Genomic DNA, 48,150 nt, shown 5'->3' on the forward strand with positions numbered 1-48,150 from the left:
CCCGGCCGAGAACGTGGCCGCGCCGTCCACCGCGACCAGCAGCAGCCGGTGCCCGCCGTCCAGCCAGCCGATCGCGGTGCGCGGCTTGGGCGCGTCGTTGGCGGTGTCCGGCGGGAAGTCGATCGCCACGCCGCCCCGCACGATCACCGAGTTGCTGCCCAGCGCCATGTGTACCGGGACCGGGGAGTCCGACCTGGGCTGGAACGAGACGGTGACCTGGTCGCCCACCTTGGTGCCGGCGAGCTGCGCGGCGGCGGTGCCCCGGCCGAGCACGACGAGCCCGCCGTCCGGGACGACCGTGGTGGTGATCTGCGCGTTGACCGCGGTGACCTTGCCGTTGGCGACGACCAGCTCGGTGTACGGGCCGGCGTCCTGGATCAGCGTGCGGTCGCCGTGCCCCCAGAGCGTGGTGAAGACGTCGATGCCGTTCGCGGGCACCGACTCCGAGTTGAGCGCGGCCAGCGGCGACGGCTTGCCGCCGATGGTCACGGTGCCCTCGATCAGCAGGTCGGCGAGCCGGGCGACCCGGTCCGCGCCGATCGAGGGGACCAGCGTCGAGGCATTCGTGCCCTTGCGCGGGTGCCCGTCCTGGATCTCCGGGCCCTCCGCGGCGAACGTCTCGGTGATGTCGAAGAAGTCGCCGTTGACCGCGGCCACCGCGTGCTGGGCGTCGGCCGCCGCGGACAGCACCCGGGGGTCGCTCACCTTGTCGGCGACCAGATCCGCGTCGACCCGGCCGTTGCGCAGGTCGGCGTTGAGCACGTGCGCGCGCAGCCAGCCGGTGCGGCCGAAGATGTCGAACGAGGTGAGCACGATGCCCGGCGCCACGGGTACGTCCACCCGGGACGATTCGACCGATTCCCCCGGTACGGTCGTCTGGTATTTCGGTACGACAAAGCGGAAATCATCCGGCCGGTCCGGGAGTTTTCCGCCGGCCGGTCCGGTCTTATCGGGCGAATGCTCCGGTGCCGCGATCGCGGCCGATCCCGTTGTCGCCAGCCCGGCGGCGGCCACCGCGCCAACTATCAGCCCGCGGCGCGTTATGTAGTTTTCGGTCATACTTCCGGACGCTATTTTTGATGATCAACATCCGGGTTAACGGCGCGTTTTATGCGGCGACCGCTTCGGTGCTCTTTGTTTCCTCGCCAAGGAATTCGTTGGCGGCCCGCGGCAGCAAAGTCGCCATCGCCACCATGAGTACGCCGACGATTACCTGAACCAGGAAAATGCGGTGCACCGCGTGCGTGAGCGAAAGCGGATCCGGGCTGCCCGAGTTGATCACCGCGTTGGCGATCGCGCCGAACACGGCCACGCCGAGCGAACTGCCCAGCGAGCGCAGGAAGATGTTGTTCGCGGTCACCACGCCGCGTTCCGCCCAGCTGACGCTGGACTGCGCGGCGATCAGCGTGGGCGACACCGTGAAGCCCATCCCGAAGCCGATGATCAGGCAGAACAGGGCCACCTCGAGCACCGGCGAGTGCTCGTTGAGCAGCAGCATCAACGCCGTGCCCAGCAGCACCAGCGCCACCCCGAGCAGGGCGGTGAACCGGAAGCCGTACTTCAGGTAGATCTTGCCGGCCTGGCTGGCGGCGATCGGCCAGCCCATCAGCAGCGGCGCCAGGGCGAAGCCGGCCACCAGCGGACCGGTGCCGAGCACGTCCTGCACATACGTGGGCACGTACGAGGTCAGGCCCAGCAGGATCGCGCCGACGCCGACCGACAGCAGGCCGCTGGAGATGAGCAGCCGGCGGCGGAAGACCCAGAGCGGAAGAACCGGCTCGGCCGCGGTGCGCTCCACGAAGGTGAACGCGACCAGCGAGGCCGCGCCCAGCCCCAGCACCACGATGCCGGCCACCGAGACCCACGCCCACTCCTGCCCGCCCTCGAGGACGCCCAGGATGACCAGGGTGAGGCCGGTGCTGAGCAGCGCCGCGCCGCGGTAGTCGATGTGCGGCTGCCCGCGGTCGATCCGCTCGTGGAAGCGCCGCAGGATGGTGAAGCCGGCGAGCAGGCACAGCGGGATGTTGATGAAGAAGATGTAGCGCCAGGAGACGTACTCGCTGAACACGCCGCCGAGCGTGGGGCCGACCACCGACGAGATGCCCCAGACGCTGGCCACGTAGCCCTGGACCTTGGCGCGCTCACGCACCGTGTAGAGGTCGCCGACCATGGTGATCGTGACCGGCATGATGGCGCCGGCGCCCAGGCCCTGCACGATCCGGAAGATGATCAGCGGCAGCATGCCCCACGCGACGCCGCACAGGATCGAGCCCAGCAGGAACAGGCCGATGCCGAAGATGATGACCGGCTTGCGGCCGAACAGGTCGCTGAGCTTGCCGTAGATCGGGACCGAGACGGCCTGCGCGAGCAGGTAGATCGAGAAGAGCCACGGGAAGAGCGAGAACCCGCCGATGTCCTTGACGATCGAGGGGACCGCGGTCGCGATGATCGTCGAATCGATCGCGACGAGCCCGGTCGCCAGCATGATCGCGCCCAGGATCGGCCCGCGTTCCGAACGGAGCCCGATGCCGTTGTTTGCCGCCACTTCTAATGCTTAGCGCATCAAAGGTCAGACCTTAAGGCTTCGTCGGCAGCGTCACCTCGCGTCACTCGGGAGAGACGTTCCAGGGCGAACCCAGATATCCCGTTATATCCGTATTTATACTTGTCATGTGACATGCGTGGTCGTTGCGGAGGACAACCTTGATCATCAACGTGTGATCGCCGAGGTGATACGCCGCCTGGGCCATGACGTGGTGGTCGCCTCGGACGGGCGGGACGCCCTCGCCGCCGTCCGGGAGCATCGGCCGCGCCTGGTCGTCGCCGACATCGACATGCCGCACCTGGACGGCTTCGAGCTCTGCCGCGCCGTCCGGGAGGACCCGGCCCTCTCCGGCACCCCGGTCGTCCTGGTCACGGCGTACCTGCTGCCCGGCGACCCACGGCTGGCCGCGACCGGCGCCCGCGCGGTGATCGGCAAGCCGTTCAGCGTGCCCGAGCTCTCCGCGGCTTTGCGCGCCCAGCTGGAGGCGCTCGACACGCCGCCGGTGCCGGCCGACGGCGCCTTCATCGAAGCCCTGCTGAACAGCCTCGACTCCGGGGTGGCCGCCTGCGACGCGTCCGGGCGCCTGGTGGTGGTCAACAGCGCGCTGCGCGACTACATCGAGGAGGGCGCCCACCTGGACGTGCTGCCCGGCATGTTCGGGCTGCAGCACCACGACGGGACGCCGATGCGGGCGGACGAGATGCCGCTGGCCCGCGCGCTCGCCGGCGAGGAGGTGAACCAGGCCGAACTGCTCGGGCACGACGGCGAGGGCCGGCAACGCTGGTACGCCGCGAACGCCCGGCCCATCCGCGCCGGGAACGGCCCGGTGACCGGGGCCGTGGTGGTCTTCCACGACAACACCAACGTGCACCGCAGCCGCCAGTACCAGGAATGCAAGGCCGCCGTGCTCAAGGTGCTCGCCGAGGACTCGCACGCGCCCAAGCTCGCCGACCGCATCCTCGACGCGATCGGCCACACGCTGGGCTGGCCGCACCTGCGGCTCTGGCTTGCCGACGAGGTCACCGACCTGCTGCGCCCGGCCGGCATCTACACCGCGGCGCACGAACGGCCCCTGCCCATCCCGGCGAGCATGACCCGCGGCCAGGGCCTCGCCGGCACCTGCTGGGACCGCGGCGAGATGATCTGGGTGCCGGACGTGCACGCCCCCGACTCCCCGGTCCTCCCCAAGATCACCGCCGATCTCGACTTCGCGGCCGCCGGGGCGGTGCCGGTCCGCAGCGGTCACCAGGTGGTCGGCGTGCTGACCTTTTTCACGTACGCCCGTCAGGAGCCGGACCCCGCGCTCGGGCTGCTGCTGACCGGGATCGCCGGGCTGATCGGCGCGTTCCTCGAACACCGCCGCGCCGAGGTGCTGGCGATGCACCTGGCGGTCGCGACCGACGAGTACATCGCCCTGGTCGGGCACGAGCTGCGCACCCCGCTGACCTCGATCGGCGCGTACGTGGACCTGATGGCCGAGTTCGCCGACGACACCCCGCTCGGCGAGGTCCGCGACCTGCTCGACGTGGTGCAGCGCAACAACCTGCGGCTGCGCGACCTGGTGGAACGGCTGCTCGACCTGGCCGGCCTGGAATCCGGGCAGGCCGTGCTCGCGGTCGCCTCGGTCGACCTCGTCGAGCTGGTGGGCGCCGCGATCGACGCGGTGTCGGCGACGGCGGCCGAGCGCGGCATCAAGCTGGACGCCACGATGCCCGGGAAGCTCACCGTGCCCGGCGATCGGGAGCGGCTGCGGCAGGTGACCGACGCGCTGCTCGGCAACGCGGTCAAGTTCAGCCACCCGGACTCGACGGTGATGGTCACGGTCGCCGAGGACGGGCCGGCGGCGGAACTCACCGTCGCGGACACCGGCGTCGGCATTCCCGCGGCCGAGCAGGTACGCCTGTTCCGGCGCCTGTATCGCGGCGGCAACGCGCGGCACACCGGCATTCCGGGCGCCGGGCTCGGACTGGCACTGAGCCGGGTCGTGGTGGAACGCCATCACGGCACCATCACGCTCGCCTCCGACGAATCCAACGGGACCGCCGTCACCGTCCGGCTCCCGCGCTCCTGAATATCGCGTACGCAAGCAATTGTTTTCCGGTATTCGGGCGTAACCTCGCGGCCATGCGAAAACCGCCGGCCCGTTACCGCACCACCTTCGCGGACAGTGCCCGCTGGGATTCGGTCGCGCTACGCCCCGGCGACATCATCATTTCGACACCGCAGAAATGCGGCACGACGTGGATGCAGACCATTTGCGCGCTGCTGATATTCCAGTCCCCGGAATTGCCCGCGATGCTGGACGAATTGTCGATCTGGCCGGATTTCCTGCTCCGCGACGAGGACGACATGGCGGAGGCCCTGGAGGCGCAGCAGACCCGCCGTTTCATGAAGACCCACAGCGCGCTGGACGGCCTCCCCGACGACGACCGGGTCACCTACATCACGGTCGGGCGCGACCCCCGGGACGCCGGCGTCTCCTACATCAACCACCAGGCCAACCTCAACATGGCCGCGATGCCCGGCCGCGGCACGTTTCCCGCCCTGCCGGCGCTGCCGCGCGAACGCTTCTGGCGCTGGGCGAACAACCCACCCGAGGCAACCGGCCTGGCGTCGATGATGCACCACCTGAGCACCGCGTGGGAGGTGCGCGACCGTCCGAACGTGCTGCTCCTGCACTATCAGCAGATGCTCGACGACCTGCCCGGCACGATGCGCCTGGTGGCCGACCGCCTGGGCATCCAGGTCCCCGCCGCCCGGTGGCCCGGCCTGATCAAGGCCGCGACCTTCAGCGAGATGCGCACCCACATCGACAACTTGGTCCCCGAGCGCGACATCTGGCTGGACCGCACCCGCTTCTTCCGCAGCGGCACGAGCGGCCAGTGGCGCGCCCTGCTCGACGAGCCCGACCAGCAGCGTTACCGCGACCGCGTCCGCACCTTGGCCACCCCCGCCCTGATCGACTGGGTCCACCAGGGCCAGCCCCTCTAGCCCCGCTTCGCCCACGCCTCGGCATCGGCGCCGTCCATCTCCGCCCTCGCCGCCGCGAGCTCCGCAGCCGCGAAGACGCCGTGCTCGGCCTGCCAGTCAGCCACCACGCGCCGCGCCACCCGCCACCGCAGCTCACTCTCACCTGCCACCGAGCCGCGAGCCTCGACCGCCTCATGCGACCGCTCCACGCAGTCACGCCTTACAACGCCATACCTTATCGAGTAAGTGCTAACCGTGGTGGTAGGCGGTGAGTGACCTGGTCGCGGTGTGCCGGCGGCGCCAGAGCTGAGGCGCTGCGGTGATCCGTTAGCGGCGGGGCGGTCCCGCTATGTGGACACCGCGGTCACATCATGGATTTTTGTGAACCTTGGAGAGTTGCGCCCACATACGAGCCATAACTCTCCAAGGTTCACCTTCGGCCGGAACAATCCGCCGGGCGAAAGCCGCGTTACATGACAAAAATATTCTCCACAATGGACTTTAGTCTCACATCGCGGACGGTGGGTCCATGATGCGGGCGCGGGTCTCAGCAGGCGGTCGCCCGTCTCACGGAATGGAAGCACCGCGCGGCCGCGCGCCGGGCCCGCCTGTCCGGCGGCCGGGCCGATTCAACAAATCTCGGGAAATGTCGGATATGCGAGACGGGCGGCGGGGACTGGCGGACGGACGGCGATCAGATCGCTGATCACCTACGGCCACTGATTCGCCTACGGCCACTGATTCGGCTTAGGACTTACGGATCTCCGCACTGGCGAGCCTTGCCCCTGGTCCGTTCTCGATCAGCACGATCACCGTGGTGGGGCATGACCCGGGCCTACCGAGTCGATCGAACCGGCATCACGATCACCGCCGGCTTCTCGACCGTGACGACACCATGGTCCGCGGTGACGGGCGTCCAACGCCGGCGCGGCCAGATGATCGTCCACCAGGGTTGGCGAAAGATGCTGGGCATCCCGACCGGCGCGCTGACCGAGCAGGACCAGACGCGTCTCTGGCGTCTCCTGCAATCGCGCGGCGCGGCGCAGACGGTCGACTAAAGATGTCATCCGTCCAGGCGGGCGGCGGCCACCGCCAGCCACAGCTGGACGCGGTCGGCGGTGCGGCTCAGGGAGCGCCCGGTCAGCCTCTCGATCTGCTCGACCCGATAGCGGACCGTGTTGCGGTGCACGATCAACCGGTCCGCCACCGCCGCCACCGAGCCGTCCGCGTCCAGATAGGCCCGTAGCGTCGCCACCAGCGAACCCGCGTGCGCGGCGTCGAACTCGCAGAGCGGACGCAGCAGATCCCGGGCCAGGTCGCGCAACGGCACGTCGTCGCTGGCCAGCAGCAGACCCGACAGGCTCATCTGCTCGCGGTCGTTCACCCCCGGGCCGCGGCTCATCGCCTCGTACGCCTCGTAATAGCTCCACCGCAACCCGGTCATCCCGGCGTACCAGCCGCCCACCCCGACCCGCACGTCGCTGCCCAGCCGCGCCAGGTACGCCTCCAGCAACCGGGCCGCCTCACGCGCCGACTGACCCGGCTCCAGCACCGCGATCAGGCAGTCCTCCAGCAGCGCCGTCGTCGCGCCGGACAGCGGCGGGCTCGTCACCAGGCGCTTGCGCAGGTCGGCCGCCTCGACCGTCGCGACCAGCAGCGCGTGCTCGTCCTCGTCGCGGATCCCGAACGGGGACAGCCGCCGCGAGGCCTCGGGCGCGCCGATCGTGCCGCGCACCAGATCCTCCAGGACCTGCCCGGCCAGCCGGCGCTGACCGGCGAGCTCCGCCTGCCGCCGCGCCATCTCCAAACCGACCAGCGACACCGCGTACGGCAGGACGTCGGCCGACGAGCGCGGCTGGCGGCAGCAGAGGTACGCCACCACGACGTCCTCCACGCACACCGGCACACACACCGGGATCGCCGCGGGTGACCGATGCCGCGCGGCGAACAGGATCTGCTCGACCGGCCACGCGGCCCGAGACGGTGCCGTCGCGAGCACCTGTCCGTACACCGAGAGCACCATGGCCGGCGCCCCGACGATCTGGTGCAGGGCGGTGACCAGCGCACCGAGCCCCTGCCCGGACAGCAGCGCCCGGGCCAGCGTGTCGTGCTCGTCCAGCAGGTCCGCGAACCGGCCGTACTGCTCCTCCAGCACCCGGTCCGCGACGAAACGGTCGACCGCGATGAACGGCGTCTCGTACGGGATCTCCAGAACCGGAAGGCGCCGAGCGCGGGCCTCGTCGAGGGTCTCCGGCGGGATGCGGGCGTGGCTCAGCCCGGTGCCGAAGCCGAGCCCGGCCACGCCGGAGGACGCGACCCGGGACACGAAGTCGCGCTGCGCGGACGGGCAGGTCTGGCTCAGCCCGGTGGTCAGCACCAGCTCGCCGCCGCTGAGGAACGGACGCGGATCGGCCAGCTCGGTGACCGCGCACCAGCGCACCGGCTGCTGCAGCGCGGCCGGGTCGCCGTCGGCCAGGCGCAGGCTCAGATCCGGATCGGCGAGCACGTCGGCCAATCGCAGCGTCATCCACGGACTGTACGGCGGCACAACGCACCAGCGTAAGTACTGTGCATCCATCCATTTACCTCGATCAAGGAAGCGATCTACCGTGACGGCAACACCGGGAGGCCACGTGATGCAGCTCACTCCCCGGATCGGGGGCCGACCGGCGAGCGCCGACCTGTGGACGGATGTGCTCAGCCCGTACGACGGCAGCGCCGTCGCCCGGGTGCCGGCACTGTCCGCCACCCACGTCGCCGAGGCGGTGGCGGCCGCCGCGGCGACGCTGGCGCGGGCCGACTTTCCCCGGCAGCGCCGCGCCGAGGTCCTCGAGGCCGCCGCCGTGCTGCTCACCGAGCGGACCGAGGAGTTCGCGGTCACGATCGCCCGGGAGTCGGGCACCCCCATCCGGTACGCCCGTGCGGAGACGACGCGGGCCGCGAAGGCCACCAGAGCGGCCGCCGTCGAGTGCCGCCGGATGTTCTCGGACGCGATCGACGACACCGCCGGGGTCGGGTTCGTCCTGCACCGCCCGATCGGCGTGGTGGCGGCCCTGACCCCGAGCCACGGCCCGCTCGAATTCGTGGCCCGGCAGGTGGCCCCGGCGATCGCGGCCGGGTGCCCGCTGGTCCTCAAACCCGCCGAGGCGACGCCGGTGTCCGCGATCCGGTTCGTCGACCTGCTGGTCGAGGCGGGGCTTCCGGCCGATTGGATCTCCGTGGTCACCGGCCGGGGCGCCGACGCCGGGCACGCTCTCGTCGCTCATCCGGTGCCCGCGCTGATCGCCTTCGCGGGCGGCGCCGAGGTGGGCCGCGAGATCCGGGAGCGGGCGCCGGACGCGCGCGTCCTGATCGATCCGGACATGAAGGCGGCCCTCATTCTGGAACCCGACGCCGAGCTCGACCGGGTGATCGAGGCGCTCAAGAAGGGCGCGTTCCGGGCCACCGGCCGCGTACTGGTGCATCGGTCCGTCTACGACCGGTCCGTCGAGCGGCTCTGCGAGGCCATCTGCGAGCTGCAGGTCGGCGACCCGCTGGACGCGGCGACGATGGTGGGGCCGCTGATCTCGCCGGCCGACGCGGACGCGGTGGAGGAGGAGATCGCCGCGGCCCGCCGCAACGGCGCCGAGGTGACCGGGGGCAAGCGACGCGGGCCGTCCCTGCTCGCACCCGCTGTGATCGAGGGCCCGCCGGGTGACGTGCGGGGTCCGGTGGTCACCGCGACGCCGTACGCCGACCTGGACGAGGCGGTCGCGCTGGCCGGGAGCGGGACGGCCGCCGGGATCTTCACCTCCGGGCTGGCGACCGCGGTGCGCGCGGCCCGCGAACTCCGGTTCGACACCGTGCTGATCAACGACGTCCCCTGCGCACCGCCGGATCGGCGGCCCACCGGCGTACGGGAAATGACCGCCGAGAAGAACGTGATGGTGATGCCATGAGCGAGACGCCGGCGATTCGGCTTTCCGGGTTGCGCAAGAGCTTCGGCTCGGTCGAGGCCGTGGCCGGGATCGACCTGGAGATCGCGGACGGCGAGTTCTTCTCGATGCTCGGGCCGTCCGGGTCGGGCAAGACCACCGTGCTGCGGATGATCGCCGGCTTCGAGCTGCCGACCGCCGGGACCGTGTCGCTGAGCGGCCGCGACGTCACCCGGCTGCCGCCGTTCGAGCGCGACGTCAACACGGTCTTCCAGGACTACGCGCTGTTTCCGCACATGAGCGTGCTGGAGAACGTCGAGTACGGGCTGCGGGTGCGCAAGGTGCCGCGTCGCGAGCGCCGGGAGCGGGCGTTGCGGGCGCTGGCATCGGTGCGGCTGGAGGGTTTCGAGACACGCCGGCCCAGCGCGATGTCCGGCGGGCAGCGGCAGCGGGTGGCCCTGGCGCGGGCGCTGGTCAACCGGCCCCGGGTGCTGCTGCTCGACGAGCCGCTGGGCGCGCTGGACGCGAAGTTGCGCGAGCAGATGCAGGTCGAGCTCAAGGAGATCCAGCGCGACGTCGGCATCACGTTCGTCTTCGTGACGCACGACCAGGCCGAGGCGCTGACGATGAGTGACCGGGTCGCGGTCTTCGATCAAGGGCGGATCAACCAGGTGGGTACGCCCGAGGAGGTCTACGAACGGCCGGCGTCCGCGTTCGTGGCGAGCTTCGTCGGCACGTCCAACCTGCTCAGCGGTGCGGCGGCGAAAGCTTTGATCGGCCGTGACGGCACCTTTTCGGTACGCCCGGAGAAAGTCCACATGGGCACGTCCGGGGTGCCCGGGACGGTGGCCGAGGTGATCTACGCCGGTGCCGTCACGCGATACGTCGTCGATCTGGACGCGGGCGCGCGGATGGTCGTGGTCGATCGCGACCGGCGCGAGCTGCGCGGGCAATCGGTCTGCCTGTCTTGGCAGGACGAGCACGTAGTTGAGATAAAGGAGAACGCTGATGCGGCATAAGGGAAAGGCGCTGGCGGCCGCCATGGCCGCGGGCGTCCTCATTCTGGCGGCCGGATGTTCCGGCAACGATTCCGGCAACGAGGCGGGTAGCGGGCCAGGCGGCCTGAGCGTCCCGAAGATCGACAAGATGGCCACGCTCGGCACGGGCGAGGGCACCGTCAACGTCATCGCGTGGGCCGGATACGTCGAGGACGGCTCCACCGATCCGAAGGTCGACTGGGTGTCGGACTTCGAGAAGGAGACCGGCTGCAAGGTCAACTCCAAGGTCGCGGGCACCTCGGACGAGATGGTGTCGCTGATGAAGACCGGCGAGTACGACGTGGTCTCGGCCTCGGGTGACGCGTCGCTGCGGCTCATCTACGGCGGCGACGTCGCCCCGGTGAACACCGATCTCATCCCGAACTACAAGGATGTCTTCGAGGGGCTGAAGAACAAGCAGTGGAACTCGGTCGACGGCCAGCCCTACGGCGTGCCGCACGGCCGCGGCGCGAACCTGCTGATGTACCGCACCGACGTGGTGAAGCCGGCGCCGACCTCGTGGGCCGCCGTGTTCGACGCGAACTCCCCGTACCAGGGCAAGATCACCGCGTACGACTCGCCGATCTACATCGCGGACGCGGCGCTCTATCTCATGACGACGCAGCCGGATCTGGGCATCAAGAACCCGTACGCGCTGGACGACACCCAGTTCAAGGCGGCCACCGACCTGCTCACCGCGCAGAACAAGATGATCGGCGAGTACTGGTCCGACTACACCAAGGAGGTGCAGGCGTTCAAGGCCGGCAACTCGGTGCTCGGGACCACGTGGCAGGTCATCACCAACCTGGCACAGGCCGACAAGGCGCCGGTCGAGGCGTTCCTGCCGAACGAGGGCGCGACCGGCTGGTCCGACACGTGGATGATCTCGTCGAAGTCCAAGCACCCGAACTGCGCGTACATGTGGATGAACCACATCATCTCCCCGAAGTCGAACGCGGCGGTGGCGGAGTGGTTCGGTGAGGCGCCGGCCAACAAGCTGGCCTGTCAGCAGACCGCGGACAAGAACTTCTGCGCGACGTACCACGCGGACGACGAGGCGTACTACCAGAAGGTCTGGTACTGGACCACGCCGATCGCCCAGTGCCTCGACGGGCGTACGAACGTGACCTGCAAGGACTACTCGGCCTGGACCCAGGCCTGGACGACGATCAAGGGATAAGGTGCGCTCTTTCCTTCACCGGCATCCGGGCGTACGCCTCGCCGGCCTGCTGTCCGCGCCACTGCTCTGGCTGGTCGTCGCCTACCTGGGCGCTCTCGCCGTGCTGCTGGTGTCGGCGTTCTGGGCGGTCAACACGTTCACCGGTGAGGTGGTGCGGGAGTTCTCGTTGCAGAACTTCCGGACCATCCTCACCGAGGACGTGTACCGCAACGTGACGCTGCGCAGTGTCGGTGTGGCGGCCGCGGTGACGGTGATCTGCGTCGTGCTGGCGGTGCCGATGGCGTTGTACATGGCGAAAGTGGCGTCGCCCCGGTCGCGGCACTGGCTGGTGATCGCCATCCTGACTCCACTGTGGGCGTCGTACCTGGTCAAGGCGTACGCGTGGCGGGTGTTGCTGGCCAACGGCGGGCCGGTCGATTGGCTCCTCGGGGGTCCCGGGCGAGGGCCGGGTTATGGGTTGTTCGCCACCATCATTGTCTTGTCGTACCTATGGCTTCCTTACATGATTTTGCCGATTTATGCCGGTTTAGAGCGACTGCCCGACTCGTTGCTGGAAGCCTCGGCCGATCTGGGCGCGCGAGGGTCTCGGACATTTAGGGCAATTGTGTTGCCGATCCTCGTGCCGTCGATCTTCGCCGGGTCGATCTTCACGTTCAGCCTGTCGCTCGGTGACTACATCACCGTGCAGATCGTCGGCGGCAAGACCCAGCTGATCGGCAACCTCGTGTACGCCAACATCGGCGCGGCCAACAACCTGCCGTTCGCCGCCGCGCTGGCCGTCATCCCCGTCCTGATCATGGTGATCTACCTGGTCGCGGTCCGTCGCTCGGGCGCCCTGGAGGAGTTGTGACGCTGTCCGCGTGGTCACGCTGGGGCCTGCGCGTGTTCATGGCGCTGGGCCTGCTCTTCATCTACGTGCCGCTGCTGCTGATCCTGGTCAACTCGTTCAACGGCGACCGCACGTTCGCCTGGCCGCCGCACGATTTCACCACCCGCTGGTGGTCCGCGGCCTGGCACAACGGCGGCGCCCGCGACGCACTGTGGACGTCGGTGAAGGCCGGCCTCGGCGCCACGGCGATCGCCCTGGTGCTGGGCACGATGGTGTCGTTCGCCGTGCAGCGTTTCAAGTTCTTCGGCCGCGACACGGTGTCGTTGCTGATCATCCTGCCGATCGCGTTGCCGGGCATCGTCACCGGGATCGCGTTGGACAGCGCGTGGCGCTCGGTGATCGAGCCGCTGGGCCTCGGCAAGGGGTTGTTCTCGGTGATCGTCGGGCATGCGACCTTCTGCGTCGTCGTGGTCTACAACAACGTGCTGGCCCGGCTCCGGCGCACCGGGACGTCGTTGGAGGAGGCGTCCGCCGACCTCGGCGCCGCGCCCGGCCAGACGTTCCGCTTCGTGACGTTCCCGATGATCCGCTCGGCGCTGCTGGCGGGCGGCCTGCTGGCGTTCGCCCTGTCCTTCGACGAGATCATCGTGACGACCTTCACGGCGGGCCCGGGCATCACGACGCTGCCGATCTGGATTTTCAACAACCTGTTCCGCCCGAACCAGGCCCCGGTGGTGAACGTGGTCGCCGCCGTCCTGATCGTGCTGTCGGTGGTGCCGGTGTGGTTCGCCCAGCGCCTGGCCGGCCCGGCCGCCGGCGCCAGCCGGACGTAGGGCCGGCGCCGGCGATGCCGGACCGGTTTTACGCGGCTTTCGGCCGCGCGACCAGGTCGTCCGGGACTGCGAAACCGGCCTCGGCGAGTGCTTCCACTTCCTCGACCTGCGGCAGGGTCAGCTTGGCCGAGCGGCTGCGGGGCATCAGGAACGCCACGATGCCGGCGGTGAGGGCGGCGACGGCGGCACCGACGACGAAGATCAGCCGGAACTGCGACTCCTGCGGCAGCGGCACACTCAGGCCGGGGATCACGTTGCGGGTCAGCAGGGTGACGACGAACGCCGTGCCCAGGCTCATGCCCACCGAGCGGAAAATAGAGTTCACGCTGTTCGCGATGCCGGTCTCGGCGTGATCGACATGCTGGACGACGAGGGTGGGCAGCGCGGCGTAACTGAACATCACGCCGGTCATGACCGCGATCGTGCCGACGATCACCTCCCACGTCGTCGCGTGCGCGGCGGCGAGCAGGACGAAGCCCGCGGCCGACACCAGCGTCGCGATCACCAGGGTGGCCTTGGAGCCGAACCGGGAAACCAGGATGCCGCCGAGCGGTGCGGTGAGGATGCCGCCGCCGGTGGCGGGCAGCAGGTAGACCACGCTCGTGGCCAGGACGCTCGCTCCGAAGCCGTAGCCGCTAATGCCTGGCGGGCTCTGGACCAGCGCGGACACGCCCAGGAACACGGCGAACATGACGAAGCCGGTGGACAGTCCGGCCACGTGCGCGATCACGATCGGCCGGTGGCTGAGCATGCGTGTGCTGACCAGGGGCTGGGTGATGCGGCGTTCCATGAGCACGAAGAGCGCGAGCACGACGACGGCGCCGATCAGGCTGCCGATGACGGCGGTTGAGCCCCAGCCCCAGTCGTTGCCCTGCTCCAGCGGCATGACCAGCAGGACCAGGCCGAGGCCGAGCACGCCGGCGCCGAGCCAGTCGAGGCGTCCGGTCGCGGCGGCGGCGCGCCGTGGCAGTGTCAGGAGTCCGAGCAGGGCGATGACGCTGAGGCCGGTGGAGAGCCAGAAGAGCTGGTGATAGTCCGGGCTGTCGCCGCGCATGAGCAATCCGGTGATGGTCAGGCCGAGACCCGAGCCGACCGCGAGCATGCCGCTGACCACGGCCATGGCGCCGGTCAGGCGGTGCGGCGGCACTTCTTCGCGCAGCACGCCGATGCCCAGCGGGAAGAGCCCGAAACTGCTCGCCTGCAGGACGCGGGCGAGGACGAGCAGGAAAAGGCTGCTGGTGGTGGCGGCAAGGATGGAGCCGATGATCACGAGAATCATCACTCCGATCATGACGGGACGCCGGCCCCGGAGATCGCCGAGCCGGCCGAGCACCGGGGTCAGGACCGCGGCGCCCAGCAGGTTCGCGGTGACCACCCAGCTTGCGGCGGCGGCGGAGACACCAAGATCGGCCTGGATGTCCCCGATGACGGGTACGACCAAGGTCTGCAGGACGGCGACCAGAAGCACGCCGTACGCCGCGACCGGTATGACGAGGCGTTTTGACACAGGTTCCCCCTCGAGCTGAACGAGCCACTCGAAGGTAGACGCGGGGGCGACTATTTTCAACGCGGTGTCGATAAAATTCGTGTGACGTCGATTTCACTCGACGGCAGTCGATTATCGTAGAATCGGCGTCATGGCAGGCAGCATCACCAGTCGGCGGCAGGGCCTCACCAAGGGCGATCAGCGCGAGCGCGCCCTGCTCGACGCGGCGCGCGCCTTGTTCCGCGAGAAGCCGATCGGCGAGGTCGCCATCGACGAGCTCACCGGCGCCGCCGGGATCACCAGATCGAGCTTCTACTTCTACTTCGAGTCCAAGCGGGCGTTGCTCGCCGCTCTGTGCGACCAGGCGGTCGGCGAGACCGACGACGAGATGGCCGAGTGGCTGGCCTCCGATGGGCCCAACCGCGACGCCCTGCGCCGGGGCCTGGCCCGATCGCTCGCCCGGTGGCGCATCGACGGCCGCTGGTTACGTGAGCTGTTCATCGCCCCCGACCCGGGCCAGGACATTTTGAGCGTGCGGGAGCGGCTGATCACCAGCAGCGGCTCGGCGCTGTGCGACCGCATCCGACGCGATGCGCGCGCCGGCCGCACCGTCGGCGGCGTCCCGGAGCAGCTCGCCTCGATGGTCATCGGCCTGCGGGTCATGACGCTGTCCGAGCTCTACGCACTCCCGGGCACCTACACCGACGACGAACTGCTCGACGGCCTCACCGACGCCATTCTGCGACTGATCTACGGCTGACGCGGCAGGTGGTTGCGCAGCCAGGTCCACTCCCGCACGACGTAGTCGGTGATGTCGCCGGTCTTGAGATGGGCCGGCAGGACGTCCCAGGTGTACGTCTCGATCTCCAGGTGGTCGGACAGCGGCACCTCGGCGTGCAGGGCCAGCGCGTCCTCGATGCCGGCGCGCGTCGTGCCGAACCCTCCCAGGTCGTCCAGGAAGATCGGCACGTGGAAGTGGGTGCGCCACTCACGCACGCCGCCCGGATCCTTTCGCCAGGCGGCGATCGCGTCGCTCAGGTTGAGCATCTTGGTCAGCTCGCCGTCGCGCGACTCGGTGGTCTGGCTGAGGTAGATCGTGTCGGTGAACGCGTCGAGCGCGGCCACCACCTCCTCGGTCACCTCCGGCACGCGCAGCGCCGCGGCGGCCTGCAGCTTGAAGATGGGCACGCCGGCGTCGCGCAACGACCGCAGCGATCCCGCGATGTCCTCGAACTCGACGGACTGGTGACCGATGTCGAACACGACCCCGAGGTGCCGGCGTACCAGCCCGGCAGCCTCGCTCGCGGGCAGCCCGGTCAGCGCGCACAGGGTGCGGATGCCCTCGGCCGACCACACGTGGTTCGTGAAGTAGTCGAGGGTCTCCGCGGTGGTCTCCAGCAGGCAGAACGGTTCCGGTTCGAGCGCGAGCTTCACCCGGTGCCCGGTCCGCCGTTCGAGGTCGGCGAGGTGCGCCACGGTGCGCAGCACGTTGCCGGTGATCCGCGCGACGTCGTCCTCGCCGTGCACATTGGCGCGGAACGCCAGCGGCGCGCTCTGGATCGACGGCGAGATCGACGACGGGGTGATGTCGGCAAGCACATCGGCGACCTGATTCGTGTACGCCACACGCGTCTCGCTCGACCAGTCCGGTTCGTAGACGTCCTCCATCACGCGGTGCCCTTTGAACGGCCCGTACGGGAACGCGTTGACGGTGAACACATACATGTCCCGCCGGTCCAGCCAGTCGCGCAGCCGCGCGCGCTCGGCGGGGTCGGCCGCGAGCGTCCGCGCCGACGCACCGGACAGGCGCAACGACACCCCGTACGGCTCGGTCGGCGACACCCGCTCCTTCACCGCCGGCGCGTACGTCTCGAGGCTCGCCCGCATCTCGTCCCACGTGTCGCCCGGATGCACGAGCGTGGAGTAGCCGAGGTGGCCGCTCACGCCATGCCTCCCTCGGCCGGCCGCGTGTTGAGGTGCGACTGGCTCTCCCGCACCGAAGGCAGCACGCCCCCGGCGGTGTAATAGCGCTGCCCGGCGATCAGCAACTCTTCCGCCGGGAACTTCGTGAGCACCTCGCAGCCCGACTCGGTCACCAGGATCTCCTCCTCGATGCGGGCCGCGCCCCAGCCGTCCGCCGCCGGCCAGTACGTCTCCAGCGCGAACACCTGCCCGGGCTCCAACGTCTCCGGGTTGTCGATCGACGTGAGCCGGCTGAAGATCGGGCGTTCCCAGATGCTCAGCCCGACGCCGTGGCCGTACTGCAGGCCAAACGCCGCCTCCTCGTCGGCGAACCCGAAGTCGGTCGCGTCGGGCCACACCGCGACGATGTCGGCCGTCGTCGCCCCGGGCTTGACCAGGCTGATCGCGTTGTCGATGAGCTCCCGGCAGATCTTGTACGCGCCGCGCATGCCGGGCGACGCGCTGCCCACCGCGAAAGTGCGGTAGTAGCAGGTGCGGTAGCCCTGGTAGCTGTGCAGGATGTCGAAGAACGCCGGGTCGCCCGGGCGGATCAGGCGGTCCGAGAACATGTGCGGATGCGGCGAGCAGCGTTCGCCGGAGATCGCGTTGACCCCTTCGACGTGTTCCGAGCCGAGGTCGAACAGTGTCTTGCTGACCAGCCCCACGCACTCGTTCTCGCGGACCCCGGGTCGCAGGAACGTATACAGCTCCTCGTAGGCGGTGTCCACCATGGACGCGGCCTGGGTGAGCAGGCCGATCTCGTCGGCCGTCTTGACCCGCCGCGCCTGCAGGAACTGCTGCTGGCCGTCGACCACCGGGAAACCGAGGCGCTGCAACGCTTCCAGCACCGGGGGCTCGATGATGTCGACCCCGATCGGCTGCCCGCTGAGACCGAAGTCGGCCATCACCCGGGCCACCTTGGCCGCCACGTCCTCGGCGCGGCCCGCGCCGGGGGAGATGGCGCCGCGCAGCGTGGAGATGCCGGCCCGCGATCCGTAGTGCTCACCGCGCCCGGCCGCCGCGTGCGGCTCGTCCAGCCACGGACTGTAGAGCTGGTGGTGGCGTGCCGCCGAGCCGAAGTCCCACAGCACCGGGTCGCCGCCGCGCGGCAGCAGCGCGAAGCGGATCAGCTTGTCCATTGCCCAGGTGCCGATGTGCGCCGACGTCATGTACCGGATGTTGTGGAAGTCGAAGGTCAGCAGCGCGCCCAGGTCGGACCGGTCCAGCTCAGCCTTGAGCTTGCGGACCCGCTCGTGCCGCAGCCGGCCGATGTCGAGCCGGTTCTCCCAGTCCACCCCGGTCGTCCCGAAGGTCGCGATTGCCATGGTCGTCACTCCTCGGTGAACAGGCTGAGAGCGGGGCGCGTGCGCAGGTATTCCGCGGCGTTGGCCTCGCGTTCGTCCTTGCGGTAGTAGGCGATCTCGACGAGTTCGAGGGTGAGCCCGTCCGGATCGCTGAAGTAGCACCAGCGCCAGCCGGCCAGCGGGCCGTCGTCGACCACGTTGACGTCCGAGTAGAACGTCACGCCGTTCTTCTCGAGCTCGGCCTTCGCCTCGTGGATGTCGGGCACCTTGAAGCAGATGTGGGCGGCGCCGAGGTGGTGGTTGGGAATCGGCGCCGTGCTCGTCGCCGGGCGGTTGGCGTACTCGATGAGCTCCATCGTGGAATGCGCGCCGACCCACAGACTCACCTGGCGCAGCTTGGCGTCCGGCACGCCGACACCCCGGGCCAGCGCCGGCCCGTCGAACCACGGCGTGGGCTCGTTGGCGAACGGCAGGCCGAGAATGTCGTGATAGAAGTAGATTGATCGATCGAGGTCGGTGACGACCAGGCCGGCGTGGTGGATGGCGGTGAGCTCCATGCGGGTACGCCTCCTCAGGCGTTCAGGGTCGGTGAGGCGAGGACCTTCAGCTGGTCGCCGCGCGGGTCGACGAGCACGTCGAAGCCTTTGGTGACGACGTCCGGCAGCGCGATACGGGCGGTGACCGCCCGCGCCACGGGGTACTTGCCGGATGCGATCAGCCGGATGATCCGCGGCCAGTCGGTGATCAGATAGCACCAGCTGCCGACCAGCGTGACGTCCTTCGCCGACAGCGTCATCGCGTCGAGGGTGGCGGGCCGGGTGTGCAGCCCGGTCTGCACGATCGAGCCGCGGCTGCGCACGCTGGTCAGCGCGGTGGCCAGACCGGGCGTCGAGCCGGAGCATTCGGCCACGACGTCGACGCCGAGCCCGTCGGTCAGCTCGGCGATCGCGTCGTCGAAGCCCGCGCCGGTCGGGTCGAGCACCGGCCCGACGTCGAGGTCGCGGGCCAGCGCGGCGCGGTTGGGGTTGGGCTCGGCGATGACGACGGTGGCCGCCCCGACCGCGTTGGCGTACAGCGCGGAGAGCACCCCGATCGGGCCGGCACCGGTCACCAGCACGACGTCTCCGCCGTGCACACCGGCGCGGTCGACGCCGTACGCGGCCACGCTGGCAGGCTCGACAACCGCACCCTCGACGTCCGAGACCGCGTCCGGCAGCTTCGCGACCTGGTAGTCCTTGAGCACCGCGTACTGGGCGAGCCCGCCGGTCTCGGCGCTGAGACCGGTGCACGCGAACCGCACGCACAGATGCCCGAGCCCGCGCCGGCAGTAGGCGCACCGCCCGCAGACGATCGCCGGCATCACCGCGACCCGGTCGCCGGCCGCCACCCCGGTCACCTCCGGTCCCGCCTCGACGACCCGGGCCGAGAACTCGTGGCCCAGCGTCTGCGGCAGCGTCACCCCGGTGAGCGGGTGCGGGGTCACCGACGTGACGATCGGCCCGACCAGGTATTCGTGGAGGTCGGTGCCGCAGATGCCGCACCAGGCCACCTCGACCAGCACCTCGTCGGGCGACTTGGGCGCGGGGATGTCGGCGGTCTCCAGGCGGATGTCGCCCTTGTCGTGGAAGCGAGCTGCCAGCACGGTCCTCAGCCTTTCGAGACGGTTTCGGGGGTCAGAGCGGCGATCGGCCGGCGCCACGGACGCGGCTGTAGACGACGGCGGCGACCACGACCAGGGCGCCCTGGAAGAAGTACTGCCACGTCTGGGTCAGGTCGAGGAACACCGTCGCGTTGAGTACCTGGACGATCAGGCCGGCGCCGAGCAGCGTGCCGATGAAGGTGCCGCGCCCGCCGAGGAGGCTGGTGCCGCCCAGGATGACCGCGGTGATGCTGCTCAGCGTGTACCCCACGCCCTGCGCCGGATCGCCGATGCCGAGCTGGGCGAGCAGCACGATCGCGCCGAGGAAGACCAGGGCGGAACAGGCCATGTACGCCCCGATCACCGTTCCCGTGACCTTGACGGCGACCCGGCGTGCCGACTCCTCGCTCGATCCGACAGCGCGCACCCGCAGCCCGACACGACTGCGGCGCAGCCCGAACTCGAGCGCGACCGCCACCAGCACCATCACCACGAAGCTCAGCGGCACCGGTCCGACCTGCGTGGTGACGACGCCGGTGACGCCGCTGCCGATGTTGCCGCCGGGGGAGTCGCGCAGCAGGAAACTCAGGCCCTGCAAGGCGATGTACGTGGCCAGCGTGGCGGCGACCGGGGTGAATTTGGCGTACCGGATGAGCGTGCCGTTCACGGCGCCGGTGCCCGCCCCGGTCAGGAGCATCAGCAGCAGCCCGACAACCGCGGCCGCCGCCGATCGGCCGTCGTTGAGGAAGAACGACCCGACCACGACCATGAAGCCGGCCAGTGGTCCGACGGACAGGTCGATGCCGCCGACCAGCAACGCGACCGTCTGGCCGAGCGCGATGAAGCCGAGTGCGGCGCAGGACGTCATCACAGACGTGATGTTGAACGCGGACAGATAGCGGTCGTTGGTGGCGTAGACGTACGCGCCGAGACCGAGCATCACCAGCGCCAGGATGATGACCGGTGCGTAGTCGCCGAGCAGGAACCGGCGCAGCCGCGTGGAACCGTGCCCGGCCGCGGCCTCCTCGCGACGGTGCCCGGTGGCCCGCACCGCGGCGTGGATCAGCGCCTCCTCGGTGATCGCGTCGCCCTCGACGGTCTGCACCACCGCGCCGCGCGACATCACGACCACCCGGTCGCAGAGCCCTTCCAGCTCTTTCGCGTCGGACGAGGCGATGACCACCGGGACGCCCTCGGCCGCGATCTCCCGCAGGATGCGGTAGATCTCCGAGCGGGCACCCACGTCGACGCCCTGCGTGGGATCGTCGGCGACCAGGATCGCGGGCGCCGACAGCAGCGCGCGGGCCAGCACGACCTTCTGCTGGTTGCCGCCGGACAACGCGGAGATCATGGTCTGCTGCGACGGCGTCTTCACGGCCAGCGACCGCAACTGGCCGGCCACCGCTTCGGCCTCGTCCCGCGAGCTGAGCAGCGGCCCGCGGGTGAACAGCCGCAGCGCGGACAGCGCCGCGTTCTCCCGGACCGAGAGCGACATCATCAGGCCCTCGCGATGCCGGTCGGCCGGCAGATAGCCGCATCGATGCCGTAACCGCTTCGACCCGTACGCCTCCGGCCCGATCCCGACCGTCCCGGAGAACGGCTCGAGCCCGGCCAGCGCCCGCAACAGCGCGCTCTGCCCGTTGCCGGCGATCCCGGAGATGCCGATGATCTCGCCGCGCCGGGCGGTGAACGAGACGTCGTGGAAACCGCGGCCGGACAGCCCCTCGACGACGATCGCCGGCTCGTCCTTGTCGTCGGTGGTGACCTTCGGCGGGAACGTGGAGTCGAGCTTGCGGCCGACGATCAGGGCGAGCAGCTCGTCGTCGGAGATGTCGGCGGTCTCGCCGCCGCCGCGCACCGTGCCGTCGCGGAGCACGGTGACCCGGTTGGCGAGCGCCCGGACCTCGGCCAGCCGGTGCGTGATGTAGACGACCGCCGTCCCGCCGGCCGCCACCGCCCGGACCCGGTCGAACAGCAGATTGACCGACTCGGGACCGAGCGGCGCGGTCGGCTCGTCCAGGATCAGCAGGGACGGCTCGACCACCAGGGCCTTGGCCAGCTCGAGCAGGTGTTTCTGGGCGATGCTGAGTGACTCCACCCGGTCCTGCAGGTGGGCGGCGCACCCGACGTCGGCCAGCATGGCCCGCATCGTCTTCTCGACGTCGCCGTCGCGGCGCAGCACGGCGGCCGGGACGGCGACCCGGATGTTCTCGCCGACCGTCATGTCCGGCATCACCGCGGGGTGCTGGTGCACGATCGCGATCCCCAGCGCGCGGGCCTGCGCCGGGGTGAGGTGGTCGTAGGTGTTCTCGCCGACCGCTATCGAACCGGCGTCCGGCGTCACGGCGCCGGCCGCCACGCCCATCAGCGTGGACTTGCCGGCGCCGTTCTCGCCGAGCAACGCGTGCACCTCACCGGGCCGGATGGTCAGGTCGACGCCGGTCAGCGCCGCCACCCCGTCGTAGTTCTTGGTGATGCCGGTGAGCGTCATCGTCGCCGGCACCACCGCCACCGTGGTCTGCTCGTTCACCATCGGTCCTTTGCTGACGAAGGGACGGCCTACTTCTTGAACAGCGCGGCCTGCGCGGGACCGGGCAGCTCGGCGGAGAGATAGACGTCGCCGGGCAGGCCGCGGTCACAGGTCACCTGGTGCGGCTGGCCGGTCACCGAGTCCTCGAACGGTGGCGCCTTGAACTCGGTGTCCTGCGGCGCGGTGCCGCCGGTCGCCTTGGCGATGGCCCACTGCATGGCGAGCCGGGCATTGTCGTTGCCGGTGGCCACGGTGAACATCTTGAAGTCCGGGTTCTTGGCCTTGTTGTCCTGGTAGAAGCAGGACAGGACGTTGCCGTCGGAGGTGACCAGCGCCGGGATCGAGCGCCCGCTCTTGCCGAACTCGGGCAGCGCGCCGACGAGCGACGGCCCGAAGTCGGAGACGACCACGTCGATCTTCGGGTATTTGGCGATGGCGGCCGATAGCACCTGCTGGGTCAGCGACGGATCCCAGTTCGTCACCTCGAACGGCTGCTGCCCGATGAACTTGTACTTGCCGGTCGGGTCGAGGACCTCGCGCATCGCCTTGAGCTCGGTGAGGCCCTGGCTGTTACCGGCCGGGCCGGACAGGAAGAGCACGTTGCCGCCGTTGGGCAGGTTCTTGACGATCCAGTTCGCCCAGTTCTTGCCGTCGTTCGCGAAGTCGGCGCCGATCCACTCGGTGTAGTCGGTGCCGGCCTTGCCGCCCGGGTCCACGCGGTACGGCACGGTCACCACACCGGCCTTGTACGCGCTGCGCAGCGCCGGCAGCACCGCGCTGCTGGCGTCGGGGAAGACCACCAGCGCGTTGACGCCCTTGGCGACCATGCCCTGGATGTCGGAGATGGCCTTCTGCACGTTGCCCTGGCCGTCGGCGTAGCTGAAACTCGTCACGCTCGGGCACTTGGCCGCCTCGGCCTTGGCCGACGCGGTGGTGACCAGGCGCCAGCTGTTGCCGCCGAACCCGTCGGTGAGGCCGAGGCTGATCTTCTTGGTCCCGCACCACGGCGGGGCGCCGGCGAGCGGTTTGCCCTCGCTCCCGACCGAGTCCGAGTTGGAGTTGGCGTTGCTGCACGCGGAGGCCAGCAGTATCAGGGCACCGGCGGCGGCCGTGAGCCGTAGACCGGACGAGAACTTTGACATGGGAACGCGCCCTCCTTGCAGACGACGTGGAGATCTCAGATCGGGGGTGCCGGTGAAGATCGGCGGGGGTGGCGCGGGCTAGGCCGACGCCGGGAGCGCCCTGCTCCGATGTCGCGATCGGAGGCGCTTCCAGTTGATGGTGTAAAGCGCGACGCCGACCGTGAGGGCCGCGGCCTGCACGAGCGTCTGCACCGCGTACGTGTCGCCACGCGCCAGCACGTACTGCTGAAGTTGGGTCAGGAAGAGCGCGGCCAGGGCACTCGCCACGAGACTGCCGCGACCGCCGAGCAGGGAGGTGCCGCCGAGCACGACGGCGGCCACCGACGCGAGGACGTAGCTGTCGCCCTCGTACGCCGTGGGTTTGTTGACGATCCCGGCCAGCAGGAAGCCGGCCAGCCAGTAGAGCAGTGTCGCGCCGACGTAGGCGCCGCCGCGGAAACGGTCCACCTTGAGCCCGCTCGCCCACGCCGCGAGCGCGCTGGCGCCGACCGCCTCGAACCGGCGCCCGGCCACCGTCTTCTTGATGACGACCGTGGTGATGGCGGTGGCCAGGACCGCGAAGTAGACAGCGTTCGGGATGCCGAGCGTGCTCCCGCCGGCGACCCGGGCCATCAGGCTCGTGGTCTCCCGCGGCGTTCCGCCGGAGACCCCCAGCACGGCCGCGTAGAGCAGCGCGTTGGTGCCCAGCGTGGCCACGATCGCGTTGAGCCCGAAACGCCCGACCAGAATGCCGTTGAGCAGCCCGGCCGCGATCGCGGCGGCCAGCGCGAGCGCCGCCGCCGGGAGCACCCGGGCGTTGTCGCCGTACGCCTCGTGCGTGATGATCACGACGGTCAGCGAGATGGTGCCGGCGATCGAGAGGTCGATCCCGCCCTGCATGACCACCAGCGTCTGGCCGAGCGCCGCGATCGCGAGCACCGACGCGAACGGCAGCATGCCGAGCAGCGCGCCGTGGCTCATGCTGCTGGGCGCGGTCAGCCACCCCAGGACGGCCAGGCCGACCAGTGCGATGAGGACGGTGACCAGGCCGCGGGAGATCGTGCGGCGGGAATTCGCCGTGGCGTCGGAAGAACTGGTCATGTGACCCCCCTCGATCCACTGCGGCTGACGGGTCGAACGTTGCGCCTGACTTTACAAACTGGCCCCGCTGTTCACAATAGGTTGACACCTGCGGGCTGAAGAATCTGAGCTTGCCTGCTCAAACCCGATGTGGCGGCCGTCCAGTGACACTGAACGGGCTCACCAGCACCTTGCCGGACACCGTGCCGGCGGCCAGCGGGTCCAGGGCCTCGCTCACCACCCGTTCCAGCGGCACGACGCGCCCGACCAGCTCGTCCGCGAGCGGGCGGGCGCGCAGCAGCTCCAGGGCGCGGGGCAGGTCGCTGTCGCACACGTGCGCGACGGTGGTGCGGACGGTCACCTCGCGCAGCACGAGATCGGCCAGCGCGAGACTCTGCGGCGCCTGCACCAGCCCGACCAGCAGGACGGTGCCGCCCATGGCGACGAGGTGGGCGGCGCGCTGGGCAGCCCCCGGCACGCCGGAGCTCTCGATGACCACGTCCGCTCCCCGGGGCACGAGGTCGCGTACGGGATCCTCGGAATTCGCCGGATCCACCAGCAGGGTCTCGGTCGCGCCGAGCCGCTCGGCGGCGGCCAGCCGGCCGGAATCCACGTCCACCGCGATCACCCGGCCGTCGTGCCCGGCCAGCCCGGCCAGGATGAACGACCCGATCGCGCCGGCCCCGAGCAGTACCACCGTGTCACCCGGCCGGACGCCGGAACGGTCGACCGCGTGCAGCCCGACGGCCAGGGGCTGGGCGAGCGCGGCGTCGAGACCGGCACACCCGTCCGGGATCTCGCGCAGCGTGGCCGCCGGCACGGCGACGTAGTCGGCCAGCGCGCCATGCGTGCTCAAGCCGAGCGTGTAGTAGCGCTCGCACAGGTTGGTGCGGCCGCGCAGGCACCGCGGGCAGATGCCGCAGGAGACGCCGGCTCCGCTGGCCACCAGACGTCCGCGCCACCGCTCGGCCCCGGGACCGGCGTCCACCACCTCGCCGACGAACTCGTGGCCCAGGATCGTCGGGCCGAGGTGGCCGCTGCCCGGATGCCGGGTGGTCAGCGGGACCATCATCGGCCCCTTGGTGTATTCGGTGACGTCGGTGCCGCACAACCCGTTGTACGCGACCGCGAGCACCACCGTGCCCGGCCCGGCGGCCGGCTCGGCGTACTCCTCGATCCGCAGGTCGCCCGGCGCGTGCAGGACGGCAGCGCGCATCCCAGCCTCCGCTCTACAGCGTCGCGGACGACGTCAGATGAACCTTGACCTGGGATTTGTCGCCGAGCACGGCGGCCACCGCATCATCCGCCTTGGCCAGCGGATAGGTCGAGGTGACCAGCGGCGCGAGATCCACCCCGCTGCGCGCCAGGAACCGCAACGTGCGTGGCCACACGCCGGGCGAGCCGATGATGCCGCGCGCCTGCAGCTCCTTGGACTGGAACAGCCCGAGCTTGGCCGGCGCCGACGAGCCGACGTCGATGCCCACGTAGACCAGACGGGCCCGGAACGCGGCCGCCTCCAGCGCGATCGCCATCGCCTCGGGACGGCCGCTGGCCTCGAACACCACCGAGGCGCCCGCCCCGCCGGTCAGCGCGGCCACCTCCTCGAGGAAGCCGGGATCGACCGGGTCGAGGGTGGCGTCGGCGCCGATCGCGATGGCCAGCGCCGCACGAGGTCTGCTCGGCTCGGCCACCAGGACGCGCGCGCCCTTGCCAGCCGCGGCGGCCACGATGCCCAGGCCGATCGGCCCGGCCCCGAGCACCAGCACGGTGTCGGAGGCGTCCACGTCGTCGGCGCGGACGGTCGCGTAGTAACCGCAGCTGAACGGCTCGACCAGCGCGCCCTGGGTCCAGGAGAGGTTGTCCGGCAGCTCGTGCAGCCAGCTTTCCTTCGCCACGAAGAACTCGGCCGCGGCGCCGCTGATGCTGAACCCGAAATGGTCCGTGCCGATCACGCACTCGCCCACCACGCGGGCGCCCACGCCGAGGTGCTTCACGGCCCGCCCGGTGCGGACCACCTCGGCCGACCACTCGTGGCCGGGGATGACCGGGAAGCGGAAGGGGATGATGTAGCGGCCGGCGAGCAGCTCGATGTCGCTGTGGCAGATGCCGATCCGTCGGCTGGCCAGCAGCACCTCGTCGTCGGCGATGTCCGGGATGTCCAGCTCGCTGACGGCCGCGCGATTGTCACCGACAAACTGAAGAGCCTTCATGGTTGCTCCAGCGCTCGGGGGTGTTCACAGATACTGAACGCCCGATCACGACGATGTCAACCGTTACTTCTCCTCAGTAGCCGTGCCGGACGCACCAGATGCCGCGGACCGCGGTGTCGGTGCGGTTTGCGAGCAGATGCGGCACGGCCGAGTCGAACCCGATCGCCTCACCGGCCCGCAGAGTCAGCACCTCGAACCCGACCGTCACCTCGAGCTCGCCCTCGATCAGCCAGCCGAACTCGAACCCGGAGTGCTGAAGCATCCGCTGGTCGTTCGTCGAACTCGAGTGCGGGGGATAGATGATCTCGATGAAGTCGAGACCCGTCCCGGTGTTGTCGACCAGCCGCTCCCAGATCACGCCGCTGTCCATCTCGAGCACGTGGCGCTTGCCCGGCCGGGTCACCGACAGTGTGGGCGGCTGCTGAGCGTGCGGCCAGGCGTCGGCCAGCGAGCCGAGCTGGGACCGATTGACCACCGCCGCGGGTGCCGCCGGTTTCGGCGCGGGCACCGCCGGCACGTCGCCGTCGTCCTCGGCGAACAGCTCGTCGATCGACACGTTGAGAAGCTGGGACAGCGAATACAGCGTCGCCACCGAGGGCTGCGACTTGCCCCGCTCCATCTGGGAGAGAAACGACGCGGACACCCCCAGCTCGCGCGCCACCTCGCGCAGCGACCGGCCGGAACGCTCCCGGACCCGCTTCAGGCGGATGCCCAGGGTGACCAGCGGCTTGGTGGCGGACGGACTGAGCTCGGTCACGTGATCCCCTCGTTCGCGTTGTGCGACGCCGTGCCCGATGAACCGTAAAGCATCAGTTGACGGCGCGTCCAGTCACACGTCATCATCAAGCACCATGGACCGCACCGCACTGGTCGTGGGCGTCACCGGGATCGCCGGTTACAACACCGCGGAAGCGCTGATCGCCGGCGGGTGGCGAGTCGTCGGGCTGTCCCGCACGCCTCGTTACGAGATCCCCGGCGTCGAGCACGTCTACGCCGACGTCCTCGACCAGTCGTCGGTCGAGGCGGCGACGGCCGGGCTCGGCATCACCCACCTGTTCTTCAGCACGTGGTCGCGTCAGCCGACCGAGGCGGCGAACTGCGCGGTCAACGGCGCGATGCTCGACAACACGCTACGGGCGCTGGCGCACACCGCGTCACTGCGTCACGCCGTGCTCATCACCGGCCTCAAGCACTACCTGGGCCCCTTCGAGGCGTACGCGGAAGCACCGGCCGACACGCCTTTCCGGGAAAGCCAGGACCGCCTGCCGTTTCAGAACTTCTACTACGAGCAGGAGGACATCCTGTTCCGGGCGGCCGCGGAGCAGGGCTTCACCTGGTCGGTGCACCGCCCGCACACGATGATCGGCTACGCGCTCGGCAACGCGATGAACATGGGCGTCACCCTCGCGGTGTACGGCAGCATCTGCCGGGCGGGCGGCGAGGCGTTCGTCTTCCCGGGCAGCCCCCAGCAGTGGAACGGGATCGTCGACATCACCGACGCCCGCCTGCTGGGCCGGCACGCGGTCTGGTCGGCCACCGAGCCGGCCGCCGCGAACCAGGCCTTCAACACCACCAACGGCGACGTGTTCCGCTGGCGGCAGATGTGGCCGCGGCTGGCCGAGGCGCTGGGGGCCGACGCCGCACCCTATTCGGGTCACGCCGACCCGCTCGACGCCCGGCTCGCCCACGCCGACGAGACCTGGGCGATGCTGACCGACAAGTACGCCCTGACCCCGTACCGCGCCACCGACCTCGCCTCGTGGTGGCACACCGATGCCGACCTGGGCCGCCCGATCGAGGCGTTCGCCGACATGTCGAAGAGCCGCGCGCTGGGCTTCCTCGACTTCCAGGACTCGACCCGCTCCTTCTTAGACCTCTTCGCCACGCTGCGCGACCGCCACGTGATCCCGGAGCTCTCCTGACCACCCGCTTCAACACCCTCGCGACGGCGACGACCGCCTCGGCTCACCGCACGGGTCGCGACACGGCGAGCCGCGGTTGAGCCGCGCCCCCGCCCCGCCGACCCGACCTCATGTGCAACTTGGACCGCCCTGCCGACTTACCGTGCGGCCGGCGCTGGTTCGGTCAGCTTGGTCTGCGGCCGGCCCTGGTTCGGTTGGCTTGGCGTGCGGCTGGTGCTGGTTCGGTTGGCTTGGCGTGCGGCTGGTGCTGGTTTGGTTGGCTTGGCGTGCGGCTGGTGCTGGTTTGGTTGGCTTGGCGTGCGGCTGGTGCTGGTTTGGTTGGCTTGGCGTGCGGCCGGGGCCGGTTCCGTCGACTTGCCGCACAACCAGGAATGGTTCGGTTGAACTGGCGCATACCGGTTCGCTTCGGGCCTGATGCGCAGCCGGGACCGCCGCAACCGCGCTGATCGCCGTGGTCGCGCGCCGATCCCCTCGCGGTCGGAAGTCCACCATGTGGATGCTGCGGCCACATCGTGGACTTTTGTGAACCTTGGAGAGTTGCGCCCACATACGAGCCATAACTCTCCAAGGTTCGCGTCCGACCGGCAAAATCCGCCGGGCGAAAGCCGCATCTCCTACCAATATGTTCATCCATAATGGACGGGAATTCCGCATCGTGGACGCCGCGTCCAGGGTGTGGTCGGAGGTCTCAGTAGGCGGTCGCCGGTCCCACGTTCTGGAATCGCCGAGGCCATCCGCCGAGCCCAGCAGCCCGACGGGCCAGCCGACTGCGCCGCTTATCGCAAATTTCGGATATGTCCCGGGCGGAGACAAGCGATGCACGGCGGTTCCGGCCACTGCGCCGACCCGGTGTGCTGGGCCGACCGGGTGTCGTGCGGTGATCGGGTGTCGTGCGGTGATCGGGTGTCGTGCGCTGGCCGGGTGTCGTGCAGTGACTGGGCGACCCACGCCGACCGGGTGTGCTGGGCCGACCGGGTGTCGTGCGGTGATCGGGTGTCGTGCGCTGGCCGGGTGTCGTGCAGTGACTGGGCGACCCACGCCGACCGGGCGACCTACGCCGACCGCACGATCGACGCCAACCTGTGCCGCGTGCCGACCTGCGACCCACCGCAACCCGGCACCACAGCAGCACCGGACAACGACCACAATCCTGATCGCCCGAGCCGGCGCGACAGGCCCTACTCCTGCCCCGGGCTGGCCGTAGGAAGACCGGCCGCCCTAGCCGAGTCGAGCAACCGCCGGTCGTACGAAACGAACGCGATCAGCGCCGTCCCGGACTCGTTCGTCAGGATCTGGGCCGTGGCCAGGTGGATCGCGTCCAGGCTGCGCAACGTCGGCTCGGCGAACGCGGCCGCCGTCGCGCGGACGGTGCTGTCGATCTCCAGGCGGAAGAGCCGGCCCACCGCGGTCGGCACGCCGATCAACGCCTGCGGGGCGGCCCGCCGCAACGCCCGCGGGACCTCGACCTCGACCAGCGCGGACGACACGAGCGGCACGTCCTTGTGCAGGTTGAGCCAGGCCACCAGGTCGTCGCTGTGCACCTCCTTGCGAACCAGCTTGACCACGGCGGCGGAATCGAGATAGATCACCAGCGCTCCTCCTCGCGCATCTCGGCGAGGGTGGCGGACACGTCGATGCCGTCGTCGCCGAGTGCCGGCGGGAAGGGGATCGGCCCGGTGCTCGTGGGAGCGACCGCCCGCCCCGTCGCCACCAGCGCGGACAACGCCGATCGGTCGTCGCCGACCGGGACGAGCCGGGCGATCGGGCGCCCCCGATCGGTGATCTCGATGGTCTCGCCGGCGCTGACCCGCGCCAGCACCTGGCTGGTGTTCTGGTTCAGCTCGCGCACGCCGATACGCTCCATGAAAGTAGTGTAGAACCTCATGTTCTACATAAGCCCGCATTCCAAGAACCGGCAGCGGGTGAAAGACCCCGGACGGGGTCGCCGGTTTATGCGGGACTAGCCTACATGCGACTAGTGTACGTCTGTCAAGGCGTGACCGCCACGAGCTTTCCGACCGCGAGGCGCACGCTGTCCGGATCGGGGTCACCGAGCATGGCGATCGCCACGATCATGTCCATCAGCGTCGCGGCCGGTATCGCCGGATCGATCTTCCCGTCGGCCTGCGCGGCCGCCACCGCGGTGGACTTGTGCCGGACCGACTCGCTCACCGCCGGCGCCGTCCGCGAGGCTCGTTCCAGCTGGAACCACGTCGTCAAGCGGCTCACCAGGGGATGGCGCCGGTTGTATTCGTGCAGCCCCACCGCATAGCCGGGAAGATCATCCGCGGTGAACTCGACGGCTTCCACGGCCTGCGTCACCAGGCGGTCGTAGACCACGTCGAACAGCTGCTCCTTGTTGCCGAAGTAGTTGTAGACGAGACCCTTGCCGCAGCCGGCCCGGGCGACGATGCGGTCCACCCGCGCCCCGGCGATGCCGTGCTCGGAGAATTCGACGGTCGCGGCGTCGACGATGCGTTCCTTGGTCTGTTCGACACTGCGGGCCATCCGCAAAGTTTAGCCACCGCGCGATGTGAGATAGGAGACGTGAATTCTCGCCGAACCCCGGTTATCCATGGGATATCGACAGCAATGCTTCCTTAAAGACCTTTCTCCGGTGTTATGACTGACTGGTCAGTCCGAACAAAGGAGAAAGACATGGAACGGGTTTGGTTCGTCACCGGCGCGTCCCGGGGCCTGGGCCGGGAGATCACCCGGGCCGCGTTGTCCGCCGGCGACTTCGTCATGGCGACGGCTCGGCAGCCGGAACGGCTCAGCGATCTTCAGGCGCGGTTCGGGGCGCGCCTGGCGACCGCTCAGCTCGACGTTTCCGTACCGGGCGCCGCCGCCGGCCCCCTGGCTGCGACGCTGACGCGTTTCGGGCACCTCGACGTCGTCGTGAACAATGCCGGCTACGGCAGCATCGCGCCGATCGAGGACGTGACCGACGACGATTTCCACAGCCAGGTCGCCACCCATCTGTACGGCACGCTCAGCGTCACGCGTGCGGCGGTGCCGATTTTCCGCCGCCAAGGTTCCGGCCGGTTCATTCAGATCGCGTCGATCGGCGGGCGGACCGGCGCTCCCGGATTCGGCGTCCATCAGGCCGTGAAATGGGCCGTCGAGGGATTGTCCGGCGCTCTCGCGAACGAGGTGGCGCCGCTCGGCATCAAGGTCACCGTCGTCGAGCCCGGTGGCCTGCGCACCGACTACAACGGAGTCTCGCGCCGCGTGGGCTACATCCGTCCCGAGTACGCGGCGACAGCCGGGATGAACGCGACACTGCTCGGGGAGTACCACGGCCGCGAGCCGGGCGACCCGGCCAAGGCAGCCCAGGCGATCCTGCAGGTGGCGGGCATGCCGGAGCCGCCGTTGCGGCTGCTGCTCGGCACCGACGCCGTGCGGTACGCGGCGGCGGTGGCCGCGGCGCAGGCCGAGAGTGATGCCCGGTGGCGGGACCTGAGCCTCTCCATCGCCGCCGACGACGAAGACGAGGGCGCCCCGCTGGAGACCGTCTGAGTCAACGCACCCCGGCCCGGTAGAGATCCCGCAGCAGGCAGATCTCGCCGCCGTGATGCATGACCTCGCGGTTGATGTGCACGATCAGCGCCGCCATCGGGTCCTTGGCGAAGGAGGACCCCCGTGCACCCAGCGGCCGTTCCAGCGCCTCCGCGTCCAGCTCCGCGATGGCGTCGTGCCATTTGCGGTATTCGTCCGAGAGGAACCGCAGCCCGGCAGCTGCCGACCCCGGCAACTCCGGCGGCCAATGCCTTATATCGTACATGTCGGAATTGTCGTCAAAAGACCCGAAGAACGTACTGGTCCGCGTACTCATCGCCGTCGCCACGTGCACGATCCGCCAGGCCAGCGTGGTCACCGGCGGCGGTGAAGGCGGCCGCACCCCGTACCCGTCGAGCGTCCAGCCACCGTCCCCATCGGGCCGCAGCGACCAGCACCCCACGGCCGGCTCCCAGAAATACTCCTCGTCGGTGAGCCCGGCCAGGCGCGGCCACAGATGCACATCCCAATAGAAGGACAGTTGCGAGACCAGCAGAGCGCCGTAGTCGACCGCCATGACCGACACCTTAGGCGAGCGGCGACCCCGCCGATTGCGTCGTCGTCGGCTGCGGCGCCGCGTGGTGCGTCAGCACGGCCCCGGTCATGAACGCGCCGCCGACCGCCAACGCACCCAGCACCCCCAGCGAGATCTGCTGCTCAAGATCCACCTGCCGGGCGTAATCCGCCGCGGTCACCACCGTCGTACGCCCGTTCTCGGTCAGCACGTACTGCCCGTCCCGCAGCGACGTGTCCCCGTCCAGCCCCGCGAACGCCACCACCACGGCCAGCCAGAAGCCGAAGAACAGGACGCCGGCCAGCATGCTCGCCCAGTGCGGCACGTGCGGCGGCACCCACGAGGTCAGGCTCCAGGGGCTGCGCGGCCGCGTCGTCCGGTAGTACCAGCGGTTCCCGATCACCCCGGCGATCACCCCGGGAACGGTGAGGGCGGCGGCGAGCCCCACCGCGATCGGGGCCGGCGCCAGCCGTACGCCCATGGTCAGCCCCGTGATCAGCGCGGCCGACCACAGCATCCCTGCGGAGCACAGTGCCCCGCACACGACCATCCACCGTTGCGAGATCATCGCCTCGGACGCTAGCGGCCGGGGCGAGGCTTCGCGGCGGTTTTCCCGGTATGCCGCCGGTACCCGCTGACCGTTTTGTCCCCGGTGAGCCAGAACCGCCACGGCACGTCGAGCGCCGAGGTCACGCCCACCCGCGGCCCGGCCGAGATCGGCCCCGGCGGCGAGACCGGGGGCGACACCGTCACCGGACCGGTCCCGTCGATCACCGATGTGTCGTTGCCACTGCGGTCCACGGCCAGGACCTGCATCAACTTGGCCGGCCCGGCGGCCAGATCACGGTCGTGGCGCGCGGCCGGGCGACGCGCGCGGGCCAGCGGAAGCCCGTCGACGACCTCCCCGGCGCGCAGCAGCACGGCCGCCGCCCGGCCCTCCTCGCCGCAGACGATGTTCGCGCAGAAGTGCATCCCGTAGATCTGGTACACGTACAGCCGTCCGGCCGGCCCGAACATCACCGCGTTGCGGCCGGTCACCCCACGATGGGCGTGACTGGCCGGATCCTCACCCAGGCCGCTGTACGCCTCCACCTCGCTCACCCGCACGGTCACCCCGTTGGCCGTGAGCCGCCAGCCGAGCAACGCCCGCGCGGCCTGGTCCACGGCTTCGGCGGGCAGGTCGAGCCAGGCGTACGTCATCGGGCTAGCGAATCACCTTGCGAGCCACCACGCCAAAGATCGACGCCTCGACCGGGCTGGGGTGTTCGTCGCCGTCCGGGTCCGGCCGCCAGTCGCCGACCGGCACCACACCCGGCTCGATCACCTCGAGACCGGTGAGGAACTCGTCGAACTCGGCCCGGCTCCGCGGGTGCACGTCCGAGCGGCCGGTGCGTAGCGACTCGTCCCAGTTGGCCTTCAGCTCCGGGGTCAGGAAGTCGGTCGTCGCGTACGACATCACCAGATGGCTGCCCGGCGCCAGGGCGTCCAGCAGGGTGCCGACGACCCGGTTCGCCTCCGCGTGGTCGGCCAGGAAGTGCACGACCGCGACCAGGATCAGCCCGACCGGCCGGGACAAGTCCAGCACCTCGGCCGCCTCGCCGAGAATCTTGTCCGGGTTACGCAGATCGTCCTCGATGTACCGGGTCTCACCCTCCGGCGTGCTCGTGAGCAGGGCCCGCGCGTGCGCCATCACCATCGGGTCGTTGTCCACGTAGACGATCCGCGCGTCCGGCGCGACAAGCTGCGCGACCTGGTGCGTGTTGTTCGCGGTCGGCAGCCCGGTGCCGACGTCGAGGAACTGCCGGATGCCGGCGTCGGCGGCCACGTAGCGCACGGCCCGGCCGAGGAAGGCCCGGTTGGCGCGGGCCGCGATGCGTGCCGCCGGGTACGACTTCGCGAGCAGGTCACCGGACTCCCGGTCGGCGGCGAAGTTGTCCTTGCCGCCCAGCCAATAGTTGTACCGGCGGGCCGGGTGGGCGACACCCGTGTCGAAGCGGTCGGTCATCGCAACATCCTAAGAGGATCATCGTCTTTTAGATCTCGGTGTGCCGAACCTTAAGCGATCATTAGCAACCGGGATAGGTGCCGGTCGGCGCCGCATAGTGGGACGCGCTGTCCACGCGTCTGCTGAAAGTGACCTTTCCCGTGTCGATGTCTGCCGCCCGATTCCGGTACACGATGGTGGCGGGAGCCACCGCGGTGGTGATCGGCTCCGGCTTCACCGTCGTCGGTCTGAACAACCACGCCGACGCGAAGGAAACGGTTCCCGCCGCGGCCACCGAACCGCTGGTCGCGGTGCCGCCGCCCACGCAAGAGGCGACCGTCGACGTGGCCGCGACGCCGCCGCCCGCGAAGACGACACCGACGCCGAAGCAGAGCACGACGCCGAAGAAGAAGACGACCAAGCCCACCCCGAAGGCGACCAAGACCACGACCGAGCGCAAGAAGGCGCCGGTGACCAGCGGATCCGTCGTCGACCAGGTGCTGGCCCACATCAACGCGGCCCGCGCCGACGAGGGCCTCGGCGCCCTCACGCTGGACAGTCAGCTCTCCCAGGCGTCCGCCAAGCACAACCAGCTGATGATCGGCGGTTGCGGCCTGTCCCACCAGTGCTCCGGCGAGGCGGACCTGGGCGACCGGTTCAGCGCCGAGGGCGTCAAGTGGTCGTCCGCGGGCGAGAACATCGGCTTCGGCTCTAGCGGATCGAGCACCGCCGACATCGTCAAGGCCGCGAACGGGCTCACCGACAGCATGCTCGCCGAGAAGCCGCCGAACGACGGCCACCGCAAGAACCTGCTGAACACGGGCTTCAAGCGGATCGGCCTGAGCATCGTGCGCGACGGCAAGGGTGTGACGTGGATGACCCAGGACTTCGTCAACTGACCGGCCCCTTAGAGTCAGGCCGTGGCAAAGACGATCCTCAACACCCTCATGCGCCGGGTCCGGTCCGGACCGCCCGGCCCGCGCGTCGCGCGACCGTTGCAGCGGCCGGTGCCGCCGCCCCGCCGGCGCGGCCCGCGCCACCTGGAGTATTCGCCCAACCTCGACGGCGATGCCGACCCGGGCGAGATCGTGTGGACCTGGGTTCCGTACGAGGAGGACGCGAGCCAGGGCAAGGACCGGCCGGTGCTGGTGGTGGGTCGCTCCGGGCGTACGGTGCTGGGATTGATGCTCTCCTCGCAGAGCGAGCGCGACGGCCAGCTGAATTGGCTGGGGCTGGGCCCGGGGTCCTGGGATCGGGAGAACCGTCCGAGCTGGGTAAGGCTGGACCGGGTGATCGAGGTCGACCACGACGGCATCCGCCGCGAGGGCGCCATCCTGGACCGCAAGCGCTTCGACCGCGTCGCGATGACACTGCGGGACAACTACGGCTGGCGGTGAATCCGTCAAGCTAGCGTTGAGCCTATGTACAAGGACGTAATGGTCGGTTTCGGCGGCAAGCAGGCCTGGCTTGCCGTCGCGGCAGGCGTTCCGGGCGCCGTGATCGCGGCCCTCGGCCTGCGCGACCTCGGCGAGGTGCCGTGGCGCGACGGCATAGATCTGGCACACCTGACCGACGACCGGGTCGCGGTGACGCCGCCGCTGCCCGGTGCCCGCGACACGCAGTGGGTGCTGGCCACCGGCCGGCGGCTGCTGACCCCCGGCATCGACGTGATCGGCCTGTCCGCCACGCTCGGCACCGAGGTCCAGTTCTTCGCCACCCACCGGGTCACCGAGCTGCACCGCTGGCAGCGGGCCGTCTCCGGCGAGCTGGTCCGCACCTTCGGCTACGTCGGGCAGACCGGCGAGGTCACCTCGTGGCACGGCGAACCCGACCCGGCCGAACGCGAGGCGGGCCTGCCGGGCACGTTCGACGAGGAAACCACCGTTCTGGTCGGCGAGAAGGACGTGCTTTCGGTGGCCGCGGCGTGGAGCATCGATCCCACCACCCTGACCGGGCGTCCGGCGCCCGGCCCGCTGCGCATCGGCGCGGCCGACTGAGAGGGCTCACATGCGCAAGTACGTGATCATGGGAGTGCAGGGCAGCGGCAAGGGCACCCAGAGCGAGATCCTGTGCCGGGACCTCGATCTCGTCCACATCGCCGTCGGGGACATCTTCCGCTGGAACGTCCAGCAACACACCAAGATGGGCGCGCAGGTCCGCCGCGTGATGAGCGAGGGGGAGCTGGTCGGCGACGACATGGTCGAGCAGGTGGTGCGACGCCGGCTCGACGAGCACGACTGGAACTTCGGCTTCGTCATCGACGGCTTCCCCCGCAACGGGCGCCAGGCCGAGTTCTTCATGGAGAGCTACGACATCGACGGCGTCATCCACCTCGGGCTCTCCGACGACGAGGTCCGCCGCCGGGTGCTCAGCCGCCGGCTCTGCCCCAACTGCGGCATGGACTACAACCTCATCGCGGACCGTCCCGAGGTGGAGGGCCGCTGCGACATCTGCGGGCACGAGCTGGTGCGCCGCGAGGACGACACGCCCGAGGCGCTGAACGCCCGGCTGCGCGACTACAACGAGAAGACGCGGCCGGTGCTCGAGCTCTTCGGGCGCAAGGAGTTCGTGCACGACATCGACGCCCGTCCACCGGTCGACGACGTCCAGCAGGCCATCCGCGAGGCGCTCGGCCTGCCGGACTACAAACCCGCGCTCTAGTCAGAAGTCGTGGCCGAGCTTCTTGAGCTCGGCCTCGACCGCGTCGCACACCGCCTCGACGACGGCGAAACGAGCGTAATGCTTGTTGTCGCCGGGGATGACGTGCCACGGCGCGAACTCCGGATCGCAGCGTTCGAGCATGTCCCCGATCGCCTTCTCGTATTTGTCGCGCTTCTCCCGGTTGCGCCAGTCCTCGTCGGTCAGCTTCCAGGTGCGCAGCGGGTCGTTCGCCCGGTCCTCGAACCGGCGCAGCTGCTCCTCCGGCGACACGTGCATCCAGAACTTGACGATGATCATGCCCTCGGCCGACAGCGTGCGTTCAAATTCCACGATTTCCTCGTACGCCCGTTGCCACTGCTCCTTCGTGGCGAAGCCCTCGACCCGTTCGACCAGCACACGCCCGTACCAGGAGCGGTCGAACACCGACATACCACCCCAGCCGGGCAGCTTCGGCCAGAAACGCCACAGGAAATGGTGCCGTTTCTCGTCATAGGTCGGGGCGGCGAACTGCGACACGCGTACGTGCCGGGGGTCCAGGGGTGCGACCAGGCGTTTGATCGCCCCGCCCTTGCCGGAGGCGTCCCAGCCCTCGAAGACGCAACACAGTGGCGGGCCGATCTTCTTACCCCCGATCTGGCCGCCCAGAATCAGACGCAGCCGGAGCAGACGCTGCTGCGCCTCCGCCAGCCGGGCGACGGCCTTCTTCTTCGAGATGTCGATCGGTGAGGTGGCACTACCCAGGCGGCTCATGGGTACAGCATCGCTAAACCCGGTGGACTCCGCACATACCTTGTGCGGGACAATTGCCCGGTGACTTTCACAGACGACCTGACGTGGCGTGGATTGATCCAGGATTCGACCGACGCGTCGTCGTTGCGCGCCGCTCTGGACGGCCCGGCGATGACGTTCTATGTGGGTTTCGACCCCACCGCTGCCTCGCTGCACGTCGGTCACCTCATGCAGGTCATGACCGCCCGCCGGCTCCAGCTCGCCGGCCACCGCCCGTTGCTGCTGGTCGGCGGCGCCACCGGCCAGATCGGCGACCCGCGCGAGTCCAGCGAGCGCACCCTGAACCCGCCCGAGGTGGTGGAGAGCTGGGTGGCTCGCATCCGGGCGCAGCTGTCACCGTTCGTCACCTACGAGGGCGACAACGCGGCCACGATGGTCAACAACCTGGACTGGACCGGCCCGACCTCGGTCATCGAATTCCTGCGCGACGTCGGCAAGCATTTCCCGGTCAACAAGATGCTGGCCCGCGACGTCGTGCGCAACCGCCTGGAAAGCGGCATCAGCTTCACCGAGTTCAGCTACCAGCTCCTGCAGGCCAACGATTTCTACCAATTGCACGTACGCCACGACTGCGCGCTCCAATTCGGCGGCTCCGACCAGTGGGGAAACATCACGGCAGGCGTCGATTTCGTACGCCGTCGCGGCGCCGGTCCCGTGCACGGCTTCACCACGCCCCTGGTCCTGAAGGCGGACGGCACCAAGTTCGGCAAGAGCGAGGGCGGCGCGACCTGGCTCGACCCGGCGATGACCTCCCCGTACGCCTTCTACCAGTTCTGGATCAACGCGGACGACCGCGACGTGAACAACTACCTGCGGTACTTCAGCTTCAAGCCCCGCGAGGAGCTGGAGGCCCTGGAGAAGGACACCGCCGAGCGGCCGCAGGCGCGGTTGGCCCAGCGCGCCTTGGCGTACGAGCTGACCGCCCTGGTCCACGGCGAGGAGGAGGCGTCCCAGGCGGTGGCGGCGTCCCAGGCGCTGTTCGGCCGGGGTTCGCTGTCCGACCTCTCCGAGGGCACGCTGCTGGCGGCGTTGTCCGAGGCGGGCCTGCACGCGGTGGCGGGCGAGATGCCGCCGTTGGGCGCGTTGCTGAAGGACGCCGGCCTGGTGGCGAGCGCCAACGAGGCCCGGCGCACGATCAGCGAGGGCGGCGCGTACCTGAACAACGAGCGCATCACCGACGGCGAGGCCGTGCCCCCGGCGTCGGCGCTGTTGCACGGCCGCTTCCTGGTCCTGCGGCGCGGCAAGCGCACCTTCGCCGGCGTAGAGGTCACCCGCTAGCGGGCCGCGGCGCGCTGAATGACCTCGTCGCCGGTCAGCGGACTCGGCGGGTGGTTACTCAGGCAGAACGGCGCTCGCATCTTGACGAAACCCGCACCCTCGATCGCGGCATAGAACTCGCCGCGATCGAGGCGGCCCACGTCCGGGATGGGACTGCCTTTCACCCGGGCGATCTCCTGGGCGGCGTCTATCTGGGTCATGCTGGTCAGCAGGCCGAACAACTGCGTGGCGGCGTTGCCCGGAATCCGATTGTGCAGAGCCTTCGGGGCCTGGGTGGCGAAGACCAGTCCCAGGCCGTATTTACGTGCCTGCGAGGCCAGCATCAATGTGCTGTGCGTGCAGGGCGTCATGCCGCCGGACGGGGCGAGCGTCTGCGCCTCATCCATTACGAAGAGACCGCCGAGCGGCCGGTCGTTGGCCGGGTTGTGCTTGATCCAGGCGAACAGGGCGACTTGTAGCTGATTGACGAAGGTCTGCCGTTGTTTGTCGTCCGGGAGACCGACGAAGCTGATCACCGAGATTCGAGCTCGCTTGCCCGGCGGGGGAGTGAGCAGCTCACCCGGATCGGACAGCGCTCCCTCACCACCGAAGAGCGGATCGTTGATGATTGCCGCCTTGAGGAGCTGAGACATCTTCGCGGCCAGCTTTATGCCATCTTCGTCCAGGTCACTGACACCCTCCGGTAGTTCGCCGAGCAAGGCGACCAGACCCGCGAGGTCACCGCCGCCCCGCCGTGCGTAGTGGATCAGGGCCTGACGGAGAACTGACTGGCTGAGCCGCGCCTTGTCGGTGTTTGCGTCCGCACGTGCATGGGGTGCGAGGGCGGCTACCGCCACCTCGATGCCTGCCTCGAACGCATCAGGATCGTCCACGATCTCGGCGAAGTCGGGCAATGGCCGGAAACTCAGCGGACGGCCGCCGCGACGTCGCGGCGTCCATATGATGACGTCGGTATTCGCGAGGTAGTCAGCGGCGCGCTCGGCGTCGCCGGGCCACCAGGAGGCCGGTGGCGTGGGATGGGGGTCGCCCAGGCGGGCCAGGTCGTTGTTGGGGTCCAGCACGATGGCGGACACGCCGTGCAGAGCGCACTCCTCGACGAGTCGGCGGATCAGAACCGTTTTGCCTGAGCCGGACCCGGCGAAGATCGCGGTGTGCCGGCGCAGAGCCTCCAGTCCCACGGTGACCCGCCCGTCGCTGTCCACGGGTGCGCCGATGGCGATGACCTCGTCGTCGACGGTGCTTGCGGCGACCTCGGCGCGACGATCGCTCAACGTGTCCCGCAGGACGGTGATCTCCACGGTCGGTCTGCGTCGCGCGAACCAGGGACGCAGGGCGTCCTCGCCGTACTCGGCGATCAGCTCGTGCAACGCCGTCAGCCGGACTACGTCGTCTTCCGGCAGCGCGAGTGTCTGCCCGCCGGCCTGGCGGAACGTCTTGATCACCTCTTGCGTCCGGGTGCCTGGCGACCAGGGTGGGGTACGCAGCAGGAACAGTCGCCGCTTCGGCACCCCCTCGGTGAGCCCGGCCGCGGTTGTGGCGTTCCTGATGCGGTTCAGAGCTGAGATGTGATGCTTGGCCGCGACCGCCCGGAACGACCAGTGTTCTTCGTCCTCGTCGTTGGTGTCGATGGTCCGGCGAAGCCGCGCGTGTAGCGCCGGCTTGCCACCGGACTGCGGGTCGACCCCGTACATTTCCCCGGCTGCGCCCTGCTCCGCGATCCAAGCCGTCAGGCCGGCCCGCAGCAGGCCCGGCACGACCGAGTCCTCCGTGTCCTGAGCCAAGGCCGTCGCGGGATCGGCCTGCTTCCGCAGCTCGTCGTAGCGAGCGTCGAACCCAGCGAACTCTGCCGGAGCCGTGGTGTCCGCGGGTAGCGCGGGCGGCGATTCCGGGAGGGCGTAGAGGAGATGCTCGAGATCTCGGACGTCGTCGTCGGCCACGCATGCGCGTACGTGCCGGTCGACGGTTCGCAGGAGCTCGCGCGGCGTGAACTGGACGACTTCATCGAAGGCGGCGGGACGTACCGGCCAGGTGGGGTAGGGCGGGTCGAAGGGGATCTCGGCGAACCGCGTCGCGAATCGCCGCGCCACGAGCGCCTCCCCGATGTCTCGGGACGGGATCTCCTTGAGCTGGACGGCTTCCCGGAAGCGGTCCTGGACCGTATCGGTGACCTGATCCTTGATGTCGCGCCAAGTCTTCGGGAGACACGCCACCACCGAAAGCGTGCGCCGGGTGCTCTCCCGCAGCGACATGAGGCCGCCGGCTATCTGTTCGAGCAACAGCGAGGTCTGCCAGTTCGTGCGGTCGTTGCCGGCGGTGGACTTCACCGACTGGGCGATGAGCACGTCGATCTGATCAACCGCGATGATCGTCGGTCCGGTGAGGGCGAGCAGCCGTGAGATGTCCCGGACGATCTCCTGAGCGGACCGCTTGCCGCGGCGCATGCCCCACGTGGTGCGGTCACCCTGCTGTTCCTCGTCGTTCGAGCAGAGGAAGCCGTACCCGATGTCCTGGGCGGACAACGAATCCGACATCTGCAGAGCGAGCGCTCGCGCGGTGTCCTGACATTCCATGCCGATGCGCCGGTCGTGTTTGCGGAGCAGGTCGATGAAGGCGTCCAGTGCAGGCCGCGTCAGGTCGTATTCGCCGATGAGCGCACGACGCACCGGTCTCGGCGCCTCGAGGAGATCGGCGAGTTGCTTGAAGAAGAAAACGAGCTGCGTGTCTCCATCGGGACGAGTGCGCGCGAACCCGTCGAGCAGCGCGATGGAGGTGCTGCGCCAGAATGCTTTGGCCTCGAGGATCTCGACCAGGAAGAAGTACCCGCCGGTGAGTTGGACCCGTTCCCGCACGATGCCCAGCAGATGAGTCTTGCCGGTCCCGCGTTGACCTTGCAGAGCAATACCCATCGGGCTTTCGAGATTACGTGCCGCGTCGTCGACGCCCTCCATCACGAGGTCGAGAATGTGCCGGTGCAGGCCGTCAACGTGGTAGGACGAGGTGCGCCAGACGTCGTCGGGAGTCGGCGCCCAGCTCAGCCGGAGGGCCGTCAGGGCACGCCGTTGCGTTTCGTCCATCGCGCCAGCCTCCGTCAGACGCCGATGGCGATGAGGTGCTTGAACTGGTTGCCGATGCTCACCGCGGCGGTGCGCTGGCCGTCGGTCAGAACCTTCTGATTGGACTCGGGAACCAAGCTGACGTCGCGGGCCAGGTTGAGCTTGATCAGCGCGGCGTCGAGGTCCTTGCGGCCGACGTCGGGCAGAGCGTTACGTAGCTCATCGAGCATCACGTAGTCGCCGGGGCGCGCCGACACGGCGGAGTACGCCTTACGTATCCGCTCCTCGATTTCCGCGTCGGGCTCGGCGATCGCCTGGACCGGGCCGCTCAGCCGGAACCGGAAAAGGTCCTCCGCGTTCGTCCCGGTTCTGGACATGAGATTTCGCAGAAATTCCAATGCCGAATAGAGGGCCAGCCCGATCGTGCCGGATCGCTCGGGCCGTTCTCCCTCGAGTTCCGCGATCGCCCGGTCGTGACCCTTCTGGGTCAGCTCGAGGAGGAAGGGGCGCTTCTCGCGATTCACCTCGATGTATCCCCATTGCTCTAGCTGGACGCGCTTGTCCGCTTTAAGGCTGTTGCTGACCATGGGATTCTCGAGTGGAGCGGCTTTGATCATCAGGGTGAGGAGGACGTACCGCTGCACCGACGTAAGTTCTTTATCCGGCATTTCCGGGCGCTCCTCGGGGCGCCAGCGGGCGCCGTTGATCTCGGATTCGACGGCAGGGTGCCGATTACGCGCCGATTCTGCCGACCTGGGCCCCGGCGTCGCAAGGTCGTCTACGGCGGCTGCCGATATCCGACAGGACGAATTAGAGTTGATCTTTTATGTACCTGCTCATGCGATTGCCTCAAACATCCGTACGAGGAAGGTGGAAATCCCCGTCCTTGCCATTTACGTAAGCCGCCAGGGAGCATGTCGCTCGGTGTGAGAGCGATGGGGGAGTGGTCGTGTCGCCCGAGATCGTGTCCTACGACGTGGATGGAACCACTGTCGCTCAGTTCGAGATCGACCCGATGGACGGGTTCGTCCCGGCCGGTTCCGGCAGTGTGCTCGGCAAGGTCCGGGACGCGGCAGCGCCGGCGATCGAGGCCGCTCGGGAGATCCTCGATCAGGCGCGGGCGCTGTCACCGGACGGCGTCGAGGTCAAGTTCGGCGTCAAGGTCACCGGTACCGCCAACTGGCTGGTCGCCAGGGCTGCCACCGAGGGGAACTTCGAAGTGACCCTAACGTGGCATCCCACGGCAGGCGCTTGAGGCACGCGGTGCTCCGGCCGCCCTCGGACACCTGGGCCGTCGCGATTTTCGACGGCGAGCGGTCCGGCACACCTATCGGCTCCGGCATCGTCATCGACACCAACCTGGTGCTGACGTGCGCTCACGTCGCCTGCCCCGACGAGGTCCCACGCGACTTGTGGGTGTCCTTCCCGAAGGCCGACGTCGCCTACCGGGATCGGCGGAGGGTCCGTCAATGCCTGCTCAACGGGATCCCGGACGAGAACATCGACCTCGCCCTGCTCGAGCTGGTCGAACCGGTGCCGGCCGTGGTCACCCCCGCCACGTTGCGTTGCCTGGCCGGCAAGGACCTCCTCGACCGGCCGTGGTGGGCGTTCGGCTATGCCAACCCCGACGGATCGTCCGCGCACGGCAAGGTCACCGACGACCAGGGACACGGCAAGGTTCATCTCACCGTCGAATCCGAAGCCGGAGTCGCCAAGGGATTCAGCGGCGCCGCAGTGTGGTCGTCCGACTACCAGGCCGTGGTCGGCATCATCGAGACGCACGACAGGAGGGGTGACGCGCAGGCGCTCACGTTTCGATACGCCGACGATCGCCTGTCCGGCCTGAAACTCAGCGCGCACGCGGCCTGGCAGCCGGCGGACGCGGACGAGGCGGCATTGGCGGCGTGGGGCTGGACGCTCGTCAAGGACGACGAGGCCGGCCGGCATTGGCTGCCGCGAGCGCGAGGGCTGGCTGCCGCCGGCGAGAACGGCTACCGCTTCCGCGGAAGGAGTGCCGCGCTGCACCGTCTGGTCGGCTCATTGGATCACCCCGTCTCGTCCGGCCGGCCGCTGGTCGTCACGGGCTCTCCGGGGACCGGAAAATCCGCGGTGCTCGGCCGGATCGTCACGACCGCCGACCCGGTTCTGCGTGGCCGGCTTCCCGTGGATGACCAGGCGGTGCGTGCCACGCCCGGCTCGGTGGCCTGCGCCGTGCACGCCAAGGGCAAGAACGCATGGGAGGTGGCCGGCGAGATTGCCAGGGCCGCCGGAGTAGGCCTTCCCGCCGCACCTGTCGACCTCGTGTCCAGCCTCCGCGATCGTCTTGCTGACCGGCCCGCCAGGTTCAACTTGATCGTGGACGCTCTAGACGAGGCGAGTACGCCCGAACAGGCGCGGCTGGTGGCCCGGGATGTCCTGCTACCCCTCGCCCGGGTGGCCGGCGTCCAGGTCGTGGTCGGCACCCGGCGTGGCCTCCTCGACGAGTTCGGTGCCGATCCGGATCTTGTCGACCTGGACAGCCCGCAATATTTTGCGGCCTCCGACCTGGTCGACTACACCGAGGCGACGCTGCGTCTGGCCGGAGATCCGCGAACCGGCAACCCTTATCAGGAAGGCGGCGTGGCCCGGCCGGTGGCGCGGCAGATCGCGCAGTTCGCGCGCGGAAACTTCCTCGTTGCCGGGCTTGTGGCACGTGCGCACGCCCTGCGTGACGTCACGGCGGTCGATCCGAGCGCCACTGCCTTCGCCGGCGACATGGCCTCCGCGTTGAACGCCTACCTGGACGCGCTGCCCCGAATCGCGGGCAGCTCGGCCCGGCTTCTCCTCACCGCACTCTCCTACGCCGAGCCGCCGGGCCTCCCGCTGCGCCTCTGGCAAGTAGCCGTGACGGCGCTGGGCGGCACCGTGAGCGAGGAGGAACTCGAAAGGTTCGCTCGCACGTCGGGCGCGAACTTCCTGGTGGAGAACACGGACACGGTCGAGACCGGATACCGCCTGTTCCACCAGGCACTGAACGACGAACTCATGACGGGCCGGGCCCGGGACGAACTGCTCATCGTGCGCGCCTGGGTGGCGTACGGCCGGTCCCTGGGTTGGAGCGCGGCAGCCGGCTACCTCCTGCGCTACCTCGCCGGGCATGCGGCTCGCGCCGGGCTGCTCGACGACGTCATCGCCGACGACGACTACCTGCTGCACGCCGAGCTCGATCGAATCCTCCGGAATGCGGATTCGGTCACGACCGAGGAAGGCCGGGCGCGGGTCGCGTTGCTGCAGCGCACTCCGGCGGCGATAGGCGCCACGGCGCGTGAACGGGCCGCGCTCTTCTCAGTCGTCGACCACCTGGATGGTCTGCGCGCGAACGTCACGGTCGCCGGGGCTCCGTACCACGCGGCATGGACACGGACTCGGCCCCGCCAGGAACGCACCGTGCTCGAAGGGCATGTGCAGGCGGTCTACGACGTCTGCCCGGTCCTGGTCGAGGGCCGGAACCTGCTGGCCTCGGCGGGCGAGGACGGTGATGTGCGGTTCTGGGACCCGCTGACCAACCAGTCCGAGCGCGTAATGCACTGCCACGAGGACTGCGTTCGCGGGCTCTGCTCGGTGCGGGCCGCCGGGGAGACCTTACTGGCCACGGCCGGCCACGACGGCACCATCCGGTTGTGGGATCCGGCCGGCGGTCTGCTGGTGTACGAACTGCGCGGACACGATGAGTGGGTCCGTAACATCTGCACGATCCCGTACGGCGAAGCCGACCTCCTCGCCTCGGCGGGCGACGACCGGACGGTACGAATCTGGGATCCGTCCACCGGCACGCGACTTCACGTTCTCAGCGGACATACCGGCTGGGTGACCGCGGTGACCCACGTCCCGGTTGGTGATCGTCACCTGCTGGCGTCCACCGGCTACGACGGCACAGTGCGGCTATGGGACCCCCTCTCCGGGCAACCGCTGCTCCGGCTCACCGGCCACACCGGCTGGGTGACCACCTTGTACGCCGTGACGACCGGCCATGGCACGTTGATCGCTTCGGCGGGCTATGACGGCACGGTTCGCCTGTGGGATCCGATCGCCGGTGTCGAAGCGGCTCGATTCGATACCGGCACACCTATGACCGATCTCTGCACGCTCGACACTCCTGGTGGTCGGCTCCTGGTGGGCACCGGCGAGGACGGCGCGATCCGGCTCTGGGACGTGGCGACCCATCGGGAGCGGCCGCCGCTGTACGGACACTCGAGCTGGATCCGTGCCGTGTGCGAACTGCCGATGGCCGACCGCCGAGTTCTCGCCACCGCGGGCGACGACGGCACCGTACGCCTGTGGGATCCGGACGGTGGCCTGCCACGCCCGGTGGACGCCGGGCGGCAATTGCGCGCCGTGACGTCGTTGTGCACGGTCGTCGTTGACGGGCGGGACGCGCTGGCGTCCACCGGAAGCGACGGTTACGTGCGGTTATGGGAGCCTGGCAACGGGACCGAGATCGCCGAGTTCGCCGGTGACGTCGGAGCGCTCAACGACCTCTGCGTTGCTGACGACCTGCTGGTCGCGGCCGCCGGCGACGGCACCGTGCAAATGTGGACCGTGGCAACCGGCGTACACGAATCGCCGATGACCGAGCACTTCGAGGCGGTGAACGCGGTGCGGGCGCTTCCACTCGATGGCGGCACGATGATCGCCTCAGGCGGGGATGACGTCACCATCCGCCTGTGGCGGCCACACGGCAGAGCCGCCCAAGAGGGACTGACCGGCCATAGCGACTGGGTAACCGCTCTGGCAGTCACGGTGCGAGATGGTTGGCCGGCGCTGGCGTCGGCAGACAAGAACGGGACCGTACGCCTGTGGGACTCCGACGGCGGCAAGCTTTGGTCTCAGCACGGCCACGCGGACGCCGTGAACGCGCTGTGTGCGATAGGTGGCGAAGGGCGGCGGCGGATAGTGTCCGCGGGGGCGGACGGCCTTATCCGACTCTGGGATCTCGAGGATGGTCGCCCCGCGTTGACGCTGAGCGGGCATGTCGGCGAGGTGACCGGGATCTGCGCGTTACCGGCGGCGGAGCGACAGATCCTGGCATCGGCCGGGAAGGATCGCACCGTGCGGCTATGGGATCCGGAGAGTGGTCGGGCGCTGCGTTCGATCCCGGTCCATCATCCGGCTCTGAGCTGCCACTTCGTAGGCGAGCGGTTGGTGGTCGGTTTGACCCAGGGACTGCTCGCCCTAGCCATCGCCGGGATCGGATGAGCAGTAGGTTTTCGTCCCTTTTGGCGCTGTGACCCGGGTCGCGGGGGGCCGATTTGGCGGGCGGGGGTGCGGCCTGTAATGTTTACCGAGCCGCCAGGGAGACGGGCGAGCAAGCGGGGCCTTCGGGCTGGCGCAGCGGCCGTCCTGACGGAACCCCGGGAAATTGTCACGGTGAATGATCGTGTAGATTTTCGGGGGCCTCGAACGGGAATGTTGGTCAATTTCGCGGAGATTTCGCGAAATTGACGCGGCGGGAACGAGAGAGTAAAGTTTAGCGAGTGCCCGGGGCAAGCGACCGGGTGTGGTTGTTCTTTGAGAACTCAACAGGGTGCTTTGTAAAGCCAGTGCCAAGAATGATTTTTACCCAGGGCCGGTTTTATATCGGCTTGGATTCCTTTGGCAACTTTTTGTTGCTGGGATGATTTTCCACAAATTTTTGTTGGAGAGTTTGATCCTGGCTCAGGACGAACGCTGGCGGCGTGCTTAACACATGCAAGTCGAGCGGAAAGGCCCTTC

The 48,150-nt window shown here is 69.3% G+C and carries 43 protein-coding genes and 1 rRNA gene (1 of these 44 cut by a window edge); 19 read left to right on the plus strand and 25 right to left on the minus strand.

The annotated features are described in order from the left end of the window. On the minus strand, window positions 1–1,059 hold the 5' portion of the coding sequence (locus HH310_RS35220; RefSeq protein ID WP_169180064.1) for a phosphodiester glycosidase family protein. The gene continues 2,361 nt to the left of window position 1, outside the view; 1,059 of the gene's 3,420 nt are visible here — the first part of the coding sequence; its start codon is at window positions 1,057–1,059; its stop codon lies beyond the left edge, outside the window. A gap of 49 nt (window positions 1,060–1,108) precedes the next feature. Continuing rightward, a complete protein-coding gene (locus tag HH310_RS35225; protein ID WP_312034533.1) occupies window positions 1,109–2,545 on the minus strand; it encodes an MDR family MFS transporter in 1,437 nt (478 codons plus the stop codon). A gap of 136 nt (window positions 2,546–2,681) precedes the next feature. Here HH310_RS35225 and HH310_RS35230 point away from each other — a divergent pair, with 136 nt between their 5' ends. Next, window positions 2,682–4,616, plus strand: a complete 1,935-nt coding sequence (locus tag HH310_RS35230) for an ATP-binding protein (protein ID WP_312034539.1) — start codon at window positions 2,682–2,684, stop codon at window positions 4,614–4,616. Between the two features lie 53 nt (window positions 4,617–4,669). Beyond that, window positions 4,670–5,536, plus strand: a complete 867-nt coding sequence (locus HH310_RS35235) for a sulfotransferase domain-containing protein (protein ID WP_169180066.1) — start codon at window positions 4,670–4,672, stop codon at window positions 5,534–5,536. Here HH310_RS35235 and HH310_RS35240 read toward each other — a convergent pair. After that, entirely contained in the window at window positions 5,533–5,724 is a 192-nt protein-coding gene (locus HH310_RS35240) for a hypothetical protein (RefSeq protein WP_169180067.1), read from the minus strand. The genes HH310_RS35235 and HH310_RS35240 overlap by 4 nt on opposite strands. Before the next feature lie 615 nt (window positions 5,725–6,339). Here HH310_RS35240 and HH310_RS35245 point away from each other — a divergent pair. Beyond that, the gene (locus HH310_RS35245; protein WP_169180068.1) at window positions 6,340–6,573 is read left to right on the plus strand and encodes a PH domain-containing protein; all 234 of its coding nucleotides are present in this window, start codon (window positions 6,340–6,342) and stop codon (window positions 6,571–6,573) included. 5 nt (window positions 6,574–6,578) lie between these two features. Here the strand turns inward: HH310_RS35245 and HH310_RS35250 are convergent, their stop codons facing one another. Further along, entirely contained in the window at window positions 6,579–8,042 is a 1,464-nt protein-coding gene (locus HH310_RS35250; protein ID WP_169180069.1) for a PucR family transcriptional regulator, read from the minus strand. Between the two features lie 109 nt (window positions 8,043–8,151). Here HH310_RS35250 and HH310_RS35255 point away from each other — a divergent pair, with 109 nt between their 5' ends. Genes HH310_RS35255 through HH310_RS35275 form a run of 5 tightly spaced genes read left to right on the plus strand, consistent with a single transcriptional unit; the run spans window position 8,152 to window position 13,308 of the window. Beyond that, the gene (locus HH310_RS35255) at window positions 8,152–9,453 is read left to right on the plus strand and encodes an aldehyde dehydrogenase family protein (RefSeq protein WP_169180106.1); all 1,302 of its coding nucleotides are present in this window, start codon (window positions 8,152–8,154) and stop codon (window positions 9,451–9,453) included. Then, the gene (locus HH310_RS35260; protein WP_169180070.1) at window positions 9,450–10,448 is read left to right on the plus strand and encodes an ABC transporter ATP-binding protein; all 999 of its coding nucleotides are present in this window, start codon (window positions 9,450–9,452) and stop codon (window positions 10,446–10,448) included. The genes HH310_RS35255 and HH310_RS35260 overlap by 4 nt, the downstream gene beginning before the upstream one ends. Next, entirely contained in the window at window positions 10,438–11,646 is a 1,209-nt protein-coding gene (locus HH310_RS35265) for an ABC transporter substrate-binding protein (protein ID WP_169180071.1), read from the plus strand. The genes HH310_RS35260 and HH310_RS35265 overlap by 11 nt, the downstream gene beginning before the upstream one ends. Before the next feature lies 1 nt (window position 11,647). Beyond that, on the plus strand, window positions 11,648–12,496 hold the full coding sequence (locus HH310_RS35270) for an ABC transporter permease (protein WP_169180072.1): 849 nt from the start codon (window positions 11,648–11,650) through the stop codon (window positions 12,494–12,496). Continuing rightward, window positions 12,493–13,308: an ABC transporter permease gene (locus HH310_RS35275; protein ID WP_169180073.1), complete on the plus strand. Its 816-nt coding sequence runs from the start codon at window positions 12,493–12,495 to the stop codon at window positions 13,306–13,308. The genes HH310_RS35270 and HH310_RS35275 overlap by 4 nt, the downstream gene beginning before the upstream one ends. Window positions 13,309–13,336: 28 nt before the next feature. Here the strand turns inward: HH310_RS35275 and HH310_RS35280 are convergent, their stop codons facing one another. Next, window positions 13,337–14,815 carry an MFS transporter gene (locus HH310_RS35280; RefSeq protein WP_169180074.1) on the minus strand — a complete coding sequence of 493 codons (1,479 nt, stop codon included), beginning with the start codon at window positions 14,813–14,815 and terminating at the stop codon, window positions 13,337–13,339. A 130-nt stretch (window positions 14,816–14,945) separates the two neighbouring features. On the opposite strand from HH310_RS35280, the gene HH310_RS35285 reads away from it, so the two are divergent. Then, a complete protein-coding gene (locus tag HH310_RS35285; RefSeq protein WP_169180075.1) occupies window positions 14,946–15,554 on the plus strand; it encodes a TetR/AcrR family transcriptional regulator in 609 nt (202 codons plus the stop codon). Here HH310_RS35285 and eboE read toward each other — a convergent pair. The 10 genes from eboE to HH310_RS35335 all read right to left on the minus strand — a co-directional run bounded on the left by eboE (window position 15,545) and on the right by HH310_RS35335 (window position 27,397). Beyond that, entirely contained in the window at window positions 15,545–16,738 is a 1,194-nt protein-coding gene (gene eboE / locus HH310_RS35290; RefSeq protein WP_312034535.1) for a metabolite traffic protein EboE, read from the minus strand. The genes HH310_RS35285 and eboE overlap by 10 nt on opposite strands. Further along, complete coding sequence (locus tag HH310_RS35295; RefSeq protein ID WP_169180076.1) at window positions 16,735–18,081, minus strand: Xaa-Pro peptidase family protein; 1,347 nt, start codon at window positions 18,079–18,081, stop codon at window positions 16,735–16,737. Before HH310_RS35295 ends, eboE begins: the two co-directional genes overlap by 4 nt. A gap of 5 nt (window positions 18,082–18,086) precedes the next feature. After that, window positions 18,087–18,617: a VOC family protein gene (locus HH310_RS35300; protein ID WP_169180077.1), complete on the minus strand. Its 531-nt coding sequence runs from the start codon at window positions 18,615–18,617 to the stop codon at window positions 18,087–18,089. A 14-nt stretch (window positions 18,618–18,631) separates the two neighbouring features. Further along, window positions 18,632–19,702: a 2,3-butanediol dehydrogenase gene (locus HH310_RS35305; protein ID WP_169180078.1), complete on the minus strand. Its 1,071-nt coding sequence runs from the start codon at window positions 19,700–19,702 to the stop codon at window positions 18,632–18,634. 31 nt (window positions 19,703–19,733) lie between these two features. After that, window positions 19,734–22,232, minus strand: coding sequence for an ATP-binding cassette domain-containing protein (locus HH310_RS35310; protein ID WP_169180079.1), 2,499 nt, complete (start codon window positions 22,230–22,232; stop codon window positions 19,734–19,736). 26 nt (window positions 22,233–22,258) lie between these two features. Beyond that, the gene (locus HH310_RS35315; RefSeq protein WP_169180080.1) at window positions 22,259–23,371 is read right to left on the minus strand and encodes a substrate-binding domain-containing protein; all 1,113 of its coding nucleotides are present in this window, start codon (window positions 23,369–23,371) and stop codon (window positions 22,259–22,261) included. A 78-nt stretch (window positions 23,372–23,449) separates the two neighbouring features. Further along, on the minus strand, window positions 23,450–24,451 hold the full coding sequence (locus HH310_RS35320; RefSeq protein WP_169180081.1) for an ABC transporter permease: 1,002 nt from the start codon (window positions 24,449–24,451) through the stop codon (window positions 23,450–23,452). A 118-nt stretch (window positions 24,452–24,569) separates the two neighbouring features. Beyond that, entirely contained in the window at window positions 24,570–25,646 is a 1,077-nt protein-coding gene (locus HH310_RS35325; protein WP_169180082.1) for a zinc-binding dehydrogenase, read from the minus strand. A 13-nt stretch (window positions 25,647–25,659) separates the two neighbouring features. Then, complete coding sequence (locus HH310_RS35330) at window positions 25,660–26,640, minus strand: zinc-binding dehydrogenase (protein WP_169180083.1); 981 nt, start codon at window positions 26,638–26,640, stop codon at window positions 25,660–25,662. A 73-nt stretch (window positions 26,641–26,713) separates the two neighbouring features. After that, window positions 26,714–27,397 carry a helix-turn-helix domain-containing protein gene (locus HH310_RS35335; RefSeq protein ID WP_169180084.1) on the minus strand — a complete coding sequence of 228 codons (684 nt, stop codon included), beginning with the start codon at window positions 27,395–27,397 and terminating at the stop codon, window positions 26,714–26,716. A 94-nt stretch (window positions 27,398–27,491) separates the two neighbouring features. Here HH310_RS35335 and HH310_RS35340 point away from each other — a divergent pair, with 94 nt between their 5' ends. Beyond that, window positions 27,492–28,562, plus strand: a complete 1,071-nt coding sequence (locus tag HH310_RS35340; protein ID WP_169180085.1) for an SDR family oxidoreductase — start codon at window positions 27,492–27,494, stop codon at window positions 28,560–28,562. A gap of 1,178 nt (window positions 28,563–29,740) precedes the next feature. On the opposite strand, the gene HH310_RS35345 is transcribed toward HH310_RS35340, so the two are convergent. From HH310_RS35345 to HH310_RS35355, 3 genes are all read right to left on the minus strand, one after another. Continuing rightward, on the minus strand, window positions 29,741–30,151 hold the full coding sequence (locus tag HH310_RS35345) for a type II toxin-antitoxin system VapC family toxin (RefSeq protein ID WP_169180086.1): 411 nt from the start codon (window positions 30,149–30,151) through the stop codon (window positions 29,741–29,743). Then, on the minus strand, window positions 30,148–30,426 hold the full coding sequence (locus HH310_RS35350) for a type II toxin-antitoxin system Phd/YefM family antitoxin (protein WP_169180087.1): 279 nt from the start codon (window positions 30,424–30,426) through the stop codon (window positions 30,148–30,150). The genes HH310_RS35345 and HH310_RS35350 overlap by 4 nt, the downstream gene beginning before the upstream one ends. A 125-nt stretch (window positions 30,427–30,551) precedes the next feature. After that, on the minus strand, window positions 30,552–31,070 hold the full coding sequence (locus HH310_RS35355) for a TetR family transcriptional regulator (protein WP_169180088.1): 519 nt from the start codon (window positions 31,068–31,070) through the stop codon (window positions 30,552–30,554). Window positions 31,071–31,220: 150 nt separating this feature from the next. Here HH310_RS35355 and HH310_RS35360 point away from each other — a divergent pair, with 150 nt between their 5' ends. Then, window positions 31,221–32,081 (plus strand): SDR family NAD(P)-dependent oxidoreductase, encoded by an 861-nt coding sequence (locus HH310_RS35360; protein WP_169180089.1) that lies wholly within the window; start codon window positions 31,221–31,223, stop codon window positions 32,079–32,081. A 1-nt stretch (window position 32,082) separates the two neighbouring features. Here the strand turns inward: HH310_RS35360 and HH310_RS35365 are convergent, their stop codons facing one another. The 4 genes from HH310_RS35365 to HH310_RS35380 are packed head-to-tail and all read right to left on the minus strand — an operon-like array spanning window position 32,083 to window position 34,639. After that, window positions 32,083–32,637, minus strand: coding sequence for a DinB family protein (locus HH310_RS35365; protein ID WP_169180090.1), 555 nt, complete (start codon window positions 32,635–32,637; stop codon window positions 32,083–32,085). A 10-nt stretch (window positions 32,638–32,647) separates the two neighbouring features. Next, window positions 32,648–33,202 (minus strand): hypothetical protein, encoded by a 555-nt coding sequence (locus HH310_RS35370; protein WP_248294733.1) that lies wholly within the window; start codon window positions 33,200–33,202, stop codon window positions 32,648–32,650. An 11-nt stretch (window positions 33,203–33,213) separates the two neighbouring features. Next, complete coding sequence (locus tag HH310_RS35375) at window positions 33,214–33,834, minus strand: DNA-3-methyladenine glycosylase (protein ID WP_169180091.1); 621 nt, start codon at window positions 33,832–33,834, stop codon at window positions 33,214–33,216. 4 nt (window positions 33,835–33,838) lie between these two features. Next, window positions 33,839–34,639, minus strand: a complete 801-nt coding sequence (locus HH310_RS35380; RefSeq protein ID WP_169180092.1) for an SAM-dependent methyltransferase — start codon at window positions 34,637–34,639, stop codon at window positions 33,839–33,841. A 146-nt stretch (window positions 34,640–34,785) separates the two neighbouring features. Here HH310_RS35380 and HH310_RS35385 point away from each other — a divergent pair, with 146 nt between their 5' ends. The 4 genes from HH310_RS35385 to HH310_RS35400 are packed head-to-tail and all read left to right on the plus strand — an operon-like array spanning window position 34,786 to window position 37,279. Continuing rightward, entirely contained in the window at window positions 34,786–35,517 is a 732-nt protein-coding gene (locus tag HH310_RS35385) for a CAP domain-containing protein (protein WP_211193027.1), read from the plus strand. Between the two features lie 48 nt (window positions 35,518–35,565). Then, window positions 35,566–36,015: a type II toxin-antitoxin system PemK/MazF family toxin gene (locus HH310_RS35390; protein WP_169180109.1), complete on the plus strand. Its 450-nt coding sequence runs from the start codon at window positions 35,566–35,568 to the stop codon at window positions 36,013–36,015. 24 nt (window positions 36,016–36,039) lie between these two features. Further along, the gene (locus HH310_RS35395) at window positions 36,040–36,615 is read left to right on the plus strand and encodes a hypothetical protein (RefSeq protein WP_169180094.1); all 576 of its coding nucleotides are present in this window, start codon (window positions 36,040–36,042) and stop codon (window positions 36,613–36,615) included. A gap of 10 nt (window positions 36,616–36,625) precedes the next feature. Further along, window positions 36,626–37,279 carry a nucleoside monophosphate kinase gene (locus HH310_RS35400; protein ID WP_169180095.1) on the plus strand — a complete coding sequence of 218 codons (654 nt, stop codon included), beginning with the start codon at window positions 36,626–36,628 and terminating at the stop codon, window positions 37,277–37,279. Here the strand turns inward: HH310_RS35400 and HH310_RS35405 are convergent, their stop codons facing one another. Continuing rightward, the gene (locus tag HH310_RS35405) at window positions 37,280–38,029 is read right to left on the minus strand and encodes a polyphosphate kinase 2 family protein (protein WP_169180096.1); all 750 of its coding nucleotides are present in this window, start codon (window positions 38,027–38,029) and stop codon (window positions 37,280–37,282) included. It lies immediately after the preceding gene. A gap of 60 nt (window positions 38,030–38,089) precedes the next feature. On the opposite strand from HH310_RS35405, the gene tyrS reads away from it, so the two are divergent. Then, window positions 38,090–39,346, plus strand: a complete 1,257-nt coding sequence (gene tyrS / locus HH310_RS35410; RefSeq protein WP_169180097.1) for a tyrosine--tRNA ligase — start codon at window positions 38,090–38,092, stop codon at window positions 39,344–39,346. On the opposite strand, the gene HH310_RS35415 is transcribed toward tyrS, so the two are convergent. Both HH310_RS35415 and HH310_RS35420 read right to left on the minus strand, forming a co-directional pair. Further along, entirely contained in the window at window positions 39,343–42,420 is a 3,078-nt protein-coding gene (locus HH310_RS35415; protein WP_169180098.1) for an ATP-binding protein, read from the minus strand. The genes tyrS and HH310_RS35415 overlap by 4 nt on opposite strands. Before the next feature lie 14 nt (window positions 42,421–42,434). Further along, window positions 42,435–43,067, minus strand: coding sequence for a hypothetical protein (locus HH310_RS35420; RefSeq protein WP_169180099.1), 633 nt, complete (start codon window positions 43,065–43,067; stop codon window positions 42,435–42,437). 281 nt (window positions 43,068–43,348) lie between these two features. Here HH310_RS35420 and HH310_RS35425 point away from each other — a divergent pair, with 281 nt between their 5' ends. The 3 genes from HH310_RS35425 to HH310_RS35435 all read left to right on the plus strand — a co-directional run. Then, window positions 43,349–43,654 (plus strand): CU044_2847 family protein, encoded by a 306-nt coding sequence (locus tag HH310_RS35425; RefSeq protein WP_211193008.1) that lies wholly within the window; start codon window positions 43,349–43,351, stop codon window positions 43,652–43,654. Between the two features lie 8 nt (window positions 43,655–43,662). Next, on the plus strand, window positions 43,663–47,634 hold the full coding sequence (locus HH310_RS35430; RefSeq protein ID WP_169180100.1) for a trypsin-like peptidase domain-containing protein: 3,972 nt from the start codon (window positions 43,663–43,665) through the stop codon (window positions 47,632–47,634). Between the two features lie 436 nt (window positions 47,635–48,070). After that, window positions 48,071–48,150: ribosomal RNA gene (locus tag HH310_RS35435) — 16S ribosomal RNA — on the plus strand; the annotation flags it as partial.

The sequence above is a fragment of the Actinoplanes sp. TBRC 11911 genome (assembly GCF_012933445.1).
Lineage (GTDB): Bacteria > Actinomycetota > Actinomycetes > Mycobacteriales > Micromonosporaceae > Actinoplanes.

Excerpts from the sequence above, each read along its gene's own strand:
- HH310_RS35235 (WP_169180066.1), top strand. The coding sequence starts at position 4,670 with ATGCGAAAACCGCCGGCCCGTTACCGCACCACCTTCGCGGACAGTGCC.
- HH310_RS35245 (WP_169180068.1), top strand. The coding sequence starts at position 6,340 with ATGACCCGGGCCTACCGAGTCGATCGAACCGGCATCACGATCACCGCC.
- HH310_RS35250 (WP_169180069.1), bottom strand. The coding sequence starts at position 8,042 with ATGACGCTGCGATTGGCCGACGTGCTCGCCGATCCGGATCTGAGCCTG.
- HH310_RS35255 (WP_169180106.1), top strand. The coding sequence starts at position 8,152 with ATGCAGCTCACTCCCCGGATCGGGGGCCGACCGGCGAGCGCCGACCTG.
- HH310_RS35260 (WP_169180070.1), top strand. The coding sequence starts at position 9,450 with ATGAGCGAGACGCCGGCGATTCGGCTTTCCGGGTTGCGCAAGAGCTTC.
- HH310_RS35265 (WP_169180071.1), top strand. The coding sequence starts at position 10,438 with ATGCGGCATAAGGGAAAGGCGCTGGCGGCCGCCATGGCCGCGGGCGTC.
- HH310_RS35285 (WP_169180075.1), top strand. The coding sequence starts at position 14,946 with ATGGCAGGCAGCATCACCAGTCGGCGGCAGGGCCTCACCAAGGGCGAT.
- HH310_RS35295 (WP_169180076.1), bottom strand. The coding sequence starts at position 18,081 with ATGGCAATCGCGACCTTCGGGACGACCGGGGTGGACTGGGAGAACCGG.
- HH310_RS35300 (WP_169180077.1), bottom strand. The coding sequence starts at position 18,617 with ATGGAGCTCACCGCCATCCACCACGCCGGCCTGGTCGTCACCGACCTC.
- HH310_RS35310 (WP_169180079.1), bottom strand. The coding sequence starts at position 22,232 with ATGGTGAACGAGCAGACCACGGTGGCGGTGGTGCCGGCGACGATGACG.
- HH310_RS35315 (WP_169180080.1), bottom strand. The coding sequence starts at position 23,371 with ATGTCAAAGTTCTCGTCCGGTCTACGGCTCACGGCCGCCGCCGGTGCC.
- HH310_RS35320 (WP_169180081.1), bottom strand. The coding sequence starts at position 24,451 with ATGACCAGTTCTTCCGACGCCACGGCGAATTCCCGCCGCACGATCTCC.
- HH310_RS35325 (WP_169180082.1), bottom strand. The coding sequence starts at position 25,646 with ATGCGCGCTGCCGTCCTGCACGCGCCGGGCGACCTGCGGATCGAGGAG.
- HH310_RS35330 (WP_169180083.1), bottom strand. The coding sequence starts at position 26,640 with ATGAAGGCTCTTCAGTTTGTCGGTGACAATCGCGCGGCCGTCAGCGAG.
- HH310_RS35340 (WP_169180085.1), top strand. The coding sequence starts at position 27,492 with ATGGACCGCACCGCACTGGTCGTGGGCGTCACCGGGATCGCCGGTTAC.
- HH310_RS35350 (WP_169180087.1), bottom strand. The coding sequence starts at position 30,426 with ATGGAGCGTATCGGCGTGCGCGAGCTGAACCAGAACACCAGCCAGGTG.
- HH310_RS35355 (WP_169180088.1), bottom strand. The coding sequence starts at position 31,070 with ATGGCCCGCAGTGTCGAACAGACCAAGGAACGCATCGTCGACGCCGCG.
- HH310_RS35360 (WP_169180089.1), top strand. The coding sequence starts at position 31,221 with ATGGAACGGGTTTGGTTCGTCACCGGCGCGTCCCGGGGCCTGGGCCGG.
- HH310_RS35365 (WP_169180090.1), bottom strand. The coding sequence starts at position 32,637 with ATGGCGGTCGACTACGGCGCTCTGCTGGTCTCGCAACTGTCCTTCTAT.
- HH310_RS35370 (WP_248294733.1), bottom strand. The coding sequence starts at position 33,202 with ATGATCTCGCAACGGTGGATGGTCGTGTGCGGGGCACTGTGCTCCGCA.
- HH310_RS35375 (WP_169180091.1), bottom strand. The coding sequence starts at position 33,834 with ATGACGTACGCCTGGCTCGACCTGCCCGCCGAAGCCGTGGACCAGGCC.
- HH310_RS35380 (WP_169180092.1), bottom strand. The coding sequence starts at position 34,639 with ATGACCGACCGCTTCGACACGGGTGTCGCCCACCCGGCCCGCCGGTAC.
- HH310_RS35385 (WP_211193027.1), top strand. The coding sequence starts at position 34,786 with ATGTCTGCCGCCCGATTCCGGTACACGATGGTGGCGGGAGCCACCGCG.
- HH310_RS35390 (WP_169180109.1), top strand. The coding sequence starts at position 35,566 with ATGCGCCGGGTCCGGTCCGGACCGCCCGGCCCGCGCGTCGCGCGACCG.
- HH310_RS35395 (WP_169180094.1), top strand. The coding sequence starts at position 36,040 with ATGTACAAGGACGTAATGGTCGGTTTCGGCGGCAAGCAGGCCTGGCTT.
- HH310_RS35400 (WP_169180095.1), top strand. The coding sequence starts at position 36,626 with ATGCGCAAGTACGTGATCATGGGAGTGCAGGGCAGCGGCAAGGGCACC.
- HH310_RS35405 (WP_169180096.1), bottom strand. The coding sequence starts at position 38,029 with ATGAGCCGCCTGGGTAGTGCCACCTCACCGATCGACATCTCGAAGAAG.
- HH310_RS35415 (WP_169180098.1), bottom strand. The coding sequence starts at position 42,420 with ATGGACGAAACGCAACGGCGTGCCCTGACGGCCCTCCGGCTGAGCTGG.
- HH310_RS35420 (WP_169180099.1), bottom strand. The coding sequence starts at position 43,067 with ATGCCGGATAAAGAACTTACGTCGGTGCAGCGGTACGTCCTCCTCACC.